General features: G+C 45.3%; 37 protein-coding genes, 5 tRNA genes and 5 pseudogenes (2 of these 47 running past the window's edge). 9 read left to right on the top strand and 38 right to left on the bottom strand.

The window, feature by feature from the left end; genetic code table 11:
* From NQ518_RS12030 to dacB, 6 genes are all read left to right on the top strand, one after another.
* Positions 1-1,471: the 3' portion of a glycine--tRNA ligase gene (locus NQ518_RS12030; protein ID WP_227961695.1), read on the top strand. It extends 71 nt beyond the left edge of the window; only the last 1,471 of its 1,542 coding nucleotides appear in the window; its start codon lies off the left edge, out of view; it ends in the stop codon at positions 1,469-1,471.
* Positions 1,472-1,528: 57 nt separating this feature from the next.
* Entirely contained in the window at positions 1,529-2,188 is a 660-nt protein-coding gene (locus NQ518_RS12025) for an FKBP-type peptidyl-prolyl cis-trans isomerase (RefSeq protein ID WP_227961697.1), read from the top strand.
* A 1,427-nt stretch (positions 2,189-3,615) separates the two neighbouring features.
* Positions 3,616-5,004, top strand: coding sequence for an MATE family efflux transporter (locus NQ518_RS12020; protein WP_227961699.1), 1,389 nt, complete (start codon positions 3,616-3,618; stop codon positions 5,002-5,004).
* Positions 5,005-5,137: 133 nt separating this feature from the next.
* On the top strand, positions 5,138-6,235 hold the full coding sequence (locus tag NQ518_RS12015) for a phosphotransferase enzyme family protein (RefSeq protein WP_227961701.1): 1,098 nt from the start codon (positions 5,138-5,140) through the stop codon (positions 6,233-6,235).
* A 7-nt stretch (positions 6,236-6,242) separates the two neighbouring features.
* Entirely contained in the window at positions 6,243-6,896 is a 654-nt protein-coding gene (locus tag NQ518_RS12010) for a carbohydrate-binding family 9-like protein (protein WP_227961703.1), read from the top strand.
* Between the two features lie 75 nt (positions 6,897-6,971).
* Positions 6,972-8,213 carry a D-alanyl-D-alanine carboxypeptidase/D-alanyl-D-alanine endopeptidase gene (gene dacB / locus NQ518_RS12005; protein WP_227961704.1) on the top strand — a complete coding sequence of 414 codons (1,242 nt, stop codon included), beginning with the start codon at positions 6,972-6,974 and terminating at the stop codon, positions 8,211-8,213.
* Between the two features lie 89 nt (positions 8,214-8,302).
* On the opposite strand, the gene NQ518_RS12000 is transcribed toward dacB, so the two are convergent.
* Together NQ518_RS12000 and NQ518_RS11995 are read right to left on the bottom strand one after the other, a co-directional pair.
* Complete coding sequence (locus NQ518_RS12000) at positions 8,303-9,358, bottom strand: DUF4249 domain-containing protein (RefSeq protein WP_227207285.1); 1,056 nt, start codon at positions 9,356-9,358, stop codon at positions 8,303-8,305.
* 5 nt (positions 9,359-9,363) lie between these two features.
* Positions 9,364-11,730 carry a TonB-dependent receptor gene (locus NQ518_RS11995; RefSeq protein WP_227961706.1) on the bottom strand — a complete coding sequence of 789 codons (2,367 nt, stop codon included), beginning with the start codon at positions 11,728-11,730 and terminating at the stop codon, positions 9,364-9,366.
* Between the two features lie 285 nt (positions 11,731-12,015).
* Between NQ518_RS11995 and NQ518_RS11990 the strand changes: the two genes are divergently transcribed.
* Positions 12,016-12,201, top strand: coding sequence for a DUF4250 domain-containing protein (locus NQ518_RS11990; protein ID WP_040563009.1), 186 nt, complete (start codon positions 12,016-12,018; stop codon positions 12,199-12,201).
* Positions 12,202-12,404: 203 nt separating this feature from the next.
* Complete coding sequence (locus NQ518_RS11985; protein WP_102698007.1) at positions 12,405-12,665, top strand: hypothetical protein; 261 nt, start codon at positions 12,405-12,407, stop codon at positions 12,663-12,665.
* A gap of 595 nt (positions 12,666-13,260) precedes the next feature.
* Here the strand turns inward: NQ518_RS11985 and NQ518_RS11980 are convergent.
* From NQ518_RS11980 to NQ518_RS11930, 11 genes and pseudogenes are all read right to left on the bottom strand, one after another.
* A complete protein-coding gene (locus tag NQ518_RS11980) occupies positions 13,261-14,076 on the bottom strand; it encodes a hypothetical protein (RefSeq protein ID WP_227961707.1) in 816 nt (271 codons plus the stop codon).
* A 187-nt stretch (positions 14,077-14,263) separates the two neighbouring features.
* On the bottom strand, positions 14,264-15,166 hold the full coding sequence (locus NQ518_RS11975) for a polyphosphate kinase 2 family protein (protein WP_227961709.1): 903 nt from the start codon (positions 15,164-15,166) through the stop codon (positions 14,264-14,266).
* A gap of 107 nt (positions 15,167-15,273) precedes the next feature.
* A pseudogene (locus NQ518_RS11970) lies at positions 15,274-15,447 on the bottom strand (cell filamentation protein); the annotation flags it as partial.
* A gap of 36 nt (positions 15,448-15,483) precedes the next feature.
* The gene (gene dinD, locus NQ518_RS11965; protein WP_227207275.1) at positions 15,484-16,323 is read right to left on the bottom strand and encodes a DNA damage-inducible protein D; all 840 of its coding nucleotides are present in this window, start codon (positions 16,321-16,323) and stop codon (positions 15,484-15,486) included.
* Between the two features lie 89 nt (positions 16,324-16,412).
* Positions 16,413-17,371: pseudogene (locus NQ518_RS11960) on the bottom strand (Fic/DOC family protein).
* Positions 17,358-17,586 (bottom strand): annotated as a pseudogene (locus tag NQ518_RS11955) (transcriptional regulator). Before NQ518_RS11955 ends, NQ518_RS11960 begins: the two co-directional pseudogenes overlap by 14 nt.
* 82 nt (positions 17,587-17,668) lie before the next feature.
* Positions 17,669-17,799 (bottom strand): annotated as a pseudogene (locus NQ518_RS11950) (Fic family protein); the annotation flags it as partial.
* Between the two features lie 587 nt (positions 17,800-18,386).
* Complete coding sequence (locus tag NQ518_RS11945; protein WP_227207273.1) at positions 18,387-21,446, bottom strand: GEVED domain-containing protein; 3,060 nt, start codon at positions 21,444-21,446, stop codon at positions 18,387-18,389.
* Positions 21,447-21,561: 115 nt separating this feature from the next.
* Complete coding sequence (locus tag NQ518_RS11940) at positions 21,562-23,364, bottom strand: SusD/RagB family nutrient-binding outer membrane lipoprotein (protein WP_227207271.1); 1,803 nt, start codon at positions 23,362-23,364, stop codon at positions 21,562-21,564.
* 15 nt (positions 23,365-23,379) lie between these two features.
* A complete protein-coding gene (locus tag NQ518_RS11935) occupies positions 23,380-26,910 on the bottom strand; it encodes a SusC/RagA family TonB-linked outer membrane protein (RefSeq protein ID WP_227961711.1) in 3,531 nt (1,176 codons plus the stop codon).
* A 100-nt stretch (positions 26,911-27,010) separates the two neighbouring features.
* Positions 27,011-27,994 (bottom strand): FecR family protein, encoded by a 984-nt coding sequence (locus NQ518_RS11930; RefSeq protein ID WP_227961713.1) that lies wholly within the window; start codon positions 27,992-27,994, stop codon positions 27,011-27,013.
* A gap of 147 nt (positions 27,995-28,141) precedes the next feature.
* Here NQ518_RS11930 and NQ518_RS11925 point away from each other — a divergent pair, with 147 nt between their 5' ends.
* Positions 28,142-28,780: an RNA polymerase sigma-70 factor gene (locus NQ518_RS11925; RefSeq protein WP_227961715.1), complete on the top strand. Its 639-nt coding sequence runs from the start codon at positions 28,142-28,144 to the stop codon at positions 28,778-28,780.
* A 339-nt stretch (positions 28,781-29,119) separates the two neighbouring features.
* Here NQ518_RS11925 and rpoC read toward each other — a convergent pair whose 3' ends face one another.
* From rpoC to NQ518_RS11800, 25 genes and pseudogenes are all read right to left on the bottom strand, one after another.
* On the bottom strand, positions 29,120-33,433 hold the full coding sequence (gene rpoC, locus NQ518_RS11920; RefSeq protein ID WP_227961717.1) for a DNA-directed RNA polymerase subunit beta': 4,314 nt from the start codon (positions 33,431-33,433) through the stop codon (positions 29,120-29,122).
* A 39-nt stretch (positions 33,434-33,472) separates the two neighbouring features.
* The gene (gene rpoB / locus NQ518_RS11915; protein ID WP_227961719.1) at positions 33,473-37,285 is read right to left on the bottom strand and encodes a DNA-directed RNA polymerase subunit beta; all 3,813 of its coding nucleotides are present in this window, start codon (positions 37,283-37,285) and stop codon (positions 33,473-33,475) included.
* 165 nt (positions 37,286-37,450) lie between these two features.
* Positions 37,451-37,828 (bottom strand): 50S ribosomal protein L7/L12, encoded by a 378-nt coding sequence (gene rplL, locus NQ518_RS11910; protein WP_004350093.1) that lies wholly within the window; start codon positions 37,826-37,828, stop codon positions 37,451-37,453.
* Positions 37,829-37,902: 74 nt separating this feature from the next.
* Positions 37,903-38,421 (bottom strand): 50S ribosomal protein L10, encoded by a 519-nt coding sequence (rplJ, locus tag NQ518_RS11905; RefSeq protein ID WP_227961720.1) that lies wholly within the window; start codon positions 38,419-38,421, stop codon positions 37,903-37,905.
* An 18-nt stretch (positions 38,422-38,439) separates the two neighbouring features.
* Complete coding sequence (gene rplA, locus NQ518_RS11900; RefSeq protein WP_023057894.1) at positions 38,440-39,132, bottom strand: 50S ribosomal protein L1; 693 nt, start codon at positions 39,130-39,132, stop codon at positions 38,440-38,442.
* Positions 39,133-39,146: 14 nt separating this feature from the next.
* Positions 39,147-39,590, bottom strand: coding sequence for a 50S ribosomal protein L11 (gene rplK, locus NQ518_RS11895; protein WP_023057936.1), 444 nt, complete (start codon positions 39,588-39,590; stop codon positions 39,147-39,149).
* A gap of 56 nt (positions 39,591-39,646) precedes the next feature.
* On the bottom strand, positions 39,647-40,192 hold the full coding sequence (gene nusG / locus NQ518_RS11890; RefSeq protein WP_227206776.1) for a transcription termination/antitermination protein NusG: 546 nt from the start codon (positions 40,190-40,192) through the stop codon (positions 39,647-39,649).
* 11 nt (positions 40,193-40,203) lie between these two features.
* Positions 40,204-40,416 (bottom strand): preprotein translocase subunit SecE, encoded by a 213-nt coding sequence (gene secE / locus NQ518_RS11885; RefSeq protein WP_081454883.1) that lies wholly within the window; start codon positions 40,414-40,416, stop codon positions 40,204-40,206.
* Positions 40,417-40,432: 16 nt separating this feature from the next.
* Positions 40,433-40,505, bottom strand: a tRNA-Trp gene (locus NQ518_RS11880).
* A gap of 80 nt (positions 40,506-40,585) precedes the next feature.
* Positions 40,586-41,782: an elongation factor Tu gene (tuf, locus tag NQ518_RS11875; protein WP_004350087.1), complete on the bottom strand. Its 1,197-nt coding sequence runs from the start codon at positions 41,780-41,782 to the stop codon at positions 40,586-40,588.
* Between the two features lie 86 nt (positions 41,783-41,868).
* A tRNA-Thr gene (locus NQ518_RS11870) sits at positions 41,869-41,940 on the bottom strand.
* Positions 41,941-41,946: 6 nt separating this feature from the next.
* Positions 41,947-42,019, bottom strand: a tRNA-Gly gene (locus NQ518_RS11865).
* Positions 42,020-42,036: 17 nt separating this feature from the next.
* Positions 42,037-42,119: transfer RNA gene (locus NQ518_RS11860), tRNA-Tyr, on the bottom strand.
* A gap of 37 nt (positions 42,120-42,156) precedes the next feature.
* Positions 42,157-42,230 (bottom strand) — tRNA-Thr (locus NQ518_RS11855).
* A 100-nt stretch (positions 42,231-42,330) separates the two neighbouring features.
* A complete protein-coding gene (gene hpf / locus NQ518_RS11850; RefSeq protein WP_227961722.1) occupies positions 42,331-42,630 on the bottom strand; it encodes a ribosome hibernation-promoting factor, HPF/YfiA family in 300 nt (99 codons plus the stop codon).
* Positions 42,631-42,656: 26 nt separating this feature from the next.
* A complete protein-coding gene (locus NQ518_RS11845; protein WP_227961724.1) occupies positions 42,657-43,535 on the bottom strand; it encodes a tyrosine recombinase XerC in 879 nt (292 codons plus the stop codon).
* A gap of 135 nt (positions 43,536-43,670) precedes the next feature.
* Entirely contained in the window at positions 43,671-43,862 is a 192-nt protein-coding gene (rpsU, locus tag NQ518_RS11840; protein WP_004350084.1) for a 30S ribosomal protein S21, read from the bottom strand.
* Positions 43,863-44,161: 299 nt separating this feature from the next.
* Positions 44,162-44,881, bottom strand: a complete 720-nt coding sequence (locus tag NQ518_RS11835) for an SIMPL domain-containing protein (protein ID WP_227961726.1) — start codon at positions 44,879-44,881, stop codon at positions 44,162-44,164.
* A gap of 26 nt (positions 44,882-44,907) precedes the next feature.
* Positions 44,908-46,689, bottom strand: coding sequence for a glycoside hydrolase family 15 protein (locus NQ518_RS11830; RefSeq protein WP_227961728.1), 1,782 nt, complete (start codon positions 46,687-46,689; stop codon positions 44,908-44,910).
* Positions 46,690-46,811: 122 nt separating this feature from the next.
* A complete protein-coding gene (locus tag NQ518_RS11825; protein WP_227961730.1) occupies positions 46,812-48,989 on the bottom strand; it encodes a bifunctional alpha,alpha-trehalose-phosphate synthase (UDP-forming)/trehalose-phosphatase in 2,178 nt (725 codons plus the stop codon).
* A 416-nt stretch (positions 48,990-49,405) separates the two neighbouring features.
* Positions 49,406-51,124: a RagB/SusD family nutrient uptake outer membrane protein gene (locus tag NQ518_RS11820; RefSeq protein ID WP_227961732.1), complete on the bottom strand. Its 1,719-nt coding sequence runs from the start codon at positions 51,122-51,124 to the stop codon at positions 49,406-49,408.
* Between the two features lie 28 nt (positions 51,125-51,152).
* A pseudogene (locus NQ518_RS11815) lies at positions 51,153-52,472 on the bottom strand (TonB-dependent receptor domain-containing protein); the annotation flags it as partial.
* Between the two features lie 51 nt (positions 52,473-52,523).
* Positions 52,524-53,696 carry an IS4 family transposase gene (locus NQ518_RS11810; protein WP_227208630.1) on the bottom strand — a complete coding sequence of 391 codons (1,173 nt, stop codon included), beginning with the start codon at positions 53,694-53,696 and terminating at the stop codon, positions 52,524-52,526.
* Positions 53,697-53,803: 107 nt separating this feature from the next.
* A complete protein-coding gene (locus NQ518_RS11805) occupies positions 53,804-55,507 on the bottom strand; it encodes a SusC/RagA family TonB-linked outer membrane protein (protein WP_227961733.1) in 1,704 nt (567 codons plus the stop codon).
* A gap of 761 nt (positions 55,508-56,268) precedes the next feature.
* A protein-coding gene (locus tag NQ518_RS11800) for an aminopeptidase P family protein (RefSeq protein ID WP_374211120.1) crosses the window boundary here: on the bottom strand, positions 56,269-57,671 show its 3' portion. It continues 391 nt past the right edge of the window; 1,403 of the gene's 1,794 nt are visible here — the last part of the coding sequence; the start codon falls outside the window, past its right edge — the gene reads right to left on this strand; it ends in the stop codon at positions 56,269-56,271.

Here is a 57,671-nt window from a genome sequence, read left to right as displayed (position 1 = left end):
TGATATATACGATGGTTTGGCAGCCGTTTACGATTATGGACAGAATGGTGTTGAGCTGAAAAAGAACATCAAAGAATATTGGTGGAAGAGCATGGTGCTGCTGCACGACAACATCGTGGGCATCGACTCGGCCATCTTCATGCATCCCACCATCTGGAAAGCCAGTGGACACGTGGACGCTTTCAACGACCCTTTGATAGACAACCGCGACTCGAAGAAGCGCTATCGGGCCGATGTGCTGATAGAGGATCAGATTGCTAAGTACGAAGAAAAAATCGATAAGGAGGTAGCTAAGGCTGCTAAGCGGTTTGGTGATGCTTTCGATGAGGCACAATTTAAGTCGACCAACAAACGTGTTTTGGACTATCAGGCCAAGCGTGATGCCCTGCATGAGCGTTACACACAGGCCATGCAAGGACCTGATTTGGCAGAACTGAAACAGATTATCCTGGATGAAGGCATCGTAGACCCCATCAGTGGCACCAAGAACTGGACCGACGTGCGCCAGTTCAACCTGATGTTCTCCACCGAAATGGGTTCGCTCTCGGACGCTACCAATAAGATATATCTGCGACCAGAGACGGCGCAAGGCATCTTTGTGAACTATCTCAACGTGCAGAAAACGGGGCGCATGAAGTTGCCTTTTGGTATTGCACAAATCGGCAAGGCTTTCCGCAACGAGATTGTGGCGCGCCAGTTTATCTTCCGTATGCGCGAGTTCGAGCAGATGGAGATGCAGTTCTTCGTAAAGCCCGGCACCGAGTTGGAGTGGTTCAAGCAATGGAAGCAGACACGCATGGCGTGGCATCAGGCACTGGGCTTCGGTGCGGAAAACTATCGTTTCCACGACCATGAGAAGCTGGCCCACTACGCCAATGCAGCCACCGACATCGAGTTTAAGATGCCATTTGGATTCAAAGAGGTGGAAGGCATACACTCGCGTACCAACTTCGACTTGTCGCAACACGAGAAGTTCAGTGGCAAGAACCTGAAATATTTCGACCCAGAGACCAGCGAGAGCTATGTGCCTTACGTCATCGAGACCTCCATTGGCGTAGACCGCATGTTCCTCTCCGTGATGTGCCACAGCTATCAGGAAGAAGAATTGGAGAACGGTGAAAAGCGCGTTGTGCTTCGTTTGCCGGCGGCTTTGGCACCTGTAAAATGTGCGGTGATGCCTTTGGTGCGTAAGGAGGGCTTGCCCGAGAAGGCGCGCGAGATAGTAGACTTGCTCAAGTTCCACTTCAATACGAGCTACGATGAGAAGGATTCTATCGGTAAGCGTTATCGCCGTCAGGATGCGGTTGGCACACCTTATTGTGTGACGGTTGACTTTGACACGCTGAAAGACAACAAGGTGACGCTGCGCCATCGTGACACCATGGAACAGCAGCGCGTGGACATCAGCGAGTTGTGCTCGGTGATAGAAGAAAAGGTAAGTATTACCAGCTTGTTAAAGAAAATGCAATAAATCCCACTGCCCGCAAGCCATTCCAAGCTTATGCAGGCAGATTAGAACGAAACGACAATGAAGAAAAATTCAATATGCTACCTTCTCCTGCTCATGATGGCTGTCTTCACGATGGCATCGTGTAGCGAAGACAGCGGCGAGGTGGAAGAGTTTGCCGATTGGCAACATAAGAACGAAACCTATTTCGCACAGCTTCATGCCGCCACGCAAGAGCGAATTGCGAAGGGCGACCAGAACTGGATGATCATTCGCAACTGGTCGTTGCCAGCCGACGGACAGAACTTTCATGCCGATTTGAACAATTATATCATCGTGCATGTGTTGGAACGTGGCAACAGTACCTCTGGCAGTCCGCTGTACACCGATTCGGTGATGGTGAACTACCGTGGCCGCCTCATCCCCTCAGCCACCTATACAGCAGGCTATTTGTTCGACCGTAGCTATTCGGGTGCGTACAATCCGCAGACCATGAATCCTGCCAAATTTGCGGTGAGCGGACTTGTCGACGGCTTTACCACGGCTCTGTTGCACATGTCTGTTGGTGACCGTTGGGAGGTTTACATACCTTATAAATTGGGCTATGGTACGGAGAAAGCTCCCAAAAGCGAAATCCCCGGCTATTCAACGCTGATCTTCGATATCGGTTTGGCGGGTTATTATCGCCCCAAAGCTCCTACCCGAGCCGGTGTGGTATCAGGTTCTTGGATCAAGAAATAGGCTGAATGCCAGCTTAAAAGGCCAAGCAAGTCCTTCAAATTCGGACGACTTGCTTGGCCTTTTGCCGTTATATGGATATATCAATTTCATTTTGATTTACATCAAGAAACACTGTTTTTGTGTAAAAACTACCTGCTGTTTCTTGGTTGTGCGCGGAAACAGCAGTATCTTTGCAACGTCAATGAGACAAAAAGGATGTCGGGAGACGTTCGAAATAAAATCGATTCAATTGAAAATTTGAGAGATATCATAGGTATTAGACCCAAAGGTAAAAGATGAAGATATCAGGTATTAGTTGGTAAAGAGAAGGTTTGACAGAGGATAACATAGAAAAGGTATTAGTCAAGGTAAATAAGATTTAGGATAGACAGAAGATAGGTTTAGTCAAGGTAAAAGTGTTTTAGGATAGACGAAAATAGGGTTAGTTAAGGTAAAGTTTAAGGTTGTTAGTAAGGAGAAATCTTCAATAGTAAAAGGCTCCAACCACACGATAAGCGTTGGAGAAGGTTAGGTAAAAGATTGTTTAGGATTGGATGAAAAGCCTAGTCGCAGCAATATGCTGCACTGGCTACGCCGCGGGAGGGGCGTGAGAGAAACAAAAATACTTCCCTTTTTGAGAGATTATAGAAAGAAATCAATATGATAAGGAGCGATTACACTGAAGAGGTGAATCGCTTTTTTTATGTCTTGTTTTCACCATCTGCTTGTTTGATGATGCCCCCTGCGACGTTGTAGTTGAGCAGGCAATGGCACCTGAAAAGAATGATGAATAGTGGAAATATTCTTGACAACAAGCCTTCTATAATTTGCTTCTAAGTCATCAACCTCTGGCCTGTTTCGAAAATACGCCAAAAATAAGATGGTTTTGTAAATTGTTGAATGTCAGTAAATTGAGGATTATTTGTGGACTATTCAATAAGTTTTCGCTGCACTTATGCGAAAAAGCATTGCTCTTTAGGCTCAATAAGCATGCTTTTACCCCTCAATATGGTATCTATTACATCGCAAAGTGACCCTACTAATTGGGTAAAACTAATGGTTGTGACACAAAAATGCAGATTTCTTACTGCAAATGGTGGCCGCTTGTCTACCATAAGCCTATTGATTTTTTCTAGATTTCACATTCACACGTTCAATTTTATTGTCATTTTTTCGAACAATGTAGAGGCGTAATTCATCACGTTCCGCCTGTCTGGACGATGTGTTGATACATGGAACGTAATCGTAAAGGATTTTCTGGAAAATCTCACCCAAAACAAATTATAATCCGTACCTTTGCAGAAGATAGGCTGCGCTTTAACAAAGCAAGTAAACTTTCATTGCACTCGGCTTGCACTATCTTTGCAAATGATAGGCTGCGCCTCAACAAAGCAAGTAAACTTCGTTTGTCTTCGGCTGGCACTATCTGTATCACAGAATTAAACGAGATGTTTTCAACAACCAAGACAGATGCGCTGCTGGCCAGCATTCGTGAGGGCAGAGTCATGACGAATGGGGAGAAACTCAACTTGATTGTACAGTTGAGTATTCCGTCTATTCTTGCCCAAATCACCACCGTACTGATGTTCTTCATCGACGCATCGATGGTGGGACATTTGGGAACCAATCCGTCAGCATCTATTGGTTTGGTAGAAAGCACTACCTGGTTGTTGGGCAGCATCACCGCCTCGGCATCCATGGGCTTCTCCGTGCAGGTAGCCCATTTTATCGGAGCCAACGACTTTGTGAAAGCACGACAAGTGTTCAGGCATGGACTTATCTGTTGTCTTCTGTTAAGTGTGGTTATTGCGGTCATTGCACTGTTTATTTATCAACCACTACCCTACTGGCTGGGCGGAACGGAAGACATCGCACATGATGCCTCGCTTTATTTCCTGGTGTTTGCTTTAGCCATGCCTTTCATCCAACTGGCCAACCTCACTGGGGCTATGCTCAAATGCTCGGGCAACATGCAAATACCCAGTATGATGAGTGTGGGCATGTGCATCATGGACGTGTGTTTTAATTATTTTTTCATCTACATTTTGCATTTAGGGGTGTTGGGAGCAGCTTTTGGAACCGCAACTGCCTACCTCATTGGTTCGGTGATGCAGGCCTACTTCGCCATCTTCCGCAACAAGATATTGGCTTTGAAGCAAGACGAGGGTCCATTCAGATGGATGTCAAACTATGTCACGAACGCTTTGAAGATAGGTGCACCGATGGCTGCACAATCTATTCTGATGAGTGGCGCGCAGATTGTCAGCATTATCATCGTGGCACCTTTGGGTAAAGTGGCAATCGCAGCCAATACTTTCGCCATCACCGCCGAGAGCCTTTGCTACATGCCGGGATATGGTATCGGTGAAGCGGCAACCACGTTGGTGGGACAAAGTGCGGGTGCCAGGCGGTATGACATCTGCAAGAGCTTCGCTCACATGACGGTGTGGCTGGGCATGGGCGTCATGGCTTTCATGGGTATACTGATGTACATCTTCGCTCCGGAGATGATTGGTGTGCTCACACCGGTGGAGGAAATCCGTGTATTGGGCATCCAGAGCCTGCGCATCGAAGCCTTTGCCGAACCTTTCTTTGCTGCTGCCATCGTTGTTTACAGTGTGTGCGTTGGGGCTGGTGACACCCTGAAACCTGCCATGATGAACCTGCTGTCCATGTGGTGCGTGCGCCTCACCTTGGCCGCCATGCTGGCTCCTCAATATGGACTGGCGGGCGTTTGGACGGCCATGGCCATTGAATTGGCCTTCCGAGGCTGTATTTTCTTGTACCGATTGTTCAGTGGCAAGTGGCTCCATAAGATGCAACAGGCATCTTCTTAGCCATCGCATTTTGTCGTTTGGGAATAATTCTTTATTTTTGCGGTATCTATTACGATCATGAACAGGAGGCAATGGATTGGTCTTGAAATGCGCCGTATCTATTGAAAAAATCAACCATCAAACAACAAGATGCATGGAAAATGAACAACTTAAACAGATTGTTTCTCACTTTGAAACCGTGGGGACGGTAGACCGCATATTGCCTTTGGGCAATGGTTTGATTAACGATACCTATCGAGTGGTGACACAAGGTCAGGACACTCCTGATTATGTGTTGCAACGCATCAACGACGCCATCTTTACGGATGTAGACCTGTTGCAGCGCAACATAGAGGTGGTGACGGCGCACATCCGCCAAAAACTGGAAGAAAAGGGTGAGGACGACTTGGACAGAAAGGTGCTGCGGTTTGTTCAAACGGCTGAGGGAAAAACTTATTACAAGGATGATGAAGGCCTGTATTGGCGGATCTCTTTGTTCATTCCTGATGCCAAAACCTATGAAACCGTCAATCCTGAATACTCTTATCATGCCGGAAAGGCCTTTGGAAACTTCGAGTCGATGCTGGTAGACGTGCCTGAACAGCTGGGCGAAACTATTCCCGATTTCCACAACATGGAACTGCGCATGCGCCAATTGCGCGAGGCCGTAGCCGAAGATAAGGTGGGAAGAGTGGCAGAGGTGCAGCCCATTTTGGACGAACTGGAGCAGTATGCCGAGGAGATGTGCAAGGCCGAACGCTTGTATCGCGAGGGAAAATTGAAGAAACGCATCTGTCATTGTGACACCAAGGTGAACAACATGATGTTCGACCAGGATGGAAAGGTGCTGTGTGTCATCGATTTGGATACGGTGATGCCCAGCTTCGTGTTCTCCGATTACGGCGATTTTCTGCGCACAGGGGCCAATACCGTTGCCGAAGATTCAAAAGAGTTTGACCAAATAGACTTTAGGATGGATATCTTTGAGGCGTTCACGAGAGGCTATCTCGAATCGGCTCAACGCTTCTTGGAACCCATCGAAATAGAGAATCTGCCGTATGCTGCCAAGCTTTTCCCCTACATGCAGTGCGTGAGGTTTCTGGCCGATTACATCAATGGCGATACCTATTATAAGATTAACTACGACAAGCATAATTTGGTACGCACGCAGAATCAGTTGTGTTTGTTCCGCCGTGTTTGCGCTCATGAACCCGAAATGGTGTCCTTCATTCATACTTGTCTGAATCAATAAATCTGTCATGGAAAAACTAACAGTAAAAAAACTCAAGCAGCATCCTTATGCCGCAGCTATCATTCCTTCTATGATGGATGAGGAGGGGGTGGATTATCATGTTATTGATCAAGCCAACTGGGCCGAGAAATATCCCTATACGCCACAGGTAGTCTTCCGAATTGCTTATAGTGACCGTGCTATCTTCTTGCATTATCGTGTGAAAGAGGACTCCATTCGCGCGGCGGCTTCTCAGGATAACGGGCGCGTGTGGGAAGACTCTTGTTGTGAGTTTTTCTCACAACCTGCCGATGATGGCACCTATTATAATATAGAATGCAATTGTGGAGGAACCATCTTGGTGGGATGTGGCAAAGGAAGAGAAGGCAGAACGTTAGCCCCTCAGACGGTATTGGATCAGGTTGACCGTTGGTCATCGCTTGGTCGTAGACCTTTTGAAGAACTCAAAGGGCCTTATGATTGGCAGATGGCTTTCATCATTCCGCTCAAGACTTTCTTCATGCATGACATCAAATCCTTGGGTGGGAAAACCATCCGCGCCAACTTCTACAAATGTGGCGACGCGCTGAAGAAGCCACATTTCCTGTCTTGGAGCCCCATCAACATCGAGAAACCCGATTTCCATCGTCCCGATTTCTTCGGTGAAATCACATTTGAGTAGATGAGTACCTGGGCGGTTTTCATTCTTTCCTTTGTGATAAGTTGTTTAGGAAAGAAATGATTACCTTTGCAGCCTATGAGGAAAGTCTTTAGAACGATGGCGGTTGCGCCAACTCCGTTAATGATTTTGATGAGTGTTGCGCTGCTGTTTGCGGCTTGTAGCGATAAGCATCAGAAAGAAACAAAAGAAAAGAAAACTGATATAGCGATTGACGATAGCTTGCGTTCGCGCTTGGCAGCATTCGCACAAAGCCCCAGAGTGCAGGGCAAGTTTGCCTTTCATGTGTACGACCTTACTGCGGATAAGCCCGTATATGGCTACCAAGAAACCTTGTCACAACCTTCAGCCTCGTGCTTGAAGTTGCTTTGTGGCGTGGCGGGGTTACACCTCTTGGGCAGCGATTATCTGTATATTACGGGCTTGTATCAGCGGGGAAAGGTGTCTGATGGCGTCCTTCAGGGCGACCTAACCTTCAAGGGAAGCCTCGATCCACAGCTCAACGAACAAGAGCTTGTGCGATTTGGGCAGGCTGCAAAGAAGAGCGGAATCAATAAGGTGAATGGCAAAATTTATGTAGATCTCGTGATTCAGGAACCTGTTAAAAGCGAAGAGCATTGGTATCCATGGGATTTATCTTTCAGTCGATACGGTTTGTTTTACAAAGGTGCGCCTCGAGTGGTGAAGAGTTTGAAGAGTGTGATGCGCACTCAAGGTATCGCTTTCGCTGACAGTCAGGTGGTATTAGGTACGATGCCTGCCGGTTCAAAGGTTATTTACAGATACGGCACCCCCATCCATCGCATTATTAAGCGCATGTGGAAGAACAGTTCCAACACGCAGTCCACCGCATTACTGTACACCATTGGCCACCATATTAACACACAAGCCGACCCAACAGCTACGGGGGTAGAATATCTTAGAAAGTTTTTAAGAGAAGATCTCGGCATGACTGACACCTCATTGGTTGTACACGATGGGTGTGGTTTGTGTACCTACAATCATCTTTCTCCTCAAGCATTGACGGCGATTCTCGTGTATGGCTATCAGGATAAGAGTATTCATACCATGCTCATGCAAAACCTTGCGATAGCTGGCGTTGATGGTTCGTTGGCACATGAGATGACAGGACCAAAGACAAGAGGCAAGATACACGCCAAGACGGGCACCCTGTCTCATCCTTATGGCATCAGCTCATTAGCGGGTTATTGCCGCGGAAGCAACGGACACGACCTGGCATTTGCCGTAATGAGCAGCGAGATGTCTGTCCTTGATGCCCGCGTGCTGCAACGTAGATTGTGCGAGAAACTGGTAGAGTGACATGTGTATTCTTACGGAAATGCCGTGTATCAATAGCACAATTGGGGTATTGATACACGGCATTTCGCATATTTTGTCTTCCTATCCTATCACTCGTATAGGTGCGGATATCGATCAGTTCCGTAAACATGAACTGGTATCGACTTCGAAGTGTAGAATCCTACCAAGCCTGTTCCGCCCTTAACATTGGACGGCATCTTGATGGGACCGGTCAAATCGTTATAGTCACTATAATACGTTGACTTCTTCAGATTCATGGCTTTCAGATAGTAATAGGCCGCTGATGTATACGATGAGATGGTTGCTACCAAGTCAAGTGATGTCTTCATATCTGGATCAGACATCCTATTGAATAGGTATAGTTTGGAATATACGCTGATGGAACATTCCTGTCCGTTGAACAAAAGGTCGTTGAAGACGCCCATCTGGTTCACCACATTGTTGGGCGAGGCAAAGCCCATGTCTGTTGAAGGTGTGCATACCCTGCCTTCCATGATGATTGGGTCGCCCGTGGCAATGTACGAACTGCCCATGTCGTTGACGAAATATCGATAGGTGGGCTCTTTTCTTCGCAGCGTGTAGTTAAACTGTGTGTTCATGATAGTCTGGTATCCTGTTAGTGTCAGACGGTAATAATCAACCCGCTGTCCATTGTCTTGAAATGAGAGATTGATTTTTTGCAAGTCGTCTACCCGCGCCATTTCATATTCGTCCACATAGCTTACATCCTTGACAAACTCGGTGCTGATGCGCTCAATCTTGTCAATGGGCTGCGGCACCGTCTCCTCTATGGAAGCCTGATAGTTGTTATCAGGTGTAGACACCTCGATGCGAACATGGTCACCAGGGTTGAAGCGGCCATGGATGATATATTGTTCCGAACCCGCTGGAAGCTCATGAACAGTCTCTCGCAAGCTCCCGTTGACCGATACTTTGATGGTGGCATCGGTGACAATCGTAGGACGGTCAATGCCCGTGAACGACACCAACAGTCTGTTAACGGTGCTGTCGGCATTGATGAATCCGTTCACCGACAGTTGCTTGCTGGCCGTCTTCGTGTCAAGTTCCAACTCGTTCTCGCATGCTGACAGACCGAAGAGCATAACTGAGAGGCAACAATATAGGTAAGTTTTCATTCTGTTCATTGCCATTAGAATTTATAAGTGAGGGTGAACGACGGCAGACAGGGCAGCAACGTGTATTTGGACAGCTTGTTCGGCACTTCCCTTCCGTACTCGTCAGTCTTTCTCAGTATGAAGTTTGGGTTCATCGCATTGTAGGCGTTGTACACGCTGACGTTCCATGTTCGCTCAACGCCTCGTTTCAATGTCTTGCGGAAGTTGATGCCTAAGCAGAGCAGGTGCGTAGGCGGAAGCCTGTAATTGTTGCGGCTTGATACATAACTACTCTCTCCGATGCTTTCGGGAGTCATCTCGTATCCTCTCTGCAAGGATATCGTTGCGGTTGCTCCAGAGTAGAACGACCATGTCGCATCTAAGTCAATGCGCTTGGTCATCTTCCAGTTTGCCACCATATTCACGTTGTGTCGTCTGTCGTAGGTGAAGGGGAATCGCTCTCCACCATTCACGCCACTGTCCTCGCTGAACTTGCGGTCACTCTTGGAAAGCGTGTACGATAGCCAGCCAGTTGCACGACCTGTGGTGCGTCGCAACATCAGTTCGATGCCTTTTGAACGTCCCTCACCCATGCTAACCAAACGCTCCCAGTTGCCCGAGAATCCCATAAAGCTCATGCCATCCTTGTATTCCAGTACGTTGTCGAGCTGCTTGTAATAGCCTTCCGCCGACAATTCCCATCCTTTCCAGCCCGTGTAGTAGGCGCCAACACTGTATTGTCTCGACCTTTCTGGTTTGATATTGTCGGTGATAGGAACCCACAAGTCGGTGGGAAGGGCAATGGGCATCGAGGTGAGCAGGTGGATATATTGCGACATCTCGCTGTACGATGCCTTCAATGCCACGTCGGACAGGGCTTGCCAGCGCAGCGAAACACGCGGTTGAAACGTGAGGTACGACTTGTTTCTGACATGGAACATCGATACAGACCCACCCGCATTGAGGGTAAGAGATGGCAGAATCCGCCAATCGTCTTCGGCATAAGCCAAGGCTTCGTGTGCGTAGATGGGATTGCCGGGGGAAGAATACTCGCCCGATCTGTTGACCTTTCCGTCCTTTCCCTCTTCGGTGAAGCTGCTTCCAGAGGTCTCTGGACTGAAGGTATGATAGGTGTAGGACGACCCGAACTTGATTCTATGTGAGGGAAGCGGCTCGTAATCAAAGTCGATGGCTGCCGACCAGTCACGTATTTTCGACCGGTAGCTGGCACTGTTCTTCTCAAGTACATCGGTACGCCATGAGTGATCGTAGCTGTCCAAGTGCATGTTGTAATGGTTATAGGCCGCCGTGATGTTGGCAAAGAGGTTGTTACTGAAGATGTGGTTCCATCGCAGTGAGGCGATGGTGTTTCCCCAGTTGATGTCGTCGCCGTAGGCAGAATTGATTTCGAAGCTGGATGAGCTATAGCGGTCCTTGTAGTCTTCTTTCAACATGTCGTGTCCTCGGTACACACTCAGATACAATCGGTCTGTATGCGAGAAGCGGTGGTTGAGCTTGAAGTGAAGGTCGTAGAATTGATAGCCAAACTTCTCGTCGCTCTTCATAAACGGTTGCAACACCCAGTTGATGTAGGTGGTGCGCGCTGAGAAGTTGAACGAGGTGCGATTCTTTACGATAGGCCCTTCCAACTGCACCCTACTGGTGAGCAAACCCAGCGATGCCGTTCCGTGAAAGTGGTTCATGTCGCCATCCTTTGTTCGCACGTCAATGACCGATGACAACCGCCCGTTGTAGCGTGCGGGGTAGGAACTTTTGTAGAAGGTGACCTTCTTCAAAGCCTCTGGTGTAAACACCGAGAAGAAACCAAACAGGTGGTCAATCTTGTAGATGGGCGTACCGTCGAGCAAAATCAGGTTCTCGTCACCATTGCCTCCCCTGACATAGAGAGCCGATCCGCCATCGGATCCCGGTTGCACGCCAGGCATGAGCTGAATGGTTCTGATGACATCCGTTTCACCGAGCAGTGAGGGCGTGTGTTCTATCTGGCTCACACCGATGTCTGTCACGCCCATGCCAGTGGCGAGGATTCCTGCATTGTCTTTCGCCGATGACACCACTACCTCGGGCAGGTTGGCCGATGGTGTCAGCTGGATGTTGATGACGGTATCTTTGTCCAGCACAAATGACTTCTGCATGCGTGCGTAGCCTACGTACGAATAGTCCACCCGAACCTGTCCGGCGGGGAGCGTCAGCGTGTAGAATCCATACGAGTTGGTCGTCGTCCCCATGTGGCTGCCAGCGTCCTGGATGGTTGCCCCGAGGAGCGTTTCACTGGAGTGGATGTCCTTGACATATCCGCTGATGGTGAACCGCTTTTGGGCTGAGGCCGCAAGACACAATACGGCGGCCAAGCATAATACACATTTCTTCCAAATGTTCATAAATACAAAAAACGTCTTGCCTTCTTGCTTCGAAGGCGTTACTAAAGAATTAGTTGTAAGAATATTGGTTGCAAAATTAGTAAAAATGTTGGATGCAGCCCCTTTGGCTCCATCTTTATTTTGACCATCGCTTGTTTTTTGATGCACATCAGTATTGATGATAATTTTTTGATTACCTTTGTATTTCCTAAAAGACATGCCCGTTTGAGGCTCTTGGTCGCAGGGAACATGGATGTAGGTAGTTGTAACTTTCCTTGCATTCATTAATTGATAGGAGAAAGAAACATGGATCATTTGCCATTACATGATACGCCGATGTTGGTATCGGCCATCAACTTTTTGTTGCGTGATGAGGAGTTTGATAATCTCGACCAAATCTGTTATCACTTCAATGTTGATAGAGCTGATCTTGAAAAGCGTCTGGCAGCTGGCGGATTTCAATATTCAGCCGAGCTGAACAGGGTTTGGTAGTGGTTGATGTTGCATCAACGGTGCGTCATGCGTTGATAGAGTAAGTTCTTAACACATAAACTTTTAACTCATTAACTCAAGAACTCATCAACTTATTATATTACAAACTCACCAACTTGTCAACTCAAAAACTCAAAAACTTACCAACTTATTAACTCACAAACTCACCAACTTATAAACTTACAAACTCACAAACTCACCTCATGATTCCCAAAGACAGCATAGAAACAGCCTATAGTTTTTTCCATCAAAAGTGGCAGGTGTATCGTTATTCAACCATGCAGTGGCAGAAAGAAGATATTGAATATGCCATCAGTTCGTATGTAGACGGCATGAACAAAGAATTGTATGCCCTGCTGGCAAGGGGACGTGAATCCTTTTTGCAGCCATCAGAAACATTTGCAAGTGAAATGGCTGAGGCTGTACAACAATTGGAGAAAATGATAAATGGCATAGCAACATGAGTCCTCATGCTGCCACGAGTTTTGCCTATCCATACCGTTATGTCTTTTTTAGGGAGAAAAATATAGGGAAACACGACTGGTGCTTCCCTACTAACTTTGCAACTAAGGTGTAGTTGCGAATGACTATATGCCGACCAATTGACATGAATATTTTTTGACAACCTATCTCTTCATGCTTGAAGAATTTGCAAACAAACCTGCCTCTTGCCGTGAATACGCCCAAGATTCGGCATACTTGTATATCGTTAATACATAGCGGTTTAAACGTCTATCGCACGATTTTGGCCCCGCATGGCAGGCTTTTTGAAAGGCAAAAGCATTGCATTAAGAGTAATATCTGCATGCTTTTGCGCAGCAAAGTCATGCAGATTGTCAACCAAAGTGATGCTGTTTAACGGGTAAAGTCAATGCTTTACCGCTAAAATTTGCTTTTCCTGGCCAAATCATCCCCACCTTGCAGCCTGCTTGCCTATCGTTTTTTTCTAGTTTGAAAGTTTACAGGTGCTGTTTTTGAGGCAATAATTGGTCAAAAAACACAACAACGCGTGCGTCCAGTCACGCATGTTGCCATCATTGAATGATTCGCGCCTACGGGTTATTTAAACCCAAAGATGTCTTTCAGTTTCTGCCAAAAGCCAGAGCGTTCTACCTTGTCAGCAGCCTCGTCAACAGCCTGAGAAACGTCGTCGCTCTTCTCTTTTACAAACTTAGCTGCGTTTTGCACCTTCTCATTGTCTTTCAGCTTGTCGGCCACCTCATCCGTCTTTTCTTTCACAGTTTCAGTGATATCTTTTGCTTTATCTCGCAAATTTTCAACGGCGTCCTTGGTGTTTTCTTTTGCGTTTTCAACGGCATCCTTGGCCTTTTCCTTCACATCGTCAGCCGTTTCTTTCGCTTTCTCTTTTAAGTCTTTTGCTGCTTGCTCAACTTTCTTTTCAGTTTCTTTCTTGCACTCGGTTTTATTGTGGTCGTTCACCACTTCTTCTACCTTCTTCTTGGCTTCCTGTACATGCTCGTTTTTCTCCAAGTCATCAATTCCTTTTTCAACCTTGTCCTTGGCTTTGTCAATAGCTTTGTCAGCCTTGTCTTTTGCCTCGTCAGCCTTCTTGGCGATGTCGTCAGCCGCCTTTTCTACTTTCTTCTCAGCTTTATCTTTCGCATCATCGGCCTTCTTGGCAATATTTTCTGCTGCCTTTTCTACTTTCTTCTCAGCTTTATCCTTCGCATCATCGGCCTTCTTGGCAATATTTTCTGCTGCCTTTTCTACTTTCTTCTCAGCTTTATCCTTCGCATCATCGGCCTTCTTGGCAATATTTTCTGCCGCTTTTTCTACTTTCTTTTCAACTTTATTTGCTTGTTTTTCTGCCTTGTCTTTCACTTCTTCAGCAGTCTTTTTCACATCTTCTTTCATATTTTTATGTGTTAAAAGGTGATACCTACAAACCATCGAGGCAGTAGGACTTTTATGTTAATTATCTATACAAATATAATAAAAACAAATGAATTACCAGTATATTTTTACGAATATTTATTAAAAATGTCATGTATAATTCACGATTTGCTGCTTTTTCATAGGGATATCAACGTTTTGCTGGTATTCAATCCTTCTTTTCAGCTTTATCCTCTTCCTCCAATAGCTTGCGATATACCTTTAAATTTTCCGTTTCCTCATTGGTAAGTTGCGGATAACACATCTTCAACTTGTCCAAGTGTTGACTGATAATCTCGCCAACGGCGTAACGCATAAACCATTTATGGTCAGCTGGAATGACGAACCACGGAGCATAATCGGTTGACGTTTTGGTGAGCATCTTGCCATAAGCGTCCATATAGTCGTCCCAATGTTGGCGTTCCTCAACATCACTGGCAGAAAATTTCCAATTCTTTTCTTTGTTGTTCAGTCGCTTCAGGAAACGCTCTTTTTGTTCTTCTTTCGACACATTGAGGAAGAATTTGATTACGGTCGTACCAGTTTCCGTCAAATAACGTTCGAAATCATTGATGTGTTGATATCGCTTTTCCCAAAAATCCTCATTGACATCATCCAATTTTTTCATCCCCGGAATTTGTCCTCCGAGGATAATCTCCGGATGAACTCTTCCCACCAACACGTCTTCATAATGCGAACGGTTGAAGATGCCGATGCGCCCCCGTTCAGGAACATTCTTTTGGATGCGCCACAGATAGCCGTGGTCGAGTTCCACAGCTGAGGGTTGTTTGAACGAAAACACCTGGCATCCCTGCGGGTTGATGCCCGACATAACGTGTTTAATCGTTCCGTCTTTTCCCGCCGCATCCATAGCCTGAAAGATAATTAGCACAGCATGCCGGTTATGTGCATAAAGCATGTTTTGCAAAGCCGTCATCGTCTTGACGTTTTCTTTCAATAGTTTTTTGCCCTCTTTCTTGTTCAGGTCTGCCGTGTAGTTCGTATCGAAATCCGACACCTTGTGTTTCTTCCCTGGTTCGGCAGTTAATTTTTTCAATAAGTCTTTGTCCATGGCGTTTTGAATTTTTAGTGTTAGTGTTATCTTCCTTAATCACGGGTTATTGATAATATTTTTTTATTGATTTTTTTATCGTTAGTTGTGCCATAACTTATTGTTTCTCATTCTTGTTCATAATAGTACGAATAGTCAATACCCTTCATAAACATTTCTCGGTCATTGATCTTAGTGGTAAGGGCAGGTTGTACCAAGGCTTTGATGTGCGTGCTGTCTGCAACACTCTCACGCATCGCAGACAAATATTCGTTCTTATCAATTTGGCTCCAATCCACACAGTCACGATAAGTTGAAGGATAAATGTTGTTCATATATCATGATTTCTTTTTTGTTTTGTTGATCAGTGCTTTTTTCTCCTCACTCGCCAATCTCCTTTCAACCTTTTTTACATCCTCAGCGGGAGGGAGATTTTCGGGGATGATTCCTCGTTGAATCATTATTTGCCGAACTGCTTTATTGTTCTCTATATGTTCTTTGCTGATTTGACCCTCTCCGTATAAATCTTTTTGTTGCACATTGACATTTGTCATTTCTGCTGCAAAATCCTTCGCCTTGATGCTTATTGTGGGCAAAAAGTCGGCTATTGGTCTGCTCACTGGTACTCCCATCTTTCTTTTCATTTGTGCCGTATTCAAACGAAACAGAGCCTGATCTCCTTTAGAGCGAATTGTTGCAAAACCTTTATTGTCGATACCTCTTTCATAGAGTACTCCAGAAAGATGCTTCTCTGTTTCTTGTAGTTTTGTACGAGCTTTGATTCGTTCAATCTCCAGTAATCTTTGTTCTATTAGCTCGGTTTTACGCGTTTGAATGGCAAAATAGGTTTGTGCAAAAGCAATTTGTTCCTTACGTGGGTCTCCATTTTGTGCAATGAGATAACAGGCGTATCGAGTTAATAGCATGTCGTTGATTTCTCTTTCTGACCCAGAACCGAGATTAACCATTTTCTTGACGTCAGGAAAATGGTCGGATATCTGTTGTCCTGCTTTGTCGCAGGCTGTTTTAGCTTTGTCTATGACTTTAGAAAAATTCTCCCACTTGGAATAGCCTAACAGAGTTTGGAGTTCACGTGCGCTCCAACACTCCACTCCTTCTACTTCCGCAGCTGCGGCTTCAAAATCGTTGTAGAGTTCTTGAATTACTTCTTTTTTCATATATAGTTGTTTGTATTTTTTATTTTACCTTCTCTCCTCTTTATATGTAATAGCTCAATGCTTTAGCAGATTACTTCTCATTCTATTGATTAATCATTTTGTTCATAATAATATGAATAATCAATACCCTTCATAAACATTTCTCGATCATTGATCTTGGTGGTGAGTGCAGGTTGCACCAAGGCTTTGATGTGCGTGCTGTCTGCAACACTCTCACGCATAGCTTTGAGATAGTCGGTTTGTCTATTTGGCTCCAATCCACACACCGCTTGAGAGAACGCTTTAGCATGAGGTCGAGCCAAATGCGAGTACTGCGACCATTACCCTCCATAAAAGGATGGGCTACGTTGTATAAATTCGGCTGCACTCGACCATTAGTGAACGAGTTCACATGGTACTCGTTTGCACGAATTTTCATCTCCACATATTTGTCCATTATCTCATCAAAGGTGGTTTCGGGCATTCGCTCAATCGTTTGCAGCGTAGCAGGGAAGTGCATACAATTAGCAAAGGTAAAACCTCCTTTGGAGATATTCTTCGTACGTATCTGCCCTGCAAAATCGTAAAGACCACCAAAGAGATAAGCGTGTATTTGTTGTAAACATTTGATTGTACCTGGGTCTACAGTCTTTAAGATACCACTTTCAAAAAGCTGATAAGCCTTTTTCTTGCTCTGTCCGTCAATAGTGTTATCACTATAGAGGAACCAGTCAAGAAAGTTCATAGCCTTGGTATTATTGATATGCTTTGCCAAAAGGGTTACACCCTCTGCATCAAGTGTGTCTGTCAATCGATATTTACCATCAGGGGCTACGAGCTTCAACTGGTTAGTAGCACTAACCACTTCACTATCTTCCTTTCGCAGTTTGGTCTTAAGATACTTCCAATAGTTCCTCGTCTTTTGGTAATCATCTTGCTCGTTGATGGCAGCAATAATATCAAGCACTGAGAACCACCACTTGCTGTTCTCTTCATCCCATACGGCACGTACTTCACGGTCGTTGAAGAAGCGAATTGATTTCTTATGTTGTTCTTTATATTTTACCATAATGAAAAAAGTATTCATTTGGAGTATTAATCCATTCTTTTGGATTCACCTGCAAGATCTCTGTTATTTGGAATAGCAATGTAAGGCTGGCTGATGACGATTGCAAACGTAAGAGTTTTCTATCGAAAACTCTCGTCCAGCTTTTTTGCAAACCATCTTTGCTTCATCCTTTTTTCGGTCAACACCTCTTTTGTTCTGTTGGTTGGACTTTCCATAAATATAGATAAGATGATATGCAAATATAGTAAATATTATTGTATAATATGCCAAAAAGGTGATGTATCATAACACTTCTTGAATATTGTAATCTCTTATCTTAGCGCCTGTTCATAGATGTCTTCAAATAATCGGCGATGGATGGCAATATATTCTAATGACGTGAGCGTAAAGCTCTGTTCGATTAAGAATTCGGTGATACGAGCCGACAAGTTGCAAGAGTGGTTGTTCACAGAGCTCACCAAAGACATTCAGGTCGAATATCTGTTCCACGGTGCTTGATTGAACCGCAAGGTTTATTTGAGGGCGGTTCTATAAATTACCACCGTAAAGTTTTTTATGTCAGTCTTTTTACGTTTTGTCATCTTGTGGACTCTTTTTGGTTCAATTTGCTTGTTCGTTCAGTCGTATAGCTCGCTATACTCCTTCACTCACAAACAAATTGATCTCAAAAATAGTCTCACGATCTGTCAAAGCTAATTTATAGAACCGCCCTTGAGCCATAACTAAAGCCTGATGAAACCAAAGATTCGCGTGCAATGGACATTTGGTAGGCTGATTTTGTATCAGGGATTCTCTCTGAAACTGGCAACCCATTAGCGTCAAACCATAAGCATCCAACATTTGCGGCCTTTGTGTTATCTTCCTACTTAACTACACAAAAGCGGCAATGTTGGATGCTTACGATTAACAAAAAACCGTTAGGTAATTGGAACTCTCAATATTGTTGCGCTCATCGCATTGAAGTTCTACCAACTACCTAACGGTTATATTTCATGTGATTAAAGTTTTATGTGAATTATTTAACCACTAACTTTTCAGTTCTTATTACATTCTTGTTTTGCATCTTTACAAGGTAAACACCTTCTTGAAGCTCGTTTCGGCTAACTGATGTTGGGTTTGTAAGATATTGTACCATCTTTCCGTCAACAGTGTAAATCCAAGCCTTCTCTACATTGGTAAAGAGGATGTCATTACCATTTACTGTCACGTTGGAAACACCACCAGCAAATACGGTGTTGTCTACGCCAGTCGTTTCATTCAATCCTTCGGGCTGCTCAGCAACACCCTGGTCATGCTGTGTATCCACATATTGACGCTGTCCGTCTTTCTTACCTTGTATCTCTACATCAAAGTCGATGGTAAATCCTTTGGCTGTCAAGCCAGTTGGCAAGAAAGTTCCGCCAAACCAAGCATCTGCAAACACAATACGCAAACGACTTGTACCTACGTGAGCATCTTGAGGTACTGTAAACTTAAATGTATAGCCGTTCGGATCTTGTATCTCAGGACTTGCTGCACGTACTCTACCAGCAAAGAAGATACGCTCACCCATTGGGTCTACATCAGGGGCATCTGGATAGTTAAATGTACCACTACCGTCTAAGTCTAACCAACCACCTGCAAAGCACCACTTCAAACCGTCTTTTTCATTGGGAGCCTTAAAGGTCATCGTAATCTCTTGTCCTTGCTTGACAATCAACTTGTGGTCGCGTGCGTTTGCATACTGTGAGCTGTCGCGTGGCGACTCCGTAGCTGTATAGTTTAAGTTTTGTACGGCACCAGTAGTTGTAACGCTTGTCAAGAATCTTTGTTCTACAGCTGTCTTGAATCCATCAGCATTTGGATTAATCTTACTAATTCCATAAGTATCTGTTCCACCAACTGTTTCTTCTGGCAATTGAGAAGCGTCGGCACGCGTAATCTCTACCCATTCGACGGGTGAATAAGTCTTCAAGTCTGTTGATACAGAGCGTACACCAATAAATGGTTTTTCGTTAGCAGCATCAGTAAATACTATGTTAGGAATATAGGTACCCCACTGTGTAGTACGACCTACTTCTGAAACACGTCCGTCTTTACCATTCTTATACATAATCTCGAAGTGATCGATGTTAGCCTCGCAGTTGTAAATCATACCATAAGCTGAACGTTCACCTGTAGAATGGTCTACATCCCAATGCAGCTTTGCAGAAAGACTCTTCTGTGACTCTTCTTTCACTTCTACCATGAGATTCTTAACATTAGCAGGTGTAGCCTTCACGTCGTCGTTGAGTTCGAGCTTACCTACCAACACATTGTACTTGTCTGTTACGTTCTTGGCACGCAAACCAATGTGAGTAATGCGGTCGCCCATGTTGACAGGCAGGCTCACCTTCTTCTCTTGCCATGTCTTGTCGTCAGTAGCACCAACAGCCACTTCTTTCCACTGATTGTTCACCTTAACAATCAGGTACAAGTTAGACTCGCCAGCTTGTTTTGTCTTCAAAGCTACTTTTGCAATAGGATTAGCTGCACTCACGTTAAGGTCGGTTCTAAACAGAACTACATCAACACCCGATGCTGAAGACTGTCCTTTCAACAGTAAGCATGAACCACCGTTATACGAGTCGATGTGTGTAAATTCTGGCTGCAAAGCATTTGAAACAGTTTCTGTTCCTTCGCCATAAACCAACCAGCGATAAGTAGGCACTACATCTTGGTTCGCCATGTTGTACCATGTACCAGCCGTTTTCTTACCTTTATAGTTGTAACGCTCTCCATTACCCAAGTTGAAGTGTGTCAAGAAAGGAAGATTGCCTTGTATCGCTGAACGCTCTGGAATGAACGAAGCCAAACCACAGAATGTCTTCAATGCGTTCTCACCTTCCCACTCATGTCCTGTGTTTTTTATAGCAGGACGATTCAATGGACTTCTGTTACCGCCAGAGAAACCACGCTCCAACAGGCGTTGGTAGTTGTACTGTGCATTGAGCGCATCCGAACCAGAGTTGTAACTCCAGAAACGGCTATCTCCATGCTCACCCCAAAGGCAGATACCAATTCGCTTCACGGTTTCGTTAGGTTCGTAAGTATAGGTACCCGTGGTCCAATCGTATTTTGCTTTTCCTACCAAACCTTGCCAATTGCGATTCATACTAACAATCCAAGCGCCTCCGTAAAGGCCTTCTGCGGTTCCCAAAGCTTGTTCTGCAGTTTGTACAGAACTTTCATAACCCTGGACAGCAAAGTCACCTCCAGCATAGTTGAGGAACAGGTCGAAAGTCTTGCCAGTGGCTTTTGTACCATATAAATAGTCAACTGCCGCACTCGACAGGCTGGAGCCTTGCGTATAAAGAGCTGCGTGGAAGTTATTGAAGCCCATCTTCTCTGCTTCCTTGTACAAAGCCTTGTGGAAACCTGTTACATCAGAATTAGAGTATGAGTTATCTTCCCAGTTGTAGTTGATACCGTCAAACCCGAAGAACAGCAGACAGTTGAGCATGGGTTTAACATACTTATAGGTGCCATCCGAGTTTTTGGTTTGGATAAAACTTACATAAGCTCCATCACCAGAACCTGCTGTCCAGCTTTCAAAAAACTTGATACCACTCATGATGTCGGTACCATTCTTGTGTGCCGCATCAGTCCATGCTCCCGGAGCCTGGAACAAGCCATGGTTCCAAGAACCAAAGAGGTTGGTGTAGTTCCACATAGAGAACACATCATTGGCAAAGTTGGACGATGGATAGCCACCGATGCCCTTACCCGAACCGCTCGGAATATTCATAAACAGGTTACGCTTCTCGTAGGTGTCTTTCACCAAACGGTCTTTGCGATCCAAGATGGCACGCTGCTTAACGTGCGAACGCACAAAAGCAATGTCAGAAGCTTGAATACCTGCAGCCTCAAATTCAGCCTTTGTAGGATAGTTACGACCGTTCTGCAAAGCCTTATCGAAAAGGTTCAGCAGAGTAACCTCATTAAATCCAGCGAAATCATAAATCGTGGATGTTGCCGTTGGCGACATGTCAGACTGTGCATTTGCAGATCCAGCCAAACAAGCCAAAAGCACCAGGGGTAAAAATCTTTTCTTCATAGATTTGGTTGTTTTTTAATGGTTAAGTTGTAAATGTTAAATTAATGGTTAGGGGAACCGTCTGTTCATATTCAGCGAACAGACAGTAGTTCCCTGTCACCGTATTATTAATAAGTTAAAAGTTTCCTTTTCCTTTCACATCCCACCATACACGCGTAGCTTGCTGGTCGGGACCACCCAAGGCTTTAAGTCCAGTAGCCTGAATGTCTTTCAACGAAGCATCATCGCTATTGGGGAAGAGAATGCGCCGAACCAAATCGCCTGATTTCAAACTGCCGTCTCCTTCCTCAACGTTTAGAACGGGGAACATCTTGGGATAACCAGTGCGTCGCATTTCGCCCCATGCCTCCATACTGTTAGGGAAGAGTGCGATGTATTTCTGCGTGATGATTTTCTCTAACTTCGTTTCCTTGTCATCGGCTTCATTCCATTTGACGCCAATCTTCGTCACGCTTTCCATATCAGGCGATGAGCCAGTTGGATCCTTATACGTATAAGCAACCGGCTCTTCCACATTTGCATATTGTGAGAGTACTGGCTTTAGTGCATTGTAAATATCTGAACCTGGCTCCAAGAAAGCAGAGTTTTCGATGGCGCGGGTATAGAACTGCTCGGCTTTTCCACCCATATCCCATCCTCGCAAGGCACCTTCGGCACGCAAGAAGTCGATTTCTGCCCACTTAAACAGGTACAAAGGTGCTTTATCAATCAGCAACTTGTTGATTCGGCTAAAGCCAATAAACTGGTTAGAACCGTAAGACTGTCCCTTGCCCGTGTGTATACCCGAACGGATACCTACTTCGTCTGTTTCTGCAGGCAAGGTGACCCCTTGATCATTACTCAAGTCTCCACTGTTTTTCATGCAAAGGGAGAAACGATAAGGGTGTGTCAAACTCTTCAGCATACTAACAAACGAGGCACTAAAGCGCATGTCACCCCAGCCATCGGAAATTTCTACCAAAGGATGAACACCTCCGTATATAGAGGGGAAGAGTGCCACTTCATACTTCAAATCGTCAATCACTCCACTCTTCACTGCTTCCTCTGCCCACTTTTGTGCCAACTGTGGCTCTGCCTTGACCATGTGCATGGCCATACGCAACTTCAGCGAATTGGCAAAGCGAACCCATGTTTCCATGTTTTTCACACCATTTCTTTGATCATGCGTCACCTCGCTAAACTTGTTGACAATGTCCTTTACCTTGGCTTGATACCAAGCAGGCTTGCTATCAAAGTAACGCAGACAATTAACAATGGTATCAATATTGGCTTCGGCACCTGTGTAGATGGTCTTCATGTCATCGTACTTGAAAGGTGGATCCACCTTGTTAGCCTTGAAGTCATTGTAAGGAATGGTTCCATACATGTCTACATTTTCAATCGCTGCATAGTTGTATAACAACAAGGCAATCGCCTTCACCTCAGGAATTGAGTCGCAAGATTTGTGGTTGAGCAATGGTGTTAAACTGGTACGTGCTCCCATAAACTGACTGTTAGGTCCAGAAATCCAATCCTGACTGGCATGATAGGAAGATATCAATTCACTGGCAAAAGCGAAGTCAGAATGGGGAACAACACCATATTGTGCGTACACATCGGGCAACGTATAAATACGCTGGTAAGCATGTGAAACAGGATATTGTCCTTCCTTTCCACCTCGCATACAGTATTGGGCTACTTTCAGCATACCTAAGTACTTATCCAAGCTCTTGGCTGCTGCATCTACTTGCTCCTCTGTGTACAACGCTTTATAGTTGATGAGATTTACAGAGTCAGCTTCGCCTACAATGTCACCCTCATCAATAGTGATGTCATTTGGGCGGAAATCATCAGTCGGCTCATCAAAGTCCAAGCACGACTGCAGGGTCATGAACCCTGTAGTAAGTGCTGCTATTGCAATATATTGTATTCTTTTCATTGTTTGAACGATTGTTTAGAATGTTAGTTTCATTGATAATCCATACGAGCGTGAAGAAGGCATGTTGAACATTTCGAACGCACCTAATCCGTTACCAGTTGACAAAGATACATCAGGATCAACGGGTGAATTCTTGTACAAGAAGAATAAGTTGCGTGCAATGAACGACACATTGAGGCTGGCATTGCTCTTAAAGAGATTTTGGAACGTATAGCCCATAGACAACTCGCGCAAGCGGAAGTTAGTGGCATCATAGATATACTCCAATGGACTCTTCTTCACACCACCGATACTGGTGTAATAACTCTCAATAGGAACCAACCTGCCACTACCATCGGGCAGAGGCATTGCCAGTTGTCCATTGGCTGTCAACTTGTGTTGCTCGGCATACAAGCGTGCATCTGCGGTACGCTGTGACAATCCTAAGTTGTCAAGGTACGACTCGGTGAGCGAAATCACCTTACCACCAATGCGACCATTGATGAGGAAGAACAACTGGAAGTTCTTATAGCTAAGGGTGTTGCTCCAACCCATTTGCCACTTAGAGTTCATGTTGCCGGCATATACCGTGTATTTTTTAGAAGCCTCAGACTCAAAACTCAGTCTTCCGTCTTTCGTCGTAACGAGTGTTCCGTCGGCATTGCGTTTGTAATCGGTTACATACATGTCACCAATCGATCCACCTTTCTTATATCTTACGCGCACCTCAGCCACATCTTGGAACACCAACTTCTCGGTGCCATCAGGGTTGTAGGTGGTCTCCAAAATTTCGTTATCGTTGTACGACAGGTTGTAAGAAGTCTTCCAACGCCAGTCTTTACCAAAGCGGAAGTTATAGCCAAGGGTCGTCTCCACACCCATGTTTCGAATCTTTCCAGAGTTCATCGGCTCAATTTTTCCAGAAGCATTGGCTCCCTCCATATATTGATCGGTAGAGAGGGCATGGTAGAACGTGAAGTCGAAGTCGAGACGACTGCCGAACCATGACGACTCAATACCTGTCTCGAATGAGCGAGTTTTCTCGGGTTTAGGATTCTTGAATGATGAGTATGGTGACGGTGGAACAGCTCCGGTGAACGTATCACGCGACGATCTCGCCAGTACCTTGTTAGGAATAGAGTTACCTACCTCTGAATAAGAAGCACGATATTTCAAGTAAGAAATCACCTCTGGCAGCTTGACCATAGAGCTAACAATGGCATTGGCACCAAAACCAAAGTAACCATAGCTTTCGGATGTGCCGCGATTCTTGAACTGTCTGAAGGCACGATACCAGTCCTGACGATAGGAAGCATCAAAGTACACCATGTCTTTCCAACCAATTTGAGCAGTGAACAGGGCAGCCTTGTCCCAGTTGGTGTTTACCGAAGCACGCGTTTCACCTGCTGTGGCAGCATCGGTCTCAAAATAGTTCACGAGTTTGGAGAATCTTATCTTGTTGCCATCCTTCGGCGTTGCAGTGGTATAAGTATTCTGAAACTTGGTCTTGATAAGGTGAGCCACCCATCCTGCTGTTGCTGAAACACTCCATGTGTCTTCAAATGTCTTATTGTAAGACAGCAAGTAGTCTGTATAAATTTCCGAAGTGCGGTCCAAAGTCTTTGAATAGATACCATAAGGCTCAATACCTCCAGGGGTGAAGGTGGTAGCGTATCGTTTTCCGTCATTGTCGTACTTGGTGTGGTCAATGCTAAGACGTGCCTGGAAATCCAAACCATCATAAATGTCAATCTTACCACTCACCGTTCCAAACACACGGTCGGTGCGCTGCTTGGTATTGTTCATGCGGGTAAGCCAATAAGGGTTGTTCTGGCTCTTCTCCAAGTATGCCCAGTCTTGCATCGGACCATTGAATGTCAAATCAGTGGTGGTAAGCTCGTAGATACTACCATTTTGCTGTACGTATGCAGGAACGTTCTTCGCCATCCACGTACCATTTTCACGATAGTAATGGTTGCGATAGTAGTCCATGTCCAAGTTGCGTGGTGCTGTGTACATGTGGTACACTGGGTTCATCACCGTACCTCCACCAGGACGGTTGTTGGTAATGGTCTGGATATAGTTGATAGCAGTATTGATATGTAGTCGTTTGAGGAAGTTGTACGACTGTCGGAAATTCACCGTATTACGGTTGTATGAATTGCTAACCAGCATACCGTTGGCGTGCGAGTTAGAGAAAGAGAAGTAACTCTGTATCTTCTCTGTACCTCCTGAAAACGATACCGAGTTGTTGATCGTGGTACCTGTGCGGTAGAAGTCGTCCAAGTCGTTCTTGGCAGCATTACGCAAATGAACGGTATTGACGAAACCCGGGGCAAAAGGTGCCGACGAGTCAAAGGACGATTGCAAGGTTAACTGGTCGGCAGGGCGGTTAGCCACCTTGTCTCCCCAGCTACCAATATCAAGTCCACCAGCTGATTTGATGCGTGCACCATAAACGTCTTGTATCTTAGGTGTGAGCAGTGGCGTGTCGAAAGTAATGTTGGACGTAACGCTTACTGATAGCTTTCCTTCCTTTCCTTTCTTTGTCGTAATCATCACCACACCGTTAGCGGCTGCCGAACCGTAGAGAGCGGCAGCATTGGCACCCTTCAGTACGTTCATCGACTCAATATCGTCAGGGTTGATCATCGACAAAGGGTCAGCACCTTCTGAAACACCTGAGTACTCGATGTTCGAACCATTGATTTGCCCACGCGTACCATTGCTCATCGGAACTCCGTCCAATACAATGAGTGGAGAGCTGTTTCCCAACACCGACTTGTTACCGCGGAGGATAATCTTGGATGCACCACCGGCGCCACCGGCACTTGGCGTGATAACGACGCCCGACACCTTACCTTCCAAAGAGTTCACTGCGTTGGGATCTTGTACACGCATCAAGTCTTCTGCCTTTACCTGTTGCGTAGCATAGGTCAGCGATTTCTCCTTACGCTGAATACCCATGGCGGTAACCACCACTTCGTTAAGCGTACTGCTCTCCTCGCTCAGGGTGACATTCAGTGTTGCGCCAGTGGCCACCAATGTCTGCGGAGCATAGCCTATGTACGAGAACTCCAACGTGGGAGCCGTCTCTTTCGTCGTAAGAGAGTAGTTTCCGTCAATATCGGTTACCACCCCCTCTTTCGAGTTTCTTATCCTGACCGTCACACCGATGAGCGGCTCACCGCTGGCGTCTACAACGGTTCCATGGATTTTGCGCGGTTGTCCCACACTGTTGGTCACCGTGGTCCCTCCCTGCGGACGTGTGCCGCGGCGATAGATGGTAATCATCTTATTCTCTATCGTATACGTTAATGACGGATCAAGCACTTTGTCAAGCACCTTGCTGACTGGCTCATTCTTGAATGACGCTGAGATTTTCTTGTTGGCATCTACTTCCTTTACCTTGTAGATGACAGACATCCGGGTTTGTTTTTCCACCTCTTTCAGAACGGTCTTCAGTGGAGTTTTACTAAACACCTTCGTGACTGTCTGGGAAAGGGCTCTGACAGGACACAGAAGGAACACGGCAAGAAGCGAATAATAAAGGTATTTTCCTCTCATGGTTGTTGTTTACTTTTCTGTTAGATTAGAGATAAATTTATTAAATAATGTATGTTTTTTTGTTCATGTTGACGCAGTCATCACATGGGACAAACGCGCACTAACGTTCGAGGATTTGCACATTCTTCCCCTGTCTGACAACTCGTATAGGGATGATTCTCTGCAGTCCTCGCATGATACCGTCGAAATCCTCACCGTTGTTCAGCGAGATGGCCAGCCGCTCATCACGCAAGGAGGTCGACTGTACGGTGATGTTCATATTGAACCTGCGCGAAAGCACTTTAACCAGATTGGCCAGGGTAATGCTCTCGTACTCGGTATTGCCATGAATCCAGGCATTAGCTTTGGTTGACGCTTTGGTCTTGATCAGTTCTCCTGACACCTGGTTCAGCGTGACCTTCTCTCCTGGAACCATCATGACACGCTCATTGTCGAGGCTCACCTGCACACTTCCCTCTAACAGCGTTGTCGTAACAGTGGCATCGTCGTCATAGGCTGATATATTGAACTTGGTTCCATGGACAATCACGTCATATCCCTTGGTGTTTACCGTGAACTTGGATCCCGCATGCTTAGCCACCTCAAAATAAGCCTCGCCGTTGAGTTCAACCACACGGCTGTCACCACCGAACGAAGCTGGATAGCGTAAGTCTGACCCTGCGTTGAGCCACACGCGCGACCCATCAGGCAACACCACTTCGGCTTTGCCGCCAAGTGGTGCTATGCAGGTGTAATAAGCCTCTGACCCAGCGTGACGGCTGCTGAAAAAGTAGGTAACGAGTGACGACACCAGAACCAAAGCTACGGCTGCGGCAGCAAGCTTACGACGAAGATACATCTTGCGTGACCTCATGCGGATAGGACTGCTGCCTTGGACACGGCACCAGACCCTTCGCCATTCTTCCTCAACTGCTGCTGATGGGACATGGGTTGCGTTCCACGCCTGCTCCATCGCATCGAAGCGGGCGCGCTGCTCCTCATTCTCTTGAAGAAGGCCAAAAAGCATCTGCTCTTCATCATAGGAAAGCCTGCCCTCAAAGAAGCCTCGGGCCAGTTCTGCCAATTGGTTGTCTGTATTTTGCATGTCTGTTTTTTCAATAGTCTTTATATGTATAACACCGAACTATCGCTTTACCCTAAACAAAACTTCAAGTAAATTGCACTTTATTTTTCAGATTCGTTTGCTATTTATGCAGACATTTTCTATCTTTGTGCTATACGTTCGCGCGAAATGGTAAGATATACAATGAATTCCGCTGAATTGTTCGATGACTTGAGGTTAGGAAAAGCCGAAGCGTTCGAATTTATCTTCAAGACCTATCAGCCCAGACTGAAGGCCTATGCCCTTCGCTTCATCCATCAGCCGGACGACTTGAACGACATCTTACAAGACTGTTTTGTAAAGCTATGGGAAAGCCGAGAAAAACTGACCCACATCTCCATTTCCTCACTCCTTTACACAATGGTGAGGAACGCGTGCCTTAATTTTTTGCGACACCAGATGGTAGCCAACCAGTACTCGTTTGACGAACTACCTCAACAACAGGGGTCAGAGCAGTTGTATAGCCTGATCTTTCACCACAATGCGGAAGAAGAACTGGTATATGAGGAGTTACACCGGCAAATTCATGAGGTTCTTGACTCCCTGCCCGAGCAATCAAAAATGATATTCAAGATGAGCCGCGAGGAGGATTTGCTGAACCGGGAAATAGCAGAGAAACTTGGTGTCTCCGTGAAGACCGTTGAATATCACATCACAAAAGTATTGTGTGCCCTTCGCTCTCTTGCATGCAAATATGACGAAAAAGCATTGATGGTACTGGCCGTGGCGGAAGTGTTGCTGTTAGGGCAAACAGACCTCAGTGTTTAAAGTCATTGACTTTGACCTCTAAACTCTATGACTTTGACCTCCAAACTCTATGACTTTGGGCACCAATCTCTATGACTTTGGGCACCAATCTCTATGACTTTGACAGGCAATAGCATAGTAATTGGGAATGTGCATTAAAGCATTGCTAACAAACCTTTTTGCGCATTGGTGAAACAACGGATGAGCTGGAATATTGGCGCATGTGACAAAACAGGCAACGAAAACGTTTCGAATCGCTATAAACACAAAAACCGGCTGCAAGTTTCAAGGCCTGCAGCCGGTTTCTGATAATGCAAGCGGCTGCCATGAGGCAGCCACTTGTTTGTTTTCTACAAGTGTTTACTCTGAAAAGTCGAGTACATTCTTGCGATTTGCTTCGATACGCTCGTACTCTTCTTTCGAGCCTACAATGAGTTTTTCCCATTGGCGAAGTCCTGTTCCGGCAGGAATCAGGTGACCGCAAATAACGTTCTCCTTCATTCCCTCCAGATGGTCTACCTTCGCACGGATGGCAGCCTCGTTGAGCACCTTAGTTGTTTCCTGGAACGAAGCAGCACTCATGAAGCTCTTGGTTTGCAAAGCAGCGCGGGTGATACCCTGAAGTATCTGAGTGGACGTAGCAGGAAGAGCATCACGAACCTCAACTGGCCGCAAATCACGGCGTTTCAAAGCCGAATTTTCATCACGGAGCTTGCGCGCCGTCACAATCTGTCCTACTTTCAACACCTCGCTATCACCGGCATTGGTAACCACCTTCTTACCCCAGATACGATCGTTCTCCTCAGCAAAATCGAGCTTGTCTACCAGTTCTTGCTCCAAGAAAGTAGTATCACCCGGCTCGTTGATTTGAACCTTCCGCATCATCTGGCGAACAATGATTTCGAAGTGCTTGTCATTAATTTTCACACCTTGCAAGCGGTATACGTCTTGCACCTCGTTCACGATGTACTCTTGTACGGCGGTTGGGCCTTTGATGGCCAAGATATCATCGGGTGTGATGACACCATCAGACAACGGCGTACCAGCACGAACGGCATCGTGTTCCTGAACAAGAATCTGCTTGCTCAATGAAACAAGATACTTCTTTTGCTCACCGGTTCTTGAGGTGACGATGATTTCACGGTTGCCTCGTTTCACCTTACCCATGGTTACCTCTCCATCGATTTCAGAAACCACAGCGGGGTTGGATGGGTTACGAGCCTCAAACAACTCGGTAACGCGCGGCAGACCACCAGTGATATCACCTGCGCCACCTACGGCACGCGGTATCTTCACCAAGGTTTCACCCGACTTGATGGTTGCTCCGTCATCAACGACAACGTGTCCACCAACAGGGAAGTTATAGGTACCCAACACTTCTCCATTCTTGCCGATGATGTCACAGGTAGGCACCAATGACTTATCTTTGGAGTCGCTAATAATCTTTTCTGTGAGACCCGTTGTTTCGTCAGTTTCAGCATGGTAGGTTTTACCAGCGACAACGCCATTAAACTTCAAGGTACCAGAATATTCTGAAACGATCAATGCGTTGAAAGGATCCCACTTAGCAATGAGGCTTCCTTTTTTCACCTTGTCACCATGTTTGTAATAGAGTGAGCTGCCATAGGGTACATTCAGCGTACTTAATACGATGTCGGTGTTGGGATCGATGAAACGGATCTCAGCCAAACGGCTCACCACTTTCATACATTCAACATCCTTCTCGCCATCACTCTCAACGAATGGTACGGTACGCAGTTCTTCAAATTCAATCTTGCAGTCGTTCTTTGCCACGATGCTGGCATTAGCAGCTGCGTTACCAGCCACACCACCAGCGTGGAAGGTACGAAGGGTAAGCTGTGTACCCGGTTCACCAATGGCTTGGGCTGCGATAACGCCAACGGCCTCACCCTTTTGAACCATGCGGGCTGTAGCGAGGTTACGTCCGTAACACTTCTTGCAGACGCCACGCTTGCTCTCACAAGTGAGCACCGAACGAATTTCAACACTCTCGATGGGAGATTCATCTATCTGGCGGGCTTTGTCCTCTGTGATTTCCTCACCAGCCGCTACAATCAGTTCGCCTGTTGTCGGGTGAATGATGTCATGCACAGAAACACGTCCTAAGATACGTTCGTAAAGCGTCGAAATAATCTCATCCCCACTCTTCAGTGCTGTGCAAACCAGTCCACGCAAAGTACCACAATCTTCTTCGGTGATGATGACATCGTGGGAAACGTCTACCAAACGACGTGTCAAATAACCAGCGTCGGCAGTCTTCATAGCCGTATCGGCAAGACCCTTACGGGCACCGTGCGAAGAGATAAAGTACTCGAGCACTGACATACCTTCCTTGAAGTTCGAAAGAATAGGGTTCTCGATAATCTGTTGTCCTTCAGCTCCTGCTTTCTGAGGTTTGGCCATCAAACCACGCATACCAGAGAGCTGCTTAATCTGATCCTTAGAACCACGGGCTCCGGAATCGAGCATCATGTACACGGCATTGAATCCCTGATCGTTCTCGGTCATCACCTTCATGAGGACGTCACCCAGTTCATTGTTGACATGCGTCCATGCATCGATGACCTGATTGTAACGTTCAGTATCGGTGATGAATCCCATCTCGTAGTTGGACTTGATTTGATTTACCTCGTCCTGGCCTTTCTTCACAATGCCTTCCTTCTCTTCAGGAATGATGATATCATCCAGGTTGAAGGAAAGACCTGCCAAGTAAGCCATGCGGTAACCCAAATTCTTGATACCATCCAAGAACTCACATGCGCGAGCCATACCTACGACCTTGATAACATCCGAAATAATGCCGCGCAGGGTCTTCTTAGAAATGATGTCATTGAAATAGCCCACTTCATCTGGGATGATGCCATTGACGATGACGCGACCCACTGACGTGTCGACCATGCGGTCTTCCAGCTGTCCGTTAATCAAATCCTTTACAATCACTTTCACAGGGGCATGTAAGTCGCATCGTCCTTCATTATAGGCGATGATGGCTTCTTCAGGACCATAGAAAGTAAGGCCAGCGCCCTTGGCTCCTGGGCGAATCTTGGTTACATAATACAAACCGAGCACCATGTCCTGAGAAGGAACGGTGATAGGAGCACCATTGGCTGGGTTCAAGATATTGTGGCTCTGGAGCATCAAAATCTGTGCTTCAAGAACGGCCTCATTACTCAAAGGAAGATGAACAGCCATCTGGTCACCATCAAAGTCGGCATTGAAGGCAGTACAAGCCAAAGGATGCAACTGAATAGCCTTGCCCTCAATCAGCTTAGGCTGGAAAGCCTGGATACCCAATCGGTGAAGTGTAGGGGCACGATTCAGAAGCACCGGATGACCCTTCATCACGTTCTCCAAGATGTCCCAAATGACAGGCTCACGACGGTCGACTATCTTCTTGGCACTCTTCACCGTCTTGACGATACCGCGTTCGATGAGTTTGCGGATGATGAAGGGCTTGTAGAGCTCGGCAGCCATCAATTTAGGCAAGCCACACTCTCCCATCTTCAATTCTGGTCCAACGACAATTACCGAACGAGCTGAATAGTCAACACGTTTACCCAAGAGGTTTTGACGGAAACGTCCTGCCTTACCTTTCAGAGAGTCAGACAATGACTTCAATGGACGATTGCTCTCGCTCTTCACTGCACTGCTCTTGCGTGAGTTGTCGAACAAGGAGTCGACTGCTTCCTGGAGCATACGCTTCTCATTACGCAGAATAACCTCAGGCGCTTTGATTTCCATCAAGCGTTTCAGACGGTTGTTACGAATAATGACGCGACGGTAGAGATCATTCAAGTCGGATGTAGCGAAGCGACCTCCATCCAATGGAACGAGCGGACGCAGCTCTGGAGGAATCACCGGAACAATCTTCAGAATCATCCACTCGGGGCGATTGACATCCGTACTGGTACGGAAGGCTTCAACAACCTGCAAACGCTTCAAAGCCTCTGTCTTACGCTGTTGGCTTGAGTCGTTGTTGGCACGGTCGCGCAACTCGTACGAGATAGAATCCAAATCCAGATTGGCCAGCAAATCATAGACTGCTTCGGCACCCATCTTGGCAATAAACTTATTCGGGTCGGTGTCCTCCAAGCGATCATTGTTTGGATCCAATTGATTGTCGATGATGTCTAAATATTCATCTTCCGACAGTAAATCCATGACATGTGACCCATTGACTTCGGCTCCATCAGCGTCTTTACGTCCTTCCATGAGTCCTGGCTTGATTACTACATATTTTTCGTAGTAAATCACCGAATCAAGTTTCTTGGTTGGCATACCCAACAAGTAACCAATCTTGTTAGGCAAAGAGCGGAAGTACCATATATGCGCTACAGGCACCACCAATTCAATATGTCCGGAACGTTCGCGACGTACTTTCTTTTCTGTGACCTCAACACCACAACGGTCGCAGACAATTCCCTTGTAACGAATACGCTTGTACTTACCACAAGCGCACTCGTAGTCTTTTGTAGGACCAAAGATGCGTTCACAGAATAAGCCATCCCGTTCGGGCTTGTATGTACGGTAATTGATGGTTTCTGGTTTAGTCACCTCACCGTATGAATTCTCCAGAATCTCTTCAGGAGAAGCCAAGCTGATGGTTATCTTCGTAAAATTATTTTTTACTTTTATATCTTTCTTAAAAGCCATGTTCTTTATCTTTATTGTGTGAAAACAATCTATTCATTACTAATCGAGTTTCACGCTCAATCCGAGTCCACGCAATTCATGGAGAAGCACATTCAACGATTCAGGAATACCAGGTGTTGGCATGGAATCGCCTTTGACGATGGCTTCGTAAGCCTTGCTGCGCCCAACGGTGTCATCTGACTTGATGGTGAGAATCTCTTGTAACACATGACTGGCTCCGAAAGCTTCAAGAGCCCACACCTCCATCTCACCAAAACGTTGTCCACCGAACTGTGCTTTACCACCAAGTGGCTGTTGGGTAATCAAAGAGTAAGGACCAATAGAGCGTGCATGCATTTTATCCTCAACCATGTGTCCGAGCTTCAAGAAATAGGTGATACCCACCGTTGCAGGCTGGTCAAACTTCTTTCCTGTTTCTCCATCATACAGATGGGTAGAACACAAGTGAGGCAATCCGGCTTTGTCTGTCCATTCTGATAAATCATCCAATTTAGCACCATCGAAAATAGGTGTAGCAAACTTAACACCCAGCTTGCGACCGGCAGCACCAAGGATAGCTTCGAATATCTGTCCCAGGTTCATACGAGAAGGCACACCCAATGGGTTCAGCACCAAGTCAACCGGACGACCGTCTTCCAAGAATGGCATATCCTCTACACGGACAATCTTAGACACGATACCCTTGTTACCATGGCGTCCTGCGAGTTTATCACCCACACTAATCTTACGTTTCTTAGCGATGTATACCTTTGCCATCTGCAAAACGCCTGTTGGGAGTTCGTCACCGATAGAGATGGCAAACTTACGACGCTTCAATTCAGCATCAAGCAACTTGTATTTTCGGATATAATTGAGTATCAACGTCTGGATGAGGCCATTGGTATGGTCATCATCCGTCCAATCGTTTGACTGAATTCCGTCATACTCCAGATTCTTCAAAGCGGCAGCTGTAAAATTGCTTCCCTTTGTAATAATCTCGGCACCCGTATAATCTTTCACACCTTGTGACTTTTTGCTCTCAGTCAAAGTCAACAACTTGTCTACCAGGATATCCTTCAAGTCTGTATTCTTGGCTTCGTACTCTTCGTCAATCTTCGCAAGAATCAGTTTATCATGCTTCTTGGTCTCACGTGTCTTAATCGCACGCGTAAAGAGTTTTTTGTCAATCACGACACCACTCAAAGATGGATTGGCCTTCAAAGAAGAATCCTTCACGTCTCCAGCTTTGTCACCAAAGATGGCACGAAGCAATTTCTCTTCAGGAGAAGGATCGCTCTCGCCCTTAGGTGAAATCTTACCAATTAAGATATCACCTGGCTCCACACGTGCACCTACCCTGATGACACCATTTTCATCAAGATCCTTGGTTGCCTCTTCACTAACATTGGGGATGTCGTTGGTAAACTCTTCCATGCCTCGCTTTGTTTCGCGGACATCAAGAGAATACTCATCAACGTGGACAGATGTCAACACGTCATCACGAACGACACGTTCGGAAATAACCACAGCATCCTCATAGTTGTATCCCTTCCATGGCATGTAAGCCACCAACATATTACGACCGAGCGCCAGCTCACCATTTTCGGTAGCGTAGCCCTCAGTTAAGATGTCGCCATCCTTCACACGTTGACCTTTCACACAAATAGGACGCAAGTCGATGGTCATATTTTGATTGGTACGACGGAACTTGGGAATACGATATTCCTTCAAGGCTGGTTCGAAACTTACAAACTCTTCTTCCTCGGTGCGGTCATATAAGATACGAATGGTTGTAGCATCAACATATTCTATCACGCCATCACCTTCGGCAGTAATCATCGTACGAGAGTTTTCACACACCTGCTTCTCCAATCCTGTTCCTACGATTGGTGCATCATTGTGAAGCAAAGGTACGGCCTGACGCATCATGTTACATCCCATCAACGCGCGGTGACCATCGTCATGCTCCAAGAAAGGAATCAGCGCAGCAGAAACAGAAGCAATCTGCTGTGGAGAAACATCCATCAAGGCAACTTCATCAGGATCTACTACTGGGTAGTCGGCATCTTGACGGCATTTAACATAGTCACGAATAAATGAACCATCTTTACGCAACGGAGCATTTCCCTGTCCAACAAGCAAATCTTCCTCTTCCTCTGCAGTCATGAACACGATATGATCATTGTTCATGTCTACTTTTGTATCCTTAACTTTTCGATAAGGAGTAACAATGAAGCCCATGTCGTTGATCTTAGCATACACGCAAAGTGAAGAAATCAAGCCAATGTTTGGTCCTTCAGGACTTTCAATAGGACACAAACGACCATAGTGTGTATAGTGTACGTCACGCACTTCGAAACCTGCACGTTCACGTGAAAGTCCACCAGGGCCTAACGCTGACAAACGACGCTTGTGAGTGACCTCAGCCAATGGATTGGTTTGATCCATGAACTGTGACAATGGGTTGGTTCCAAAGAACGAGTTGATTACGCTAGTGATGGTCTTGGCATTGATCAAATCAGTAGGCGTAAAGACTTCGTTGTCACGCACGTTCATGCGTTCACGAATGGTCCTACTCATACGGGCCAACCCAATAGAGAACTGATTGGATAACTGCTCACCAACTGTACGAACGCGTCGGTTAGACAAGTGGTCAATGTCGTCCACCGTCGCGTTAGAGTTAACCAACTGAATCAAATATTTGATGATCGCAATGATATCATCTTTGGTCAACACACGGATATCCATGTCGGTATCCAGGCCCAGTTTCTTATTGATACGATAGCGGCCTACTTCTCCCAAGTCATAACGCTTGTCAGAGAAGAACAAGTTATTAAATACCTCTCTGGCACTGGCGTCATCTACCGGTTCGGCATTACGCAACTGACGATAAATATAGGTAACCGCCTCTTTTTCTGAGTTGGAAGGATCCTTCGACAGCGTATTGAAGATGATGGCAAACTTGTTAGCCATCTCAGAGTCCTTATGTAACAGGAGCGTCGAAGCACCACTATCCAAGATGTCTTGGACATTCTCAGCAGTGATTTCTGTTTCGCGTTCCATGATGACCTCATTGCGTTCGATAGATACCACTTCACCCGTATCCTCATCCACAAAGTCTTCATTCCAGCTTTTTAGAACACGTGCAGCCAACCGTCGTCCAACAGCGGCTTTCATGTTCTTCTTATTCACCTTTATTTCTTCGGCAAGATCAAAGATTTGAAGGATGTCTTTATCCGACTGATAACCTATGGCACGCAACAAAGTGGTAACAGGCAGTTTCTTCTTACGATCAATGTAGGCATACATCACATTATTAATGTCTGTTGCGAACTCAATCCACGAACCTTTGAACGGAATGATTCGGGCAGAGTACAACATTGTACCATTAGCATGTACTCCTTGACCGAAGAATACACCTGGAGAGCGATGCAGCTGAGAAACAACAACACGCTCTGCACCATTGATAACAAAAGTACCATTATCCGTCATGTATGGAATGGTACCCAGGAAAACGTCCTGGATAAAGGTACCAAAATCTTCATGATCGGGATCTGTACAATAAAGTTTCATCTTCGCCTTCAAGGGCACACTATAGGTCAATCCGCGCTCCAGACATTCTTCAATGGAATATCTAGGAGGATCGATAAAGTAATCCAAGAACTCGAGAACGAAATTATTACGCGTATCGGTGATAGGGAAGTTCTCGGCGAACACCTTATACAAACCGTCATTCTTGCGTTCCTCAGGTGGGGTTTCCAACTGTAAGAAATCCTTGAAGGACTTTAATTGCACATCGAGAAAATCCGGAAAAGGAACCGGATTATGCACGCTTGCAAAATTAATTCTGTTATCAATGATTTTTGTAGCCATATATTTTATGATTGGGAAAACAATCCCGTGAGCCAATTAGGATTTTGTCATCTTAAGACACAAAATGGTTAGGACATGCTTACTGAGCAAATCCTAACCACATTCGTAATAAAAGTAATTGGCACCGTATAACCTCTAAGGCTATACTGTACCAAATATTTAAGCTTACTTGAGTTCTGCCTTAGCGCCGGCTGCTTCGATAGCCTTCTTCAAGTTCTCAGCTTCGTCCTTAGACAAGCCTTCTTTGATGGTAGCAGGAGCACCGTCTACCAAGTCCTTTGCTTCCTTCAAGCCAAGGCCACAAGCTTCTTTCACAGCCTTTACAACCTGAAGCTTAGTAGCGCCAACTTCTGTCAAGACAACATCAAAAGATGTCTTCTCTTCAGCTGCGTCAGCTGCACCAGCAGCAGGACCAGCAGCTACAGCAACAGCTGCAGCAGCGGGCTCAATACCATACTCGTCCTTGAGGACTGTTGCCAACTCATTAACTTCCTTAACTGTCAAATTTACCAATTCTTCAGCAATAGCTTTAATATCTGCCATTTTATTCTAAAAATTTAATTTATTTTTTGTCTAATTATTTACTGTTGATGTCATCCATGAATGAGCATCGTTGATTATTCAGGACGCTCGCCTAATGTCTTCAGCACGCCATGAATGGTGTTTGCACCCGATTGGAGAGCAGAAACAACGTTCTTTGCGGGCGATTGCAGCAATGCCACAATCTCTGCGATAACTTCGTTCTTGCTCTTGAGAGCAGCCAGCTCAGCTAATTTATCAGCACCTACATAGATACTTTCTTCAGCATAAGCAGCTTTGAGGGCAGGAATTCCTTCCTTTTGATATTCCTTCAGTAGTTTAGCAGGCACATTGGCTGTCTGTGTGAACATCACAGCGGTGCTGCCTTTCAAACTGTCGTACAAAGGTTCATAGTCAACATCAGATGCGTCGAAAGCTTTCTGCAGAAGCGTATTCTTCACAACGACCATCTTGATCTCGTTCTTGAAGCATTTGCGACGAAGTGCACTGGTAGCTCCAGCATTCAATCCTGTAAGGTCTACAAGATAGAAATGTGGAAACTCCTTAAGCTTCTCACCTAGTTCAACGATTATAGTATCTTTTACTTCCTTTTTCATTTTACAAAACTTTTAGAGTTATTCAACTGATTTAGGATCAATCTTGATACCCTTACTCATAGTGCTGGAAATAAAGATACTCTTGATGTACGTACCTTTTGCAGCAGTCGGTTTCAATTTGATAACCGTAGAGATAAACTCCTTCGCATTGCCATAGATTTGCTCTGCTGTCATGCTTACTTTGCCAATGGAGGTATGTATGATACCTGCCTTGTCAACTTTAAAGTCTATCTTACCCTTCTTGATTTCCGAAACTGCCTTAGCAACATCCATCGTTACCGTACCACTTTTAGGGTTAGGCATCAAGCCACGAGGTCCGAGCACACGACCCAAAGGACCTACTTTTCCCATGCATGATGGCATTGTAATGATTACATCTACATCTGTCCATCCACCTTTGATCTTTTCGATATACTCATCCAGACCAACATAGTCGGCACCTGCTTCCTTGGCAGCTGCTTCCTGATCAGGAGTACAGAGGCAGAGAACACGAGTAACCTTACCAGTTCCGTGTGGGAGTGTAACAACACCTCGCACCATCTGGTTAGCCTTTCGTGGGTCTACGCCTAAGCGAACATCAATATCCAGAGATGCATCAAACTTGGTGGTGGTGATTTCCTTCACCAATTCTGAAGCCTCTTTCAATGTGTATGCCTTCCCTGCTTCAACCTTCTCAGCTACTGATTTCTGATTTTTTGTCAGTTTACTCATTTCTAATTGAAGTTTTAATTATTTCCAGGGAATTCCCCTTTTACAGTAATACCCATACTACGTGCAGTACCTGCAACAAGTCTCATTGCACTCTCAATAGTAAAACAGTTCAAATCGGCCATCTTATCTTCAGCAATAGTCCGTACTTGATCCCAAGTAACGGAAGCTACCTTCTGGCGATTAGGCTGAGCTGAGGCTGTCTTTACTTTTGCCATCTCCTTGAGCTGTACGGCTGCAGGAGGTGTTTTGAGAACAAAATCGAATGACTTGTCAGTATAGTAAGTGATAATAACAGGAATGATTTTCCCTGCCTTATCCTGGGTTCTGGCGTTGAACTCCTTGCAGAATCCCATGATATTGATACCCTTAGAACCCAAAGCAGGTCCTACTGGTGGAGAAGGATTCGCAGCACCACCTTTAATCTGTAATTTGATTAATCCAGCTACTTCTTTAGCCATTTTTGTTAATATTTAATTTAATATATACGAAAGATAACCTAACGCCCGTAACTGCGTTAAGCCTCTTTTTCAACTTGCATAAAACTTAGTTCCAACGGAGTCTTACGTCCAAAAATCTTTACCAAGACCTTCAGTTTATGTTTCTCGGCATTCACCTCTTCAATGACGCCACTGAACCCACTAAAAGGCCCATCTGTTACCTTGACAACCTCATCAACCTCATAAGGAACTTCAATCCCGTTCATTATTTCGGTATCTTCGGCTTCGCCAAGCATACGATTGATTTCAGACTGGGGAACAGGGGATGGATTATCCAATCCTCCTAGGAAACCCAAGCAATTGGGCATAAAACGCAAAGTATGCGCCACATCACCCACGAGGGAAGCTTCAACAAAAATGTATCCCGGGAGACTGATCTTCTCCTTTTCAACTCTCTTGCCATTACGCAAGGTTGCATGTTTCTCCATCGGTATCAAAACCTGAGAGACATGCTGTTGTAACAACGTGTTGTGTTTGATTTCAGCCTCGATGTATTCTTTCAACTTGGCTTCTTTTCCACTGACAGCACGCAGTACATACCAATTCTTTTTTGTTTCTGCCATATCCTAATGATTTAACCTGGATAAACAATGCCCATCAAGTGCTGGAAGCACCAGTCCATACAGAACACAATCAGTGCAATGACTAGGGAAGCAGATAATACAACCACTGCACTGTGAGTTAATTCCCGGCTTGTAGGCCAAGTAGTTTTATGCGCAAGTTCATCATAGCAAGCTTTGCAGTAATTTACTACATTCTTGAAAAAACTTTCAATCTTCTTAAACATATGATTTTCTTTTTAGCACGGGTTGAAAGACTCGAACTCTCGACACCTGGTTTTGGAGACCAGTGCTCTACCAACTGAGCTAAACCCGTAAAAGAAGTCCCCGCAACCGCATTGCGGGAACTTTGTATGATAACGAGAAAAGGTATACTTTTACTCGCGTGTGGTCAATTTACTTTACGTCGTCAAGAATCTGTGTGATCTGGCCAGAACCTACGGTACGACCACCCTCACGGATAGCGAAACGAAGACCTTCGTTCAGGGCAACCTTGTAAATCAAGGTAACCTCAATCTCTACGTTGTCACCAGGCATCACCATCTCTACGCCTTCTGGCAAAGTGATCTCACCTGTACAGTCCATTGTACGGAGATAGAACTGAGGACGATACTTGTTTCCGAATGGAGTATGACGTCCACCCTCTTCCTTCTTCAATACATAGATGGAAGCCTTGAAGTGATCGTGAGGAGTGATGGCACCTGGGTGTACAACAACCATACCACGCTTTACTTCATCCTTATCGATACCGCGGAGCAAAAGTCCTACGTTATCACCTGCTTCACCTTCAGAAAGAATCTTACGGAACATTTCAACGCCTGTTACAACAGACTTCTTGTCCTCACCAAGACCGAGCAACTGAATCTCGTCGCCAACCTTTACCTTACCAGTCTCAATACGTCCTGTTACAACGGTACCACGACCTGTGATAGAGAACACGTCCTCTACTGGCATCAAGAAAGGTTTGTCAAGGTCACGCTCTGGCTCTTGAATCCACTCGTCAACAGTGTCCATCAACGTCATCACGCTGTCAACCCACTTGTCAACACCATTCAATGCACCCAGTGCAGAACCACGAACGATTGGAGTATCCTCTTCGAATTCGTATTGCTCAAGAAGTTCGCGCAACTCCATTTCAACGAGTTCAAGCATCTCTTCGTCTTCTACCAAGTCACACTTGTTCATGAACACAACCAAACGAGGAACGTTTACCTGACGAGCCAAAAGCACGTGCTCACGTGTCTGTGGCATAGGACCATCAGTAGCAGCAACTACAAGGATAGAGCCATCCATCTGAGCAGCACCAGTAACCATGTTCTTTACATAGTCGGCGTGACCCGGACAGTCTACGTGTGCGTAGTGACGTTTAGCTGTTTCATACTCGATGTGTGAAGAGTTGATGGTGATACCACGCTCTTTCTCCTCAGGAGCATTGTCAATTTGGTCAAACGACTTTACATCCTCACCACCGAAACCCTTGTCATGAAGAGTTTTAGAGATGGCAGCTGTCAAAGTAGTCTTACCGTGGTCAACGTGACCAATTGTACCAATGTTAACGTGCGGTTTGGTACGTTTGAATTCTTCTTTAGCCATAGCTTTTCTTTTTTATTTATATAAATGAATAGTCAAAAGTTTTTTCTGTTTTTCTACAAAGGATCTATAAAATAGAACCGAAGTAGAGCTGTAACTGAGAGTTGAACTCAGGACCTCTTCCTTACCAAGGAAGTGCTCTACCACTGAGCTATTACAGCAGCGAGAGCGGAAAACGGGGCTCAAACCCGCGACCCCCAGCTTGGAAGGCTAGTGCTCTATCAACTGAGCTATTTCCGCAAAAACTTCTACTGAAGTGGGTAGTGATGGATTCGAACCACCGAAGTCGAAAGACAGCAGATTTACAGTCTGCCCCATTTGGCCACTCTGGTAACTACCCTTTTTGTTTTTACAACCCGCACTTCTCTTTGTTGGAGAGCCTCTTGTCGGATTCGAACCAACGACCCCGAGATTACAAATCACGTGCTCTGGCCAACTGAGCTAAAGAGGCGATTCTATGCAGCCGTCAAACCACTCGTTTAATACGTGTTGTAAAACGGCTGCAAAGATAGGGATTATTTTTTAATCGCCAAAGCTTTTTTGATTTTTTTTTAATGCGCCCGCATTTTTTCTTTGTATTTGGAGATTTGAACCCGCATCGCGTCTACACAGAGGTCAACGCCCTCTTCAAATGTATCACAAGTTTTCTCCACAAACAAAGTACTGCCAGGAACGGCTACCGTTAAGGCTGTCTGCTTGTTCAATGCAGTTGCTGGCTTGATTAATTTCAGTTGCACCTCTACTTTCCGAATATCTTCCAATGTTTTTTCTAACTTGCCTACTTTTTTTTCGATAAAGGCTTCCAATTTCTCGGTAGTGTCAAAATGAATTGACTGAATCTTAATTTCCATAATACCTCCTGTTATTTTTAAAAAGGTTAAGCTCGGGGATGAGCCTTCTCATAGACTTTTTTCAACTGCTCAAACGTCGTATGCGTATAGATTTCGGTTGTTTCCAGACTTTCATGCCCCAACAACTTTTGCACGTTTTCAAGCCCTGCCCCATTGTTGAGCATCGTGGTTGCAAAGGTGTGCCTAAGCACGTGTGGTGTACGTTTCTTCAAAGTGCAGACCAGCGACAAATGTTTCTTTACAAGATACCTGACTTGGTTGTGGTTCAGTCGAACACCGTTTTTTGACAAAAAGAAGGCCGACGAGTTTCGCACAATCTGATCGTTACGTTGATTCAAATACTCCTGAAGAACCTGATACAATTCATCACCGAATGGAACCAGTCGCTGTTTATTCCTTTTTCCCAGCACTTTAAACTGCCGGTTGACAAAGTCTACTGAAACATCATCCAACCCTATCAGTTCCGCCAACCGCATGCCTGTTTCATAAAAGGTAATAATAATGGTACGCGCGAGGGCATCTTGATAGCTGGTATCCCATGTGCTGGCATCCAGCAGCTCATCCATTTCTGATTCTTTCAAAAACTGCGGTAAGGGTTTACCCATCTTGGGACGTTCTATACGCAGGGTGGGATTGACCTGAACCAAGCCTCGGGAAAGGGAATAGCGATAGAAGGAACGCAATGCACTCAATCTTCTGCAAATTGAAGTGGCACTGTTCCCACGATCCATCATATCCTCCATCCAACCGCGGATGATATCCGAGTCTACCGACTCCCATGTGATTTGATCCCCTAAGCCTTGAAAATAGCGTTCAAAGGCCCTCAGGTCATCGCCGTAGCTTTTAGCTGTAAGCTCTGAGCGATTTTTCTCAAATCTCAGGTAGTTCAAAAACTCTTCTATCATGACGCCTTCCGTTGAAGTATTGCATCTGAAGCTTCATTCTCTCGAAACGATGTATGTCCTCTCACAGAGAGCAGCATCAGATTTTGCAACGAAAATAAGGAAATTAATTTAAACTACCAAATTTTTTAGAAGATTTTACTCTTCTGCGTCGCGCAACTTCTGTATGTAGATGGCACGTTCCATCTTCAGGCGCTTCAAAACCGACGGCTTGTTGTACTGCTGACGAGCACGCAACTCTTTAGACACACCGGTTTTATCGAATTTTCTCTTGAATTTTTTAAGAGCCCTTTCGATGTTTTCACCATCTTTTACTGGTACGATAATCATGTTGTTGTATTTAATTGTTTATAGTTTATTATGTTGCATGGTGACATCACGCCACCAAATGCGGGTGCAAAATTACGACTTATTTATCAAACAGCCAAGTTTTTAGATTACATTTTAATTTTTACATCAAGCCATACGGTTTACGTTAACAAAAAAGTAGCCAAGCGCTAACAAGATGCAATGTATATGGTTGAACGGTTAAAAAACAAGAAACATGACATTCAATATGCACGAATTTTCTTGACAACAAACATTTGTATCATTAGAGTGTTTGCAAACACAGGATGTAGGTTGCCTCCCTATTTCAATGAGAAGACCACCTGAACATCTGTGCTGATTTCGTTTTGACCGGTTGGAACTGTCGCCATGTCGTTTGATTTGTACTCAAGTTTTGCACGATTACTCAACAAGGCAGACGAGACGTCATCTCCGCTGTTTTCTACAATGGTAATCACCTTGCCCAACTTCCTGCCACATAATGCTGCATACTGTTCGGCCTTTTCATGCGCTTTGCGATAAGCCAGTTCGCGACTTTTCTTGAACAAATCTGTTTTCTGGTCGATGTCAAAGCTGATTTCATTGAGTTCCACGTTGCTGATGGCTGCCAACTTATCCAACAACGTAGAAAGGCGTCCGCCATCTTTGACAATATTTCTGACGGTAATCTCGACGTTTTGCTGTGCGCTCTGTCCCAAGCGTACACGCCGACCGTTTCTGTACTCATAGTCAGCTTGATAACTGAGGGCGGTTGTCTTCAGGTTTTTAATGTCAATTTTCTCCTCCTGCAAGATTTTGGTTATTGCTTTCAGCGTCTGATCGGCCAGCTTCTTTGCTTCCTGGGTGGTTGCCGCCGTATGGGCGAAGCTGACGTTAATCTGCGCCATGTCGGGCTGCGCCTTTACGGTTCCCGTCCCCATGACGGCAACTGTATTTTGCTTTTCTCCAGAACTGGTGCTACATGAAACCAGTGAGAGGCCCATCAGAGCCATACCCACGGCGTACATTGTCATTCGTTTCATCTCGTTTTTCGTTTTTAAAGTTTATACTATAGATGCATGCTTTTCACTTCTTCGGTAAAAAGCAGTGCGGTGTTAATCAGCGCTAAGTGTGAGTAAGCCTGCGGAAAATTACCAAGTTGCTCTTTGGTTTCAAAATCAAGATCCTCGCTGAACAGCCCCAGATGGTTCGAATAAGTGAGCAACTCGTCGAACAAGCTGCGGGCTTCCTCCTTCTCACCCGTGACGAACAAAGCCCGAATCAACCAAAACGTGCAGATGGTAAAGGCCGACTTGGGCTGTCCGAAATCGTCTTCCACGTTGTATCGGTACATCAAACCGTTGTGGAAAAGTGCCTTCTTGATGGCTTTCACCGTTTTATGAAAATAGATGTCGTCGGCATCAATAAAGCCATAATGCTCCATGAGCAACAATGAAGAGTCGAGCGAGGTGCTGCCATAGGCTTGCGTAAAGCTCTGCAACTGCTCATTCCAGCCGTTCGCCCACACGTCTTCTTTCACCTTATCGGCCTCTTCACGCCAGCGTTTTGCGTAGTCGTACTTCTCCAAGAGCGAGGCAATTCGCACCCCACGATCCAATGCCACCCAGCACATCACCTTTGATGAAACAAAGTGCTGAGCCTCACCACGAATCTCCCAGATACCCTTATCGGGTTTACGCCAGTCGTCTATGACGGTTCGCATGATGTTTTTCACCATATCCCAGAGATTCTCCACATCGTCTAATGAACCGGGAATCAGACTGAAATACTGGTAAATCAGATTCATGAGGTAGCCAAATGAGTCGTTTTGCTTCTGATGATAGGCCGCGTTACCGATTCGAACGGGCTTTGAATTGAGAAAGCCTGAGAAGTGGTCCAGCTGTTCTTCCACCAAGTCGCGCTCTCCTCTGATGCCATACATGATTTGGAAACCGTTATGATTGCCCACGAATGTAGACTCCACGAATCGCATGAATCGCTTTGCAGAACGGGTATGTCCCAAGTTGATGTGCGTCTCAATGGTCATCGATGCGTCCCTCAGCCAACAAAAGCGGTAATCCCAATTGCGCACTTCTCCAGGCGTTTCGGGCAGGCTGGTGGTCAAAGCGGCCAACACAGCACCATTGTAAAAGGACAACAGTTTTAAGGTTAGGAAACTTCGCTCGATGACATCGTTATAGTGGGTGAACTTCTTTGTCATGTTCGACCAGTTCAACCAATAGACCAACGTCCGACAATAATCCATCTTCTCCCGTTCAAGATCTATCTTAACCACCTTCTCATTGGATGCCAACAAGAAGAATTCATCTTTCTCAAGTTCGAAAACAACTCCATCCAAGACATCCTGCAACGGGAGGGAAGAATACAGATACTGTCGGTCTTTGCTGTTAGATGACGACATCGATTCTATATATTGCTCCGTCATGTTATAGATGGTCTTACCTCGGGCATAATCAGGACGGGGCTGATAGTTGACTGCAAACCTTGGATGCCCGCTGAGCAGCCGGATATACCGGTACACCTCAGCCGGGTTGTAGTTTTCATCACTATGATCCTTTCGGTAACAAGGCATGAAATCAACGACAGCGAAAGCACCTTCTTCCGAGGTGAATGTCGTTGACAATATATTGGTATGCGGTATATAGGCCTGTGTCACTTCGTACTCTTCTCCTACTTCGAAGCCAAACGACCCTCCCTTTTCTTGATCCAACAAAGATGCAAAGACCGAAGGAGAGTCAAAATTAGGCATACAAAGCCAGTCTATCGAGGCACGGTCAGAGACCAATGCCGCCGTACAACTGTTGCCTATCACGCCGTAGTTTAATTTCATATTTTGATTGGTTGTCAGTTTGTTTTAGATAATGTTTCGACTGTCAAATTAGTTTTAAACCAAGCATTGACTGCTTTTTATAGATGAGTTAATCAAAGCCTTGTTCAGCACAAGCCTCATGTTCACGACAGTAGATTATTCAAGAAAGGCAGCACATCTTTCTGTTCCAACAGGTTATAACGGGCATCATCACAAGCATAACCCACCTTGATGGTTACCGCTTCTTCTGGCAAAGCCCTGAACATGTCCTCATCGGTCACGTCATCGCCAATGGCTAAGATAAAATCATAAGAACGTTGATTCAAGATACGTTGTACTTCCGAGCCTTTTGAATATTCGGCAGGCTTTACTTCCACAATCTTGTTGCCTCGCATAATCTGGAGGTTATTTTGAGAGCATATAGGTATCAAGGCATGCATCAACTGTTGTGCTCTGAACATCCCAATCCAGTTGTCCACCTTACGATAATGCCATGCCACGGCCGTAGCTTTGACCTCCAAACGCGAGTTAGGTGTTTTGTCCTCAAATTCTCGAAGGATGCTCATGAGCCGTTCGTCCCACGCCTGTGGCTCCACATTCTCGTGCCACACGCCGTTTTCCTTATAGAATGCACCATGCTCGGCCGCAAACGACAGCGGCAGGTCGCCCAACCACTTATCAAGTGTACGGTGATCGCGACCACTGTTGATGACCACCGTATTGCGTTCATCATCACACAGCTTCCGCAACATGTTCTTCACCTCGGTAGTGGGAGATGCTTTTTCAGGATCTCTACGGAAAGCAGCCAATGTACCGTCATAGTCCAACATGATGAGTCTATGTTTGCTGGCATTGTACTTTTGCTTGATGTCCGAGAATACTCTCTTAGAGATATATTTCTTCATGAGCGTTTCATTGCGCTCAATAACTTCTTTCCACGCATCTACAAAGTCGCCTGCCCATTTCTTAACGCTCTGCTTACCAACAATGTCTTGCATGTTCTGCAATCGTTCTTTCTGCTCCTCTTCAGGCATTTCCAGCGCCTCGCAGATGGCCATGCTAATCTGGTCGGTATCATTTGGGTTGATTTGGATGGCATCCGAAAGCTCAGAAGACGCACCGGCCATCTCGCTCAATATCAATACACCAAGGTCATTGTCTTTCGTCGCGACATACTCCTTAGCCACCAAATTCATACCATCACGCAGCGGAGTGACCAAAGCGACATCAGCCAGCTTGTACATCGCCACCAAATCTTCGAAAGGAAAAGGGTGATAGTAATAACATACGGGTGTCCAACCGATACCTGCATATTTGCCATTGATAGCACCAATGCGCTCATCGATGCGCCGTTTCATCTCAGCATAACTGCTCACTTTGTCGCGCGAAGGCACGATAATCATGGCCAGCGTCACCTTATTTTGATACTCCGGATGCTTTTCCAAGAACGTTTCAAAGCCCACCAGTCGATGCAAGATGCCCTTACTGTAATCCAATCGGTCTACAGACAAGATGATTTTATGTTTACCAAACTGGTTCTTCATACGTTTTATGGCATCCTTCACGGGTCGCTTCTTTGGAGCATCATGATACAACTCGTAGTTGATGCCCATTGGCAAGGCATCCACATGCACAGCACGACCGTCTACCATGACCTCGTTCAACTTGAACTCAAGATGCAAGGTACGCTCCACGGCACTGATGAAATGTCGCATGTAGTCGTGGGTATGGAAAGCAATGAAGTCGGCACCCAGCAGTCCTCTCAACAAGTTACGACGCTCGGGCAGCACCCTGAACAACTCGTACGAGGGGAACGGAATATGATGAAAATAGCCTATCTTCAACGATGCCTTCCCATCACGCAACATCCCAGGCAACAACATCAGCTGGTAATCCTGCACCCATATCATGCTATCGTCATCAATATGTTTGAGCACCTCCTTGCAGAACAACCTGTTTACGTCCTGATAAGCCTGCCAAAAGCCTCTACGGTACTTGGAGAACTCATAAAAATAGTGGCACAGCGGCCAGATGGTACTGTTACTGTAGCCCTCATAATAATTATTGTATTGGGTTGCACTCAAGAACACCGGGTGATAATTGAATTTCTCCAACTCCTCCTTGATTTTCTTTTCATCAGCCTTCCTTTTCAAACAAACACCCGGCCATCCTATCCAATGCTGTTCATAGGATGTTTGCAATGAGTTCAAGCCCGTTGCCAAGCCGCCTTCACTACGTTCAAATTCAAAATGACCTACACTGGTTTCCTTTGCCTTCACGGGCAAACGATTCGACACGATAAACAATTTTTTCCGCTTCATATTCCTCTGTTTTAGGTGCCTAAAACATGAGTAGCGACAACAGCTACCTACATTTCACGCTTTAGGCTACTATGCAAATATACGAAAAAAAATAGTGAAAAGGAAGAATATTTAAAATGAACTCATGAATTAATAGTAAATTCATGAGTTCATTCCGATTATACAGACAACTTATCCTGATGCTGTGTGACTTTTAAAATAAAGCAAGTTGATTATCGCCATTACCTTTTATATATACTCGGGAGATGCGTCATATATACATGAAAGATACAGGTGAACCCCAGCAAAGCCACATCGACGTGAGAATAAAACCATCAATGGTCAGCTCCGCGAATGACTAACCGTGTCATAGAAACACACATTCACTGGGGCTTTGCAGGCAATCCACTAACAATTTTCACTCAGATTGATTTTACTCAATAACCAGGATTTTGCTTCAAATTCTTATTCAAGCTCATCACATCATAAGGAATGGGGAAGATGGTGGTATAACCTTGTGTATCATTCAGATAGTTTCCTGCTACAGCATTGTGCCACACACCCTCATACCGATCTTTTGTAGGCTGCGTGAAGATACCATATCGGATGGCATCCATACGACGCACACCCTCCCAAGCTAGTTCTTTCAAACGTTCATTCGAAATAACATTCAGTGTAAGAGAGGTCAATGCTGGGGCGCCAACACGTGCCCGAACAGTGTTGATGGCAGCTAATGCCGCACCCGTATTACCCAAACGATATTCAGCCTCGGCCTTTAACAGCAACGCATCTGCGTAGCGCCATACCACAAGGTCATTGTTTGTAATACCATTTGTACTCGAAGTAAGGTCAAGTTGATACTTCTTCATGCGCGCTCCCGCACATTTCACGTCATGCGCGTTGGCATCTGCGGGGAAGTCAACCTGTGGCTTGAGAGGCAAATATTCAAGATCTTGTCCTGTAGCTCCGTCCTCCACAGCTTTACCCGTATCTTCCATGTAGTCCTTATCCGTATAATAGTTAAGCTTTAGACGGGGGTCAACATCAGCCGTTCCATATCCATAAACATTCATGGCAAACACAGTGGCACAGGCACCGTTCCAACCACTATACCCGATAGCGCCCGCATGGTTGTAGTGCAACGAGCGCATTAAGTTATAATCATAATACCGGTAAGTCTTGTCATCATTAGGACGTGTAAAGATGTTCTCCTTAGAGTTCTGGTTGCTAATAGTGAAATTGTCTGCATAATTTGGTTGTAAAGTATAACCTAATGCTTCCAACTTTTCCACACAATATTTCACGGTTTCCCACGCATTACGCGCTTTCCCGTCAACTGTGATACTAACCTTTTTACCCAACTCTGTAACATTCGCTCCTAGCGTTTCACTTACTGTATTATTCCCACTCATGTCATTTCCGACAAAAGCCTGATAACTAGTTGCCGATGTAGGATTGATGGTGTATAAAGGTGAGTTCATCGCACACTTGACCAAGCACATGTAAACCACAGGTTTGGTAATGCGACCATAATATTTTCCTTCATTCTGACTCATGTCATCGGCCAAATGAGGCAAGCAGGCTTCAAGCTCAGATACAACAAACTTGAACACATCCGCACGATTACTCTGAACCACATCATTGGTATTAATTTTAGATGATGTCACCAAAGGCACCTGTCCCCACAAGTCCATCAAATAATAATAGAAGATGGCACGCAAGGCACGCAACTCATACACATAAGTAGCAGCATCTTCATTATTCTGTAACCCATTTAACTTATCGATGCCCTTATTACTTTGCCCAATAATGGTGTATATCTGGTTCCAGATATTTCGATACATATCCACAGACGAATCGAAGTTGTGCAAAAAGAAATTTTGCCACTTACCGCCATCCACCCAGTCACCTTGTCGGCCAGGTATCATTGATTCGTCACTTGAATATTGCTGCAGGGTGTGTATTGAACCCGCATCTTGCCCATAGATATAATTTTGAATAGACGAATAAACGTTGGCTACAGAGTTCGCATAAATCAGCGTGGAAGACTTGAAAGCTTCTTCTTCACTAAATGCACTCTTCGGTGTTTCATCCAGTGAGCATCCCGACAACAGCGCCGTAGAAAGAAGCAATGTTCCAAATATATATTTTTTCATAATTTGATTCCTTTCTTATTTTAGACGGTTAGAAATTGACAGACACATTGAATGAGAATGTACGTACCAATGGATAGATTCGTTTATTATCAACACCCAGCGTCCCAGTTGTTCCTGTTCCTTCGTCTATACGACCCAATGACGCAGAGTTAATCATGGACGTCAGACCGCTGTAACCTGTGAATGTACATACATTGTTGACAGCCAAGCCAAGATGAAGGTTCTGAATCCAATTCATCTTCAGCTGTTCTTTCGTGAATGTATAGCCTAAGTTGATATATTCGAAGTTTACATAGTCGCCTTTCTCCAACCAATAATCAGAGATCTGAATATCATGAATATTCTTTTCAGGTGCATTAGCCAATATGTTATAGGTTGGGAAGTTGTTCATGTTACTATAGGTCATAGATGTTCCATTGTAAATCTTGTGACCAAAGGCTCCGTTGAATTGCATGGTTAAATCCCAATTCTTGTAACTCAAGGTGAAATCCCAACCCAGATAAGCCTTGGGGATAGCCTGTCCGGCTACACGGCGGTCGCCTGCATCACCGGTATCAATTTTACCATCTTTGACGATATCTTCCAGTTCATACTGACCTGTTTTAGAGATTCCGGTGCAATGAGGAATGTAGAATGTTCCTATCGGTTCGCCTTCAATCAGATAGGTAACACCTGTATTCTGTGTCAAGCCAGCGGATCCAGCGTCAGCTACTACAATGTGTTCGCTGGTTGTCAACTTCTGTCCTTTGTACGTTCCACTTAGAGAGTTGAGCTTGTTCTTTTGGAAAGAAAGATTCAGCCCCGAGTTGAAAGTAAAGTCTTTCGTACGAACGATATCACCGCGCAGTCCAATTTCAAGTCCATTATTGGTCATTTCACCCATGTTAGCCAACAGGGTATTGTAGGTAAATGGAGGAACAGGAACGGTATAGGTATACAACAAGTCCTTTGTCTTAGAAGTGTACCAGTCTAGAGTTAACTTCAAACGACTGTCAAAAGCAGCAAAGTCCAAGCCCACGTCAAATGTATGCTTCACCTCCCATTTCAAGTCAGGGTTATCGTTACTCTGAATGGCAAAGGTGGTTGTATTGGCGCCATTGTATGGCGTTACCCCATTGGGTTTATACAGAGCCAGCGAATTGTACGGATCAATGGCATCCTGATTACCTGTCACACCGTAGCCAGCACGTAGCTTCAAGTTATCAATCCATTTAGCCTGTTTAATGAAATCTTCCTCTGACAGCACCCATGCCAACGATGCTGATGGGAACCAACCCCACTTATGCCCGCTGCCAAGCTTGGATGAACCATCTGCACGCACATTGACAGTTGCGATATATCGGTTAGCACTACTGTCCACGAAAACCCTTTAACATTTCAAAAAGTAACAAATTGATAGTTACCCATCAAAATTGAGGCAGAGCTGCAGGTTTTTTCCTTCAGTAAATTCTTCCTCTTTCTGTTCAATGAGCAAGTCACACAATGGCATTTTTGTCAACAATGCCGTGCTTAAAATTCTTAGAACATCATAGGTTTGAAGCTTTAGCCCCATACATTCTTGTACGATAACGACAAGACAATATGCAATGATAGCTGCATAGATTTGTATTTTTACAGCATTCTCCGAGGTTCCATAAAACTCTTTGATGCGCAGATGTTGCTTCAGCCATTTGAAGAACAGTTCTACTCTCCATCTGTATTTGTAAAGCATAGCAACCTGTTCCGCTGTAATTTCAAAATTGTTCGTGTAAAATACAAATGTCCTATTACCATCATAGTCATAGAATACCACTCGTCGAAGTTTATTTGGATATTGCTTCTTAGTCTTGTATCCCTTGAAACGTATAATTTGGTCAGCCATAATTCCAGATGAAGGGTTGTTGTATTCTTTATCCTCTATGACCTCAAACGGCATTTTATGCTTCTCTCTCACGACAAAGTAAGCTTCTGCTCCTTCTATTATATAAAGTTTCCTAGTTGCCATATACGCTCTGTCAAATATATAGAAACTCTCTTTCTCATAGGGAATTAGCTCCATCACTTGAGAATCGTGAACTGAAGCGTCTGTAATGACAGAAAATGTCGGAATGTCTGTCTTCACGTCATACAGTTCATGCAATTTCACTCCTCCTTTCCCATGATGCAGTTTAGTCCACCAGTATACAGAAAGGCACAATGATATTGTTGAGGAGTCAAACGCATAGACATTGTTCGATATGAAGAAGTCCTTGACGACTCCTCGTTTCTCTCTTGCTATGGAAACCATCTTGTCTGCAAACTCTTGGAATATCTTGACTTCGCGTATTTCATTGGCCTTGCTCAAATTGCTTCTACTGACATTCTTTCCAAAACCAAGATGGTGGAACGCTGACTTGAACGGAGTGATGGTTACAATAAGGTCTCGTAATCCCTCACGATTAGACAACTGACCAAATAGAAGAACCATCAGATGATTCCAACAAGTGAAACTCTTCACATATTTATTACCTTCATACTTTTTTATCAACCATTTGAAATGGTCTGTCGGCAGAAAGTCGCACAGCTGTGAAAATACGTATCGACCTTTGTTCATAAGTATCTGCTTTCAAATTGTAATTTGTGGCAAAGATACTCTTTTCAAAAGTAGGGAGTCTATTTTATCTCCTACAAGCTTGTATTTATAGGCGTTTCAAGAGATTATTAAAAGATTTTCGTGGACAGTAGTGATCGGTTAGCATACATATAATTGATACGAGCCATATACGAGTTCAGCATATATTCTTTTGACTCACTTTGGTTGTCACCCCAAGAGACATTGGCTCCGGCCTTCATGTTGTTCACACCAAAGTAATTGGTTTCAAAGCCTCGCGCTTCAGAACTGTTCCAAAAGGTTTTATAACTCTGTCCTTCCACCAAAGCCAAAGCATCAATATGATGAGCGCCAAAATCTTTCTTGTACGTCAGCTGGATGTTTCCCATCAAATCCTGGCGTCTCTTATTTCTTAAGTAAGCCCATCCATTACCATTATCAATACCTTGTTTAATATCATTGGGAAGATAACGCTGAAGCTCTACGTTGAACTTCGTGTAACTGCCGAACGCACTCAAGAACAAGCCATCGAGCAATGTCCATGTAGCTTTGCCATGTACATTCTGATTACTGGCAGTATATTGATTCTGAATCTCCAACTGTCCAAGTGGATTATACACCTCATTGGCCAAATAATCCTCATCCCAAATGCCTTGGGCATTCTTGTGGGTAGGATAAGTAGGATTGTAAGCAGCGGCCGAGTAGAACATGCGGTACATGTCGTACTGATGCTTGCCTTTACGTTCACCTACTTGCAGGCCTAGTTCTAACTTCAGTTTCTTGTTAAATCCAAACTGGGTTGCATCTAATTTAGCGGTATAGTTTTGCATTTCCGAACCACGAATGGCACCCTGACGCTGTATATATCCCAAGCTAGCTCTATAATTTCCCTTGTCATTACCAGACGAGAACGAAACATGATGATTCTGCGTCATACCCGTCGAACGCTCTACAGCATCCAGCCAATTGGTGTTAGCCTTCATATCGGTAAAGGTAAGGTTGCGTTCTTTCGCTAAGTTACGATAAGCTGAAGCGTCAAGCATTTCTATATTTTTAAATACAGAATTGATTCCAATGGTTCCATTATAATTGATGTTTGATGTTCCGCTCTTGCCTCGCTTCGTAGCTACCACAATAACACCGGCAGCACCGCGCGAACCATACTGTGCTGTTTCAGAGGCGTCCTTCAGGATGGTCATACTCTCAATGTCGTTAGGCTGCAAAGCATTGAACATCGCCATGTCAGTAAAGATACCGTCAATGATGACCAACGGATCGTTTCCACCTGAAAGAGAAGAGGTTCCACGGATGCGTACATTGGCTGTTCCCATGGGGTCGCCACCCGCACTACTGATCACCACGCCACTCACCTTGCCTTTCAATGCGTCGGTAGCATCGGTCACAACACCCTTGTTCATATCTTTTTCTCCTACGCGGTCAATGGCACCCGAAACATTTCGCTTGGTTCCAACAGCATAACCCACAACCACAATCTCGTCAAGATCGCGTCTGTCAGTTTCCATGGTCACATTGATTTGTGTTTGACCCTTCACGGCAATCTCTTGGGTTGCATAACCCACATAGGTAAATACCAGCGTTGCGCTTTCTTTCACATTAGCCAAGCGATAGTTACCATCAATATCGGTAACCGTACCACCCTGCTCTCCTTTCACTTGGATAGTGGCTCCAATCAAGGGTTCACCTACCTCGTCTTTCACAGTTCCTTGAACCGTAGACTGAGCATAGCTGCTCAGTGTGCAAAGCAGACTAAACAAGAAGAGCGTAGCTCCTCGAAAAAACTTTTGTTTACTCATATCGTATTAATTTAAGAATGTTTAGGTTTCACGTTTATACTGACTTACGTCAAACAGGGCATCACCTAATTTTAGCTGTGCTTTTTATGATCAAGTTGTGCATTCCATAAGTATTACGCTGTAAATATACATAGAATATTTGAAATATGAAAAAGATTTGTTCAAATAATTTCAAAGAACATACACAGGATATGAGATAGATGACTACGATTAGTGGGGCATGGATTTTGATTACCCTGCACTGTCGATTTTCACTGAAATATCTTGACAATCGCCTTCTGAATACTCAAATATTTTGCACGAGTCCATCACATGGCCGCATATACGCCAAAAATACATATCGTTGATTGATAGCTCTTTACAGAAAAACAGCACCTTCGAGAAGCATCAAAAGCTATGCAAATGCGCGAAAACTATCCATTTTTCGGCTGCAAAAGCAATGAGGTATCCTATCAAAGGCATTGAGTTTGATGTTCAAACTCAATGCCTTTGTGCAGGAAAGTCAATACGATGAATATTTCAATGCCTAAAAGTGGCGAATATAGCGCATTTTAATTGCATGAAAAGTACCAGCGTTTTCTATAATCAACTTTTTGAGATACCTGTTTTTTGACCATAAAATCTGACAAAAACAACGATTCCGAATCACGATTTTCAGTGCTTTGAATGACCGATAATTGTCAACAACGTGTCGTCATCACAACGCATGCAGAAGAACGAGTTGGTTAAAACTTTTGAGGAGAGTTGCCCATCCACTGCTCCTATATCGCTTTGGTGGCTTCCGAGAGCCATTGGTTTTCCTCATCGGTTAGATGGGGTGAGAGCTGCCGGTACACCTCGGCATGATAGGCGTTGAGCCATGCCTTTTCCTCCTCGAGCAGCATGTCCATGAGGATGGGCGTGGTGTCGATGGGTGCCAGCGTGAGCGATTCGAATTGCAGGAAGCTGCCAAACTCGGTTTCTTTGTAAGGTGTGACGAGCAACGTGTTCTCTATTCGCACGCCAAACTTGCCCTCCATGTAGATGCCCGGCTCATCGGTAACAGTCATGCCGGCGAGCAAGGGAGCCGGTCGCCACTCCATACGAATCTGATGAGGCCCCTCATGCACGTTGAGATAACTACCCACGCCATGCCCGGTGCCATGCATGAAGTTCATTCCCTCGCGCCACATGGGCTGCCGTGCCAATGCGTCGAGCTGTGAGCCACATGCCCCCGACGGGAATTTGCACAGCTCCAGCTGGATGTGTCCCCGCAGCACCAGCGTGTACACGCGGCGCTGTTCATCGGTCAGCTCGCCCAAGGCGATGGTTCGGGTGATGTCGGTGGTGCCGTCCTGGTACTGCCCACCGCTGTCGATTAGCACCAATCCCCGCGGCTCTATGGGCGCATCGGTAGCGGGTGTGGCCTCATAGTGCACGATGGCGCCATGCTCCTCGTAGCCCACGATGGTATCGAAGGACACGCCTCTGAACAGGTCTTGTTCGGAACGCAAGGCGGTTAGCTTCTCATTGAGCGACATCTCAGTCTGTCCACCAGCCTCAACGGCAGGCTTGAGCCATCGCAGGAATTTCACCATCGCCACGCCATCACGCACCATGGCGGCACGGAAGCCTGCTATTTCGGCTTGGTTCTTCACTGCTTTCAACAGAGGGATGGGACTGGTAAGCGGGAGAATTTTTGGGCCACGCAGCCCTTCAAAAAGATGATGGTTAATCTGCTGCGGATCCAATGCGATGTTATATTCGCCATAGTCAGCCAGTACATCCTTGATATGGTCATAGCCGCTCACCTCCACACCCTCACCTTTCAGATACGCTTTCACGTCGGGCGTGAGCTTGTCGGGATCGATGCACAGGGTGGCTTTCGTGGTACTAATCAGCAGGTAGGCCACGAACACGGGGTTGCAATGCACGTCGGTACCGCGCAGGTTCAGTGTCCAGGCAATATCGTCGAGGGCAGAAACTAGGGTGCCATCAGCATGTTGTTGGCGCAGGGCCTGACGAATGCGGGTCAGCTTGTCAGCGGTTCGTTCGCCTGCATACCGCAAGGGCTGAATCTGCACCGTGTCTTTCGGGATGCTGGGACGGTCTTTCCAGATGATTGCCAGTGGGTCCAGATTCGTCCGAATAGTAATGCCACCTCGCTCACGCATGTCCTGTTTCA

This window comes from Hoylesella buccalis ATCC 35310 (assembly GCF_025151385.1).
Taxonomy (GTDB): domain Bacteria; phylum Bacteroidota; class Bacteroidia; order Bacteroidales; family Bacteroidaceae; genus Prevotella; species Prevotella buccalis.
This window is presented reverse-complemented; position numbering and strand designations above follow the sequence as displayed.

Coding starts and splice junctions, on each gene's coding strand:
- NQ518_RS12025 (WP_227961697.1), top strand. CDS start 1,529: ATGAAGAAAAATTCAATATGCTACCTTCTCCTGCTCATGATGGCTGTC.
- NQ518_RS12020 (WP_227961699.1), top strand. CDS start 3,616: ATGTTTTCAACAACCAAGACAGATGCGCTGCTGGCCAGCATTCGTGAG.
- NQ518_RS12015 (WP_227961701.1), top strand. CDS start 5,138: ATGGAAAATGAACAACTTAAACAGATTGTTTCTCACTTTGAAACCGTG.
- NQ518_RS12010 (WP_227961703.1), top strand. CDS start 6,243: ATGGAAAAACTAACAGTAAAAAAACTCAAGCAGCATCCTTATGCCGCA.
- dacB (WP_227961704.1), top strand. CDS start 6,972: ATGAGGAAAGTCTTTAGAACGATGGCGGTTGCGCCAACTCCGTTAATG.
- NQ518_RS12000 (WP_227207285.1), bottom strand. CDS start 9,358: ATGAACAGAATGAAAACTTACCTATATTGTTGCCTCTCAGTTATGCTC.
- NQ518_RS11995 (WP_227961706.1), bottom strand. CDS start 11,730: ATGAACATTTGGAAGAAATGTGTATTATGCTTGGCCGCCGTATTGTGT.
- NQ518_RS11990 (WP_040563009.1), top strand. CDS start 12,016: ATGGATCATTTGCCATTACATGATACGCCGATGTTGGTATCGGCCATC.
- NQ518_RS11985 (WP_102698007.1), top strand. CDS start 12,405: ATGATTCCCAAAGACAGCATAGAAACAGCCTATAGTTTTTTCCATCAA.
- NQ518_RS11980 (WP_227961707.1), bottom strand. CDS start 14,076: ATGAAAGAAGATGTGAAAAAGACTGCTGAAGAAGTGAAAGACAAGGCA.
- NQ518_RS11975 (WP_227961709.1), bottom strand. CDS start 15,166: ATGGACAAAGACTTATTGAAAAAATTAACTGCCGAACCAGGGAAGAAA.
- dinD (WP_227207275.1), bottom strand. CDS start 16,323: ATGAAAAAAGAAGTAATTCAAGAACTCTACAACGATTTTGAAGCCGCA.
- NQ518_RS11945 (WP_227207273.1), bottom strand. CDS start 21,446: ATGAAGAAAAGATTTTTACCCCTGGTGCTTTTGGCTTGTTTGGCTGGA.
- NQ518_RS11940 (WP_227207271.1), bottom strand. CDS start 23,364: ATGAAAAGAATACAATATATTGCAATAGCAGCACTTACTACAGGGTTC.
- NQ518_RS11935 (WP_227961711.1), bottom strand. CDS start 26,910: ATGAGAGGAAAATACCTTTATTATTCGCTTCTTGCCGTGTTCCTTCTG.
- NQ518_RS11930 (WP_227961713.1), bottom strand. CDS start 27,994: ATGCAAAATACAGACAACCAATTGGCAGAACTGGCCCGAGGCTTCTTT.
- NQ518_RS11925 (WP_227961715.1), top strand. CDS start 28,142: ATGGTAAGATATACAATGAATTCCGCTGAATTGTTCGATGACTTGAGG.
- rpoC (WP_227961717.1), bottom strand. CDS start 33,433: ATGGCTTTTAAGAAAGATATAAAAGTAAAAAATAATTTTACGAAGATA.
- rpoB (WP_227961719.1), bottom strand. CDS start 37,285: ATGGCTACAAAAATCATTGATAACAGAATTAATTTTGCAAGCGTGCAT.
- rplL (WP_004350093.1), bottom strand. CDS start 37,828: ATGGCAGATATTAAAGCTATTGCTGAAGAATTGGTAAATTTGACAGTT.
- rplJ (WP_227961720.1), bottom strand. CDS start 38,421: ATGAAAAAGGAAGTAAAAGATACTATAATCGTTGAACTAGGTGAGAAG.
- rplA (WP_023057894.1), bottom strand. CDS start 39,132: ATGAGTAAACTGACAAAAAATCAGAAATCAGTAGCTGAGAAGGTTGAA.
- rplK (WP_023057936.1), bottom strand. CDS start 39,590: ATGGCTAAAGAAGTAGCTGGATTAATCAAATTACAGATTAAAGGTGGT.
- nusG (WP_227206776.1), bottom strand. CDS start 40,192: ATGGCAGAAACAAAAAAGAATTGGTATGTACTGCGTGCTGTCAGTGGA.
- secE (WP_081454883.1), bottom strand. CDS start 40,416: ATGTTTAAGAAGATTGAAAGTTTTTTCAAGAATGTAGTAAATTACTGC.
- tuf (WP_004350087.1), bottom strand. CDS start 41,782: ATGGCTAAAGAAGAATTCAAACGTACCAAACCGCACGTTAACATTGGT.
- hpf (WP_227961722.1), bottom strand. CDS start 42,630: ATGGAAATTAAGATTCAGTCAATTCATTTTGACACTACCGAGAAATTG.
- NQ518_RS11845 (WP_227961724.1), bottom strand. CDS start 43,535: ATGATAGAAGAGTTTTTGAACTACCTGAGATTTGAGAAAAATCGCTCA.
- rpsU (WP_004350084.1), bottom strand. CDS start 43,862: ATGATTATCGTACCAGTAAAAGATGGTGAAAACATCGAAAGGGCTCTT.
- NQ518_RS11835 (WP_227961726.1), bottom strand. CDS start 44,881: ATGAAACGAATGACAATGTACGCCGTGGGTATGGCTCTGATGGGCCTC.
- NQ518_RS11830 (WP_227961728.1), bottom strand. CDS start 46,689: ATGAAATTAAACTACGGCGTGATAGGCAACAGTTGTACGGCGGCATTG.
- NQ518_RS11825 (WP_227961730.1), bottom strand. CDS start 48,989: ATGAAGCGGAAAAAATTGTTTATCGTGTCGAATCGTTTGCCCGTGAAG.
- NQ518_RS11820 (WP_227961732.1), bottom strand. CDS start 51,124: ATGAAAAAATATATATTTGGAACATTGCTTCTTTCTACGGCGCTGTTG.
- NQ518_RS11810 (WP_227208630.1), bottom strand. CDS start 53,696: ATGAACAAAGGTCGATACGTATTTTCACAGCTGTGCGACTTTCTGCCG.
- NQ518_RS11805 (WP_227961733.1), bottom strand. CDS start 55,507: ATGAGTAAACAAAAGTTTTTTCGAGGAGCTACGCTCTTCTTGTTTAGT.